This is a genomic window from bacterium, assembly GCA_021372615.1.
GTDB lineage: Bacteria > Armatimonadota > Zipacnadia > Zipacnadales > UBA11051 > JAJFUB01.
The window spans coordinates 1-57,671 of the sequence record JAJFUB010000034.1 but is presented as its reverse complement, the minus strand read 5'-3'; the positions used below and the strand labels follow the sequence as shown (position 1 = coordinate 57,671).

The following is a 57,671-nucleotide window of genomic DNA, read 5'->3' as shown; positions in this document are numbered from 1 at the left end:
CACTCGTCCCGCTGAGACAACCTTGCCGTCAATGACGAGGGCAGGCGTCAGGAGCGGCCCATAGGCCGTGATGTGGTCCAGGTCGGTCACATGCGCAACCTGGAAGGTCTCGGCGAATGACTCCCCCACCACTTCCAGGACCGTCGCGTGCAGCTTGCGGCACTTGGTGCAGCCGGGCCCGAGCACCTCGACGACGCGTTGTGTCGCGGCCGGCGCCTCCGTCTCGGGCAGCTCCTCCTGGCGGCGCGCGCACCAGGCCGCCAGCACCTGCAGCTCCGCCGAGATGTGCTCCAGGGCCGCCTCCAGCTCGTCCACCCGGGCTTCGAGGCCGGTCACGACCTCCTCGGGGGCCGGCGGGGCCGCCCCACCCTCCAGCAGACGCGTCAGTTCCGACCGGGGGATGCGGTGTCGGCCGCCGGGCAGCTTGTGGGACTTGAGCTTCCCGGCGTAGATGTAGCGCTTGACCGTGATCTCGCTAACGTTGAGAGTCTCAGCGGCCTCGGCGAGGGACAGAAGCTCATCCACTGGAGTCACCCTCCTGCGTGTCATACCGTATCATAGCGATACAGAAGATATCACATCCTGTACCTACCTGATCCGCAAGAGAACGGCAAGAACGGATGCCCAGGCGCCGGGCAGGCCCCCGCCTCCGGTGTGGTGAAACCTCCGTCATGCCGCGACGGCCCCGAATGCCCTGCCTATCGCTACCGACCAGGGTCGGCACCGACTATCCGGGGACGCCCCGCACCTGGCGCCTGGGCGACCGCACACTGGTTGAGCTACAGGAGCTGGTGGCCTGCGGCCTGTCGCCCCTGGAGGCCCTCACCGCCGCGACGCAGGTAAATGCCGCCGCCTATCGAAAGCTCCCTTCCCTCGGCACACTGGAGCCGGGCAAGCTAGCCGACCTGCTCGTCGTGTCCGGCGACCCCGCCACCGATGTGAGCCTGCTGTACGACGCACGGAACCTGTGCCTGGTCCTCAAGGAGGGCCGGGTGGAGTATGCCGACGACGCTCACCGGCAGTTCTACCGGATTGCCGACGAATAGACGGAGGAACCCATGGCTACCCCGATTCTCGACACCTCACACAGCCCCCATGTGCGCCTGCACACCGTGCCCCTGCCCGCCGTGCGCCTGGCCGACGACGCCTTCTGGACGCCCCTGCGCCGGGGCAATGTCGAGAACGGCCTCCCGCGCTTGCATGGCCTGCTCGAAGAGAACGGCCACATGGACAACTTCCGCCGCCTCGCCGGCAAGGACGTGGCGCGCCGGGGCCCGCTCTTCACCGACTCGGACCTCTACAAGTGGATCGAGGCCGCCGGCTATGTGCTGCAGACCGAGGACCACCCGGACCTGCGCAGCCTCCTGGAGGCCGACATCGCCGACATCGCCGCGGCCCAGGGCGACGACGGCTACCTGAGCACCTACTTCATCGAGGAGCGGGCCGGCGAGCGCTACCAGCACCTGGAGTACTCGCACGAGATGTACTGCGCCGGCCACCTGATGCAGGGCGCCGTGGCGGTCGCCCGCGCCACCGGCGATGACACGCTGCTGCAGGTCGCCTGTCGCTTCGCCGACCACCTCGACAGCGTCTTCGGCCCCGGCAGAAACGGCACGACCGACGGCCACCCCGAAGTCGAGCTGGCGCTCATCGAGCTATACCGCCACACCCGCGAGCGGCGCTACCTCGACCTGGCTGCCTTCCTGCTGAGCCGCCCGCAGTCACACGCCAACCTCCCGCCCATCGCCCAGCGCGAGAGCCTCATCGGCCACGCCGTGCGGTCGTCGTACATCTGTTGCGGGGGGGCTGACCTCGTAATGGAGACGGGCGACCCGGAGATGATGGCCAACCTGCAGCGCCTGTGGCAGGACCTCGTCGGCGGCAAGATCTACGTGACCGGCGGCGTCGGAGCCCGCTACGAGGGCGAGGCCTTCGGCGAGCCGTACGAGCTGCCCAACGCGCGCGCCTACGCCGAGACGTGCGCCCAGATCGGCCACTTCATGTGGGCCTTCCGCATGCTCCTGCTCACCGGCGAAGGCCAGTACGCGGAGGCGATGGAGTGGATCCTCTACAACGGTCTGCGCAGCGGCGTGGACCTGGACGGCTACCAGTACTTCTACATGAATCCACTCGCCCACGACGGGAAGGAATCCGTATCGGCCACCGGGCACCGCGTGCCGCCCACGCAGCGCAGCACATGGCACGGCTGCACCTGCTGCCCGCCGAACGTCCAGCGCCTGCTCGCCTCGCTGCCCGGCTACTTCGTCACCGTCGCCGAGCGCGAGGTGCACGTGCACCTGTACGATGCGCTGGAGGCCGCAGTGGACGTGCCGGGCGTGGGCCCGGTGCGCCTGAAGATCGAGACGCGCTACCCGTGGGACGGGGGCATCACGATCACGGTCGGGCTCGACGAGGCCGCGGACTTCGCGCTGCACCTGCGCATCCCCACGTGGGCCGATGGCGCGGCGGCTTTCGTCGGCGGGGCTCAGCCCCTGGCGGGCGAGCCGGGCACCTACCTCGTCATCCAGCGGCAGTGGCAGCCGGGTGACGTGGTGCAGCTTGACCTGCCGATGGCACTGGAGGCGCTCGAGGCCCATCCCAACGTCACCGAGGACCGGGGTGCCGTGGCGCTCAAGCGCGGACCGATCGTGTACTGTGTGGAGAGCGTGGATCACCGGACGCCGGTGGCAGAGCTGTCGGTGTCGGTGACCCCGGGTGAGGGCCTGCCGGCGAGTTGGGAGGCTGTCTGGCGCGAGGATCTGCTCGGCGGGGTCGTCGTCATCGAGGGGCCTGGCTTTGGCTGCGTGCCGACCGAACGGCCGCTGTATGCGGCGGTCGCCCAGGGCTACAAGACCGGCCAGGTGCCGGCGCACATCACCGCCATCCCCTACTACGCCTGGGCCAATCGCGGCCCGGCGGCGATGCGGGTGTGGGTGGCGAGTAAGGCCGACCGCGAGGTTACGTAGGAGACCGAGGCGTGAACATCGAGCAGGCGTCGAGCAAGGTCCTCCAGCTACTCAACGCTCGCGGCCACCTCAGCAACAGCGAGCTAGTGGGCGCAGTGGACGACGACCTCGAGCTAGCACAGGACGTGCGCCATGGTCTCGTGCGAGACAAGCTGGCCGTTGACGGGCCCACGGGCCTGGCCCCCGCCCCCTCGGCGCGTGCAGAGGGCGGGCCGGGCGAACCCGCCCCCGAAGGCGCGTGGATCTTTGTTTCCCATTCGCACCGGGATCTTGAAGAGGTCCGCCGTGTCCGCAATGCACTGGAGGCCAAGGGACACAATCCCTTGCTGTTCTTCCTGCGCTGCCTGGACGACAACGCCGAGCTGGATGACCTGATCAGGCGCGAGATCGAGGCGCGCACGTGGTTCCTGCTCTGTGACAGCCCCAACGCGCGCAACTCCAAGTGGGTGCAGATGGAGCTGGAGTACATCAGGGGGCTTCCGGGCAAATACACGGCGAACGTGGATCTGACGCACGACTGGGACGAGCAACTCGCGGCGGTCACAGGGCTCTCGCGGCGTGTGACGATCTACATGGCCTATTCGCGGGAAGATCAGGAACTCGTCAGACCCATTGCCGAGGCTCTCAGGCAGCACGAATACCGGGTCTACTTCGACGATGATGACGCTGCGGGCGTGGACCTGGCCGGGATCATGCGGCGTAGCATCGAGACCGCTGCGGCCGAGGGTTTCATCCTGCTCTTCGTGAGCGAGGCCGGCCTTAGATCAGAGTGGGTCGAATACGAGTACAAGTATGCCCTCGAACAGGGCGGCATGGTTGTACCGGTCACCATCGGGCCAGCCGCAGACGGTGGCGCGGCCCCCGGCGGCACGCCGCTGCGAGAGGGCGATCAGGCGATGGACTTCACGACCGGCAGCTTCCAGGAGAACATGCAGACGTTGCTGCGCGTGCTCAAGACGAAGAACATGGATTCAGCGAGTTGAGCTACCCTTCCGCTCCTCGATCAGGGCCTGCTGGATCCTCTTCACATCCGCTCCCCGGATGACTCGCCTCCCCACCAGCGTCGTCGGTGTCGGCATCCGTGTCGTCATGCCGAAGCTGTTCTTCCCCAGGTCCCGCAGCGTTTGGATGGCGCGTTCTGAGGCGGTGACATTGACCGGCACATAGCTGATGCCCACGGCATCGAGCTGCTCAAAGAGCATGGTGCAGGCCCCTCACCCAGGGTTCTGGAAGACGACTACCGCACCGGGGCGGACGCCGAACCGGGCGCGGATGGCGTCCGCTTCCTGCTGGGGGATGGTCGAGCGCGCCGGGCTGAAGAAGACGACCATCAGCCCGATGAGCAGGATGATCCCCAGCGGTGAGGCCTTGGATGAACTCATGGGCTACCTCCGCCACTCCATCGGGTACTGCCCGTACTCATAGAACGCTGCATACAGCGCCTCGATGTTCTCGAAGGGGACTTCCTGGCCGATCTCACCGTGGAGCATGCAGCCGCCGGCGTCGGTGCTGAAGGCCTCGAGGGCTTCCCTGACCGCCGCGCGAATGTCGTTGGGCGTGCCGAAGGGGATGACCGTCTGGCGGCTGATGTCGGTGCGGATGCAGCAGCGGCCCCGGACGATCTCCCCCACGCGCCGCGTGCCCATGATGTCATGCTGGGGGTTCAGCAGCGTCACGCCGATCTCGATGAGGTCCTCGATGATCTCCAGGATCCACCCGTCCGAATGGAACCAGACCTGGATCCCGTGCTCGCGGGCAGGGGCGAACATCCTGGCATAGCGGGGCTTGAAGAACCGGCGCCACATGTCCGGGTGGATGAGCAGGGCGTGCTGGGCGCCCCAGTCGTCGCCGAAGGCGATGCAGTCCACGCCCATCTGCACATAGCGCTCGATGGAGTACAGGTTGTAGGCGACCATGCGGTCGGCCAGTTCGTTGACCCCCTCGTTATCCTCGGCCAGGTCTACGTAGTAGTTGGCGTTGCCGCGCAGATGCTGCATGTGTTGGAAGAACGGGCCGCCGCCGGCGCGCACGAACTCCCCGGCCTCCTGCCGCGGCTGGACGGAGGCCGCGAAGTCCGCGAAGTGCTTGTCATCGGGCAGTGGGGGGAACTCGTAGCCACGCCAGGCGTCCCAGTCGGGCAGGGCGGGCTGGTGGACCTCGCCCGAGGTATAGCCGCGCATCCGCCGCCACGTCGTGCCCCAGCCATCCACCCACTCGATGATGTCCTCGGCGCTCTCGTTGGCCGCGAGTTGGTGGGCCTGCGCGTTGGCCTTGATGTTCTCGTTGTCGAAATCGTCGGGGTACTTCTCGACGAGGTCGAGTAGCCTCTGCCCGTGGCGCCAGATCGCGCCGGGGAAGCAGTAGTGGTGGATGGGGCAGCGGTCCGGCCCGGTGAAGTTCATGGCGGCGAGAACGCGCTGGCGGCTGTCCATACCTGTGGAATCTCCTTCGAGGTTCTCTCTTGGGCCGACCAGATGTGGCTGCGTCAGCAGCTCATCTGCTCGTAGAGCCACTTGCAGCCGCCTTCTCTCCGATCAGCCTCCGGCCAGAGGCCGGCCAGTTGGCCAGGGCCGGAGTCGGGACCGACTACGAGAGGGACGCCGCCGCCGCTTGGGTACAGAACAAGTTGCCCGCATTCCTGGGCGAGACGGTGCACCAGGAAGACCTCTAGAGGCCAGTTCTGCCCATGGATGAAGAGGCCGACATCATCGTTCCCAAGGCGATCCCAGTCCCGGCACTGGAATATCACGAGATACGATGACTGCCCTGCCTCCCCCAACGCACCTGTCGCGTCCCACCGCACCTCGACCACGTGGCGCAGCAGTCCCTCGACTGCCTCCGGGGCGCCCGCAGGGGGCCGCACGATGACCTCTTCGCTGCCGTGAGGCACTGCCAGCAGGCCCTCTGCCTCGATGGCCGCGATCACTTCCTGCCGCGTGGGCCACCTGTTGCCCTCGTTGACGACCGGCGGCCGGCAGCCCTCGCCAACCAGGTAGTTCGCCCACTGCTGCACATAAGGCATCACCACCTCGTTGTTGGCCATGCCAATCCACTCCTCAGCAGGAGCTGCGCCGGAAGCAGCACCTAGCCGTTCACCTGGTAGGTCTCGCCGGCCTGCAACGTAACCGTCTGGTCCTGATCCCCATGGATGATCCGGCAGGGACCAGTCTCCTGGGCGGTGACAATTGCCTCCATCAGCCGCCCCGCCGCCCACTTCATATCCACCACAAATCCTCCTCGCGCCCGCAGCCCCTTCACCTCTCCACTCGGCCAGACCTCCGGTAAGGCCGGCAGCAGATGCAGCCGCCCGCCGCGGCTCTGCAGCAGCATCTCCAGGATCGCCGCCGCTCCGCCGAAGTTGCCCTCGATCTGGAAGATGCGCGGCGGGTGCAGGTCCAGCAGTGCGTCGGTCACGAAGTCCGTCGCCAGGTGCATCAGGTGCGCCCACGCCGCCTCCGCGTCACCCAGGCGCGCGAAGCAGCACGCCGTCCAGGCGCGGCTCCAGCCGGTGTGGCCGCCGAAGTTCTCCAGTCGGATCTCCAGTGACCGCCGCGCCGCCGTGAACAGCTCCGGGCTGTCCAGTGGATCAATCTGGTCGCCCGGATAGAGCGCGTACAGGTGCGATAGGTGCCGATGGCCGGGCTCGACTTCCTCGAACTCCCGGTCCCACTCAAGCAGTTGTCCGCGCGAGCCGACCTGCAGCGGCGGCAACTGGCCCAGCATGTCCTGCCACGTGCGGCGCAGGTCCTCGTCTACGCCCAGGGCCTCGGACGCCGCGACCGCGTGGCGGAGGCACTCGTGCGCCAGCTCCACATCCATCGCCGCTGAGATGCCGATGGAGACAGGGAAACGACTGCCGCTGCCAACGAAGCGGTTCTCGGGCGACTGCGAGGGCATGACTTGCAGGACGCCCTCCGCGTCCGCGACGAGATAGTCCTCGTAGAACGCCGCGACGTCCTTGATGAACGGGTAGGCGCGGTCGGCGAGGAACTGCCGGTCGCGGCCGAAGTCCCAGCGCCACCAGAAGTGCTGCGCCAGCCAGGCCGCCGCACCGATCCACACCGCCCAGCCGTAGGACTCCGGGGTGGCGCGGCCCCACGGGTCGGTCTGGATCGGGAACCACACGCCGCGGCAGCCGTACAGGTCGCGCGCGGCTTTGCGGGCGTGCGGCACGAAGCGCTCGATGTGGCGGAACAGCGCCTCGATGCACTCCGTCATGCCCGCCGGCTCGGCGAACCAGTAGTTCATCTGCAGGTTCACGTCCTGGTGCAGGTCGCACTCCCACGGCGGGCGCAGGTCCTCGTTCCACTTGCCCTGCAGGTTCGCCGGCAGGTCGGCCAGCGCGGAGCTGGCCTGCATCAGGTGGCGGGCCAGATTGAAGTACAGCAGTGGCAGGCCGGGATCGGGCTCGCCATTGCGGGCGCGGTGAATGCGCTCGGGCGTCGGCATGGCCTCGCGGTCCGGCAAGTCGCCCAGTTCCAGGCTGAAGCCCCCGCGCCCGCGCTGGTAGGTCTCCGTGTGCGCCCGCACCAGGTCCGGCCACTCGTCCAGGCTCGGCAGCGGCGCGTCACATTCGGCCGCCGCGTCGGGCTGCTTCACATTGGTGCCCAGGTCCAGCGCCAGCAGCAGCTCCCGCGCGCCGCTGACGATCAGGCGGTTGTCGCCGTTCGCCCGTACCGTGCCCTCACGCACCGCCGCCTGGCAGCGTACGTGGAACTCGATGCCGTCGCGGATGGCGCCGTGCAGGTCGAGTTGACTGCCGGCGGCGCGGCGCGTCAGCGTGCAGTCGGGGTCGAAGCCGCGGTCGAGTTGCACGACGCACTCGAGGGGGTACTCGTCGAACGCGACGTGCACGTAGATCGCGTCGTGGCTCAGGTCGGCGACGTAGGTGCGGGTGATGCGGTTGCCGTGCTGGGCGTCGTACTCCACGCGCACGATGCCGCTCTCCAGGTCGAGGCTGCGGCGGTAGTGGTGGTATGGCCCGTGGCTGAAGGTGAGCAGCAGGTCAGCAGCGGGCTGGTAGGGGTCCACGCGGTTCCGGACGCCGCTGATGCCGCCCGCGCCGCCGAAGGCGTCGTTGGCAGCCTGCGCGGCCTCCTCCCAACGCTCCTGCCGCAGCAACTCCCGCACGGGCTCGAGCAAGTGGGCCCGGGGCTCTGTGTCGCGCTGGCGGTTGCGACCGGTCCAGAGCCACTCGTGGTTCAGCGTCACCTGCTCGCGCTTCACGCCGCCGAGGACCATCGCGGCCAGGCGCCCCGTGCCGATGGGCAGGCCCTCGAGCCAGTCGGCGGCGGGCTTGTTCATCCAGATGGTGGTGTTCATGTAAGCCTCCCGGAACGGCAACCCACCCCCGGCCCTGCGGGCCGACCCCTCCCCAGTGGGGAGGGGTTGCTCTGTTCGATGGCGTTGTGACTACAATGCCGGTAGTGTCGGCCCCTGCCGCAACCGGCGGAAGCACATCCCCGGCATGCTTCAGGGAATCCGACCAACGGTCGAGCCCCGGGACCCCTCCCCTGTGGGGAGGGGTCGGCGCGCTAGCGCCGGGGGTGGGTGAGCCGTACCCCCGCCTCCGCCAGCGCCGCCGGCAGGTCCAGCAGGTTCGTCAGCGTCACATCGGCCTCGGCCTCGTCGGCGCCCAGGTAGACGGTCAGCATCCCCAACTCCTGCGCCGGGACGAGGTTCCACGGGAAGTCCTCGACCATCCCCACCTCGGCCGCCGGGCGGCCGAGGGCGTCCAGCACGCACTGGTAGGCCGCGTGCTCGGGCTTGGGGCGCCAGCCGAGGGCCTCGATGTCGAACACGCGCTGGAAGCAGTGGTCAATCCCCAGCGCCGCCAGCACGCGGCGGGCATAGTTGCCCGCCGCATTGGTGACGACGAACCGGTCGGCGTCGAGGCCCTGCAGCATCCCCGCCAGCGCCTCGTCACGGCCCAGGTACTCGCGCGGGTCGAGGTCCTCCAGGCTGTGGAGGTACAGCTCGCGCTGGGGCAGGCCGTACTCGATCTCCGCCCCGCGGGCGGTCGTGCCGTACTCGCGCCAGAGCCGCCGGCGCTCGGCGTCGGCCTGCTCGCGCGGCAGGTTCAGGCGATGGGCAAGGTAGTCGGTGATGCGCCGGTCCCCGGCCGGCAGCAAGCCGGTCTCCGGCGCGTAGAGCGTCTGATCCAGATCGAAGAGAAGGGCGGTGATGGTGCGTGTGGGCATATGTGATTCGCGAAGGACGGCTCGAAGGCTCCTCACCCCTCCCCCTCTCCCTCGCACGATACGGCTGTGCTCCGGAGAGGGGCGGTCGCATGTTGCTCTATGACTTCGCAGCCACGAAGTGGCCGGACGACACCCCTCTCCGGAGCGCGGGGCTGTATCCCGCGCGAGGGAGAGGGGGAGGGGTGAGGAGCCGTTCGCCGTTCCGGCATCGCACGTCTACTGCGTCTTCACCAGCACCAGCCGCTCCACGTAGATGGCGTCCTTGTCGCCCTCCTTGGCATGCGGGAAGCGCGGGCCCGTGAACTTGATGTTGGCCCAGACCTCGAACTTCTGGTCGGGCTTGGCGGCGTCGTAGGCGTTGTCAATGTCTACCTGGATGATCCAGCTCCAGAAGAAGTACGCGTAGTACGACGGCTCAAGGGGGAAGACGCCCATCTTGTACCAGTGGTAGCCCGGCCCCGTGATGTCCTCGGCCTTGATGGCGGCGCCACCGACGAACTTCTTCTGCTGCACCCCGTACAGGCCCCATGGCATCGGCAGCACGTACTTCTCCTGGCTGGTTGTCTCCGGGGCGGTGAGGTCCAGCTTGTTGGTGAAGCCGCTCTCGGCCTCGGGGTCCTTGATGACCTTGACGACGTCCGCCCAGTTGCGGGTCATGTCGGCGGTGTAGTCAAAGACCGTGCCGCGCGGCAGGTCACGGAACCTGGCGGGCAGCGGCACCGAGCCGGGCAGCGACGTGTAGCGCCGCATCTCCTTCTCAGCCGCAGCCTTCTCCTTGGCCTGCCCGGCCTCACTCATGCGCAGCTTGGCCTCGGCCAGCCAAGTCGCCATGGCGCGCTGGGCGACGGCATCGCGGCTGGGCGGGGCCTGGTCGGCCGGCTGGCCCAGCGCCTGCCACTCGCTGTTGAGCTTGGTGTAGGCCACCACGCTCGCCCGGTCCAGCGGCAGCCGCGCGTGGCGCACGCGCCGTAGCAGCGTGGCGTCGTTGCCGACAGCCTGCTCAGCCTGGTCGAACAGCTTCTGGGCGCGGTTGATGAAGCCGAGGTTCAGGTACGTGAGCGACATCGGCGTCGAGCCCCAGTTGGTGTGCGTCTGGCGCGCGATCATCTCGGCCTCCAGGGCCGCCAGGTAGTCGCGCACGAGCTTCCCCGCCGCCGGGCCGTAGAAGCCGTCGGTGAAGGTCCGCGCCAGCTTCTCGGTGTTGGCGTACGGGTCCTCGAGCAGCTTCATCATCATCCAGATCTTGAAGTCGCGCGCATCGCCGATGATGCCGTACTCATGCTCGGTGAACACGCCCTCGACATTGTGCTCGTGGTAGAACTTGAAGTCATCGTCATAGGTCTGCGTGGTGGGCAGCGGCATCCCCGCGGGGTTGGCGTAGGTCACCGCGTAGTCCCACACGCGCAGGTTCTTGGCGATGGCCGCCCAGCTCAGCAGGTGCTCGCGGAAGGCCTTGTTGTCTTCCGAGGTGATGGGCTTGGTGGGGTCGGAGCCGGTGTCGCACAGCCGGATGATGACATTGTCCCGTGGCCTGATATGCTTGGGCGCCTTCTGCGTGTACTGGTAGGCGAGGGTGTCAATGTGCACCCAGGGGTACTTGTCCTTGATGTTGTCGGCCAGGAAGTTCACGAAGTCCAGTAGCGGCCCGGCCTCGCTCTCCTCGGCTGTCGCGATCGCCTGGCAGCTATCGCAGGTGCAGTGGTTGTCCCAGTCGTTCTGCGAGACGCTGAAGACGTCCGGCGGCGGCGCCCCGGCGGCCTTGGCGGCCGCGGCGGTGGTCTCGATGAAGTTGGTCAGCTTCGCCAGAAACGCCTGGCGCAGTTCCGGGTTCGTCAGGCAGAGCTGCGAGGTGTCCACGACCCGCTGGCCCTTGATGAGCGAGTACCACTCGGGGTGCTCGGCCCCGTACTGCTTGGGCGGGAAGTACAGGTTGAAGGTGTGGACGTGGTAGGGCGGGCCGTAGTCGCGGCAGCCGCCGAACTCCGCCTGCATCCGTGCGTCGCCGTCGCGGTTGAGCCGGTTGCGCGCCGCGAACCGCCCGCCGTCATTGCCGTACAGCATGTAGATGTCGCGGTACGGGGTGACGGGCTTGCCGCGCAGCTCCGTGATCTTCGGGGCCAGCGTCTTCGCCGGCGGCACCGTCTCCTCCCACGGGTTCCACCAGTGCACGCCCAGCACGTCCTCGAGCAGGCGGTAGACGGCGTAGAGCGTGCCGCGCGGGCGGCCGCCGGTCACGATCAGGTCCTGGCCGGAGGCGCGGATGACCCACTCCTCGGGCCCCAGCTTGTCAGCCAGCAGTCCTGCGCGAATGGCCGCTCCGGTCTGGCCCACGAAGATGTGGGCGGCCATCTGGGTCGCCTCACCAGGCTTGACGATGGTGAAGGGGCTGCCGACGATCTTGCCCAGGTAGTCCCCCAGCTCGGTCGCGGCGGTCTGCTCGGGCAACGTGGCCTCGGCAGCCACGATGATGTCCACCTGCGGCTTGCCGTCTCGGGCGATGGTGAAGCCGAAGGCGCTGCTGGCGACTGCCGCCAACAGGACAATGAGCCACAGTCTATGCATGGTCGTTCCTCCACGGGAAAGCTGGCCGGGTCGGCTACTGCCGCGGGGCGGCAGGTCCGGCCCAGCCACACGGCGAATGGCTAGAAGCTTCGCGTCATTCCTGCCGTTGACCTGCCGGCACCGACCAGGGGCATGACCTATGGCGCAGGAACCTGATGGCCCCATCGCGTTGCGCGCACGCTTTCTGGCGGACCTCAGCCACGAGGTCCGCAGCCCCCTCCACGCCATCATCGGCTTCTCCGAACTGCTGACCGATGAGGCCTTCGGCCCCCTCAACCCGGACCAGAAGTCGGTTGCGCAGGACATCCACAGCGCCGCCGAGCACCTCCTGCAGCTCATCAATGACGTCCTGGACCTCTCCCGCCTGCAGATGGCCAAGCTCGACCTGCAGATCGAGGTACTGTCCCTGGCGGCGGTGGTGGAGCGTTCGGTGCACATTGCCCGCGGACTGGCCCATGAGAAGCGCCTGGCGCTGGCGGCCGAGGTGGATCCCGCCCTGGCGGCGCGCGCGGATGAGCGCCGCGTCCTGCAGGTCCTGCACAACCTGCTGGCCAACGCCATCCGCTACAGCCCCCCAGGGGGCACGGTGACGATCACGGCCCGCCCGGAAGAGACCGTGGTCTGGACGCTGGTGCATGACCAGGGCCCGGGTATCGCCCCGGACGACCAGGAGCGCATCTTCGAGCCCTTTGTTGCGCTGGAGGTCAGCGGCATCGAGCCAGGCGCCGGACTGGGGCTATCGGTGTGTCAAAACCTGCTGCACGCCATGGGCGGCGACATCCGCGTAGACAGCGCGCCGGGCCAGGGTGCCACGTTCATGTTCAGCCTGCCACGGGCCGAGCGGCCCGACTGAGCTGACTCCAGTAGAAAACGCCACCCCCAGGCCAGGGGTGGCGTCGTTGCTTTTCGGTTCGGTTCTCCGGTGCCTTCGCCGTCACCCAACCAGCTCGCTGACCGCTACGGGGCCTCCGCCCCGTTTCATGGACTCATACCCCGCCACCGAGATCGCCAGGCTCTTGACGCCCTCGAGGTACGGGACGCTGGTCTGCGTGCCGCCCGCCTTGACGACATCGAGCAGCTCGCCCAGAACGGCTCCGGTCCAGTCCGGGGAGGCTGTCATGCTGCCCTCCTCGTCGCCACTCCATGAGCAGTTTGCGCCGTCAATCGTGATGAGCAGCCCCTCGGCCACGACCTTGAAGCCCACGTCCCACTTGGCCTGCGGCACAATGGAGCAGCTCAGCGTGCCGAGCGCGCCGCACTCATACTCGATGACCAGCGCGGTCGTGTCCGGGATGCCCATGTCGGCGGCGTACAGCCGCATGCCCTCGCTCGCGTAGCCGGGCGGCGGGGTCCAGTCGCGCGTGCGCGTGGCCCGGCCGACGACCGTCTTGGCGTCGCCGGCCAGGAAACGCCCCAGGTCGAGCATGTGCGTGGCCTGCTCGATGAGCTGCCCGCCGCCGAGTTCCATGCTCGTCCACCACGCCGGCGGCGGCAGGCCCGGCATGTAGTAGTGCGCCTGCACCATGGCGAGCGGGTGCTTCTGTAGCATCTCCCGCACCTTGCGGATCGGCTCGGAGAAGCGGAACATATAGCCGACCTGGGTGGCGATGCCGCTCTGCTCCACCGCCTTCTGCACGCGGTGGGCCAGCTCCATGTTCACGGCCACGGGTTTCTCGACAAAGAAGGGGATCTTCGCCGCGCACGCGGCCTCCTCGATGTCGCCGTGCGCGAAGGGCGGGGTGCAGATGACGATCGCGTCCGGCTTCTCGGCGCTGTAGAGCTTGTCGTAGCTGTCGTAGGCGTTGCCGCCGAACTCAGCGGCGACCTTCTGCGCGCCCTCGAAGTTCACGTCGGCATAGCCGACCAGTTCGACATCCTCGCGGTTCTTGCAGTACGCCAGGTGCCGCTTGGCGATGCCGCCGACACCCACAAAGCCAACTCGTAGGGCCATAGTGTTCCTCCGTGCGTCTTTGCTGTGAGACGGCAGTTCGGCAGCGGCCTGTCGCGAACCTGCGGCCGTCGCCTTGGGAGGGGCCGGATATCATCCGGCCCGCCGTTGGGGACGGATGTCACAAAGCAACGGGAGCACCGTACGGCGGCCCGGCTGATAGCCGGCCCCTCCAACGACGCCCCGGCCATCGTCCTACTTCAGCTTCACATCCACCACCGCCCAGATGTGCAGTGTCCCGAGCTTCAGCGTCGCCTCGCCCGCCTGCTGCGTCACGGCCAAGTTCTGGGGCGTGGCGTAGTCCGTGCTGTCCGCCTTCGCCGAAACGACCTTCATCTTCCCCGGCAGACGCAGCGCGAAGCTCATGTCTTGCATGGCGTTGACAGCCCCGGCCTTCGTCACGCCATAGTTCACGAGATAGATCCGCCAGCGGTCCGGCGCGACGCTGAACAGGCGGATCTCACAGGGCTGCGGCGGAGCCTGCGCCAGGAGCAGTTGCTCGCGTCCGGCCCAGCGCACCGCGGCGGCGACCTTGCTCCCGATCTCTGGTGACACCGCCGTGCGGGCGTAGCCGGGCAGACCGCTGATCTCGCGACTGCTCAGCCACGCCAGCCGCCCCTTCCCGACCTCCGTCTGCGTCTGCCCCGTCTCGGGCCCGGCCCCGAAGGGCTGTGCGGCCTCGGCCGCGCGTGGCAGGGCGTGCTCGTCGAGCGTCCCAGTGGGGCCGACGGCCACCAGCCCGCCGCCGCTCTTCGCGAACTCTCGCAGCGCCACCAGTTGCGCCTCGGTCGCCGCCGCCACACCCGGTACGACCAGGCACCGCAGCCCCTTCAATCCGGCCGCCGTGACGTCGCCATCGGTCAGGATGCGGCAGGCGATCCCGGCGTCGGACAGCAGGCGCGGCATGGCCAGACCGTAGGTGGGGCTGCCCACGACAGACTGCTGCAGCGACACCCACACGCCCACATCGGCCAGCGGCTTGGCCGGGGTGAACAGCTCCGGGTTCCTGACCTGGAATTCCCCCGCTTGCGTGAAGGCGTCCACGATAGGCTGGTCGCGGAACGTCTGCTGCATCTTGCCACACTGGCTGGCCCATGACTCGGCGATCTCCAGCGACGCCAGGTTGCCCTTGGCCTCGGCGGGTGCGTCCTTGACGCCCAGGTATGTGCAGACGGCAGGCTTGCTCGCGGCCGCGGCGACGAGGTAGTCATAGTGGAACCCGTTCGACAGGCGGGTGCCGTCGTCTTGCATGACCGAGCCGCCGCCGTAGGCCGCCTCGTCAAAGAGAATGTCCACCTCGCGGGCGTACAGCTCCGGGTGCTCGCCGATGCCCACCATGCCCCCGGCGTCGCCGGCCCACATGCAGTAGTTGTTGGTCAGGACAAAGTCCGGGCACAGGCTGCGCCCCCAGGCGCGCATGTCGTGCAGGAACCGGGCCAGCGACTCGCAGCGGAACCGCCGCAGCGCCGCCCACAGCGGCAGGTTCGACTTGTCGGTGGGGAGCTTGACCTCGTCGAGCTTCGCGCCGCTGAGGAGGCGCTCACGGACGGCGTCGGGGTACTGCGTGCGCAGGAACTCGCGGAACTGTTTCTGGCACTCCTGGCAGTAGCAGCCATGGTTGCACGGGCCATCGAAGAAGACGCCGTGCGAGCCGTACTGCACGTGCATCTTGATGACGCCCTGCACGTACTGGCGGCAGGCGGGCTGGTTCGTGCACCAGTAGAAGCCCTTCTGGTCGTGGTACACATAGGGGATGGGCGTGCCGTCGGGCTTGAGCTGCGCCCAGGCCAGGGGGTCGGCGGGCCGGGGCCCCAGGAAGTCCTCGTACTGCCCCCAGCGCTGGTCGTAGAAGTCGAAGATCAGCGTGCGCTTCTCGGGGTCGCCGTACCACATGTCCGGGGCGATGTACGTGATGGGGTGTACTCCCGCCTCGCGCAGGGCGTCGGCGCCCTTCTTCCAGTCGGCCATCTGCCGGTCGAACTCGGTGCGCGCGGGCAAGCCGTTGTACGCCCCGCCGCTGGCCGGGCAGTGCAGATGGGCCAGGTTGATGTGGTTGCGGAGAATGGTCTCCCTGTCGCCCACGCCGCAGATGGCGTAGCGCAGCTTGCCGAAGACCATCTCGGGCTGAGCATGGGCGGCGCTGGCGAGCACCACCGGCAACAACAGCAGCATGACGCGCATGGGACTGCCTCCTGGCATGACCGATTGGCATACGGGGCCGCCAGCATCTGCCGGCGGCCCCGAGGTGACGGCTACGGCAACGGCGTCCCGCCCGCCACTTGCCACTTGCCACTTGCCGCTCCCGCCTACACCTTGACTTCCTTGCCCTTCTCGGCGGACTTGTAGATGCCGTCGAGGATGCGCTGGGTCATGAGCGCCTGCTCGCCGGGCACGGGCGACGGGAGGCCCTTGCGGACGGCCTCGACGAAGCGGCGGATCTCCTCGCTGTGGGGCTTGACGCCCGCATCGGGGTTGACCTGCACCGTGGTGTTGGTCAGCAACCCGGCCTCCTCGCGCACCAGCGTCAGCGGGCTGTTCTGCATGCCGCCCTTGTCGCCGGCGAGGAACACGTTGTACGTGCCCTCCGGGGCGTTGACGGCCCAGCTCGTCTCCAGCGCCAGGCTGGCGCCGTTGGCGAAGCGGATGAAGCCGGCGGCCAACTCGTCGGGCACGGTGTAGCGCTTCGGATCGTGCTTCATGACCGAGGGCTTGTTGGACAGCTTGAGCCAGTAGTTGGCCGAGACCGACACGGGCTCGGGGTGGCCCATCAGGTACAGCGCGAGATCGAGGATATGCACCGCGAGGTCATAGCACGGGCCGCCGGCGGACATCTCCTTGACGATGAAGTCACCCCAGGAGGGCACGCCGCGCGGGCGCAGGAGGCTCAGGCGGCCGTAGTACACTTCGCCGATGAGCCCGGCCTCCACCCAGCGCTTCATAGCCAGGTGCGCGTCGGAGAAGCGCAGCGACTGGGCGACCATGAACAAGGTCCCGGCCTTCTTGCCGGCGGCGATCATCTTCTCGACTTCCGCGACAGACGTCGCGCACGGCTTCTCGGTGATGACATGGGCGCCGGCCTCGAAGGCAGCGATGGTCGGGGCGCAGTGGAAGCAGTTCGGGGTGCAGACGTCCACGATGTCGAACTGCATCTCTTTGAGCATCTTCTTGTAGTCATCGTAGATCTTCAGGTCAGGGTTGCCGATGGCGGCCGCGGCCGTCTCCTGCGATGGCTTCTTGATGTCGGCGATGGCGACGATCTCAACGTCGTTCAGCGCCTTCCAGCCGGGCAGATGGGCGCCGGTGAAGATCGCACCGGAACCAATGACACCAACACGTAGCTTCTTGGCCATACGAAGGCCCTCCTCATCATGGCCGCCAGGGCGGCAGTGGAATCCAATGGTTCGCGGTTCCCCACGGGGCGGGGTGGCACCTGCCGGGGGAGAGGGGAAGGAGGAAAGGAGGAGGGCCGGGAGTCCACGGGCTCACGCCCGTGGCTACGTACGCGGGCCGCTTCGGGGCCGACGGCAACGGCTCCGGCAACCCGTAACCTGCCCCCTAGCTGTCCCGCACCTTCGCTCCGGCCTCGGTCGCCACGCGCTCGCGGATGGCGGCCATGGCGGCGTCCACTTCGTCGTCCGTCAGCGTGCGGTCCGGCGCGCGGAACTCCAGACTGAACGCCAGGCTCTTGACGCCCGCGCCCAGGCGCTGGGCGTCCATGAACAGGTCGAAGGGCGCGACCGTCTGCAGCATCTCCCCGCCCGCCGCCCGGATGATCTCCTCCAGCCGCGCCGCCGTGTGGGCGTCGTCATCGGGCAGCACCAGCGCCAGGTCGCGACCCACCGCCGGGAAGCGCGGCAGCGGAGCATAGGGCTTGAAGTCGCAGGCCCCGGCCAGCAGGGCCTCCAGGTCCAGCTCGAAGGCATAGGCGCGGTCGGGCAGGTCGTACGCCGCCTGCACACTCGCGGCAACTTCGCCGAGCACGCCTGCCGCCTGGCCGCCGATGACCAGCGCCGCGCAACGGCCGGGATGGAACGTGGGGTGCTGGGTGCGCGCGAAGCTCACGTCCGTGAGGCCCAGGCTGTCGCAGACCTGCTCGACGATCCCCTTGACCAGGAAGAAGTCCGGGTGCTTCAGCTCCTCGGAGGCGTTCCAGTCGGCGGTCAGCACCGAGCCCATGATGATCCCGGCGACGCGCTGCGGCTCCTGCGGGAGGGGCTCGCCGGTCACGGGCACGAAGACCTTGTTGGTCTCATACAGGGCCACATCCGTCACGCGCTGGCGGACGTTGTTCTCGGCTGCCTCCAGCATCGCGGGCAGCAGTGTCGTGCGCATGTGCGACTGTGTGTCAATCATCGGGTTCGACAGCGGCAGCATCGTGCGCTCGGAGGCGTCGGGGCCGAAGCCCAGGCGGTCCAGATCGGCCGGGCACGACACCGAGAAGCTGAAGCTCTCGTTCAGGCCGCACTCGCGCAGCACCGCACCCACCTGACGTGTCAGCTTCTGCCGTCGCGTGAACAGCCCGCTCTGGGCCAGCTTGCCCGGCACGGTCATCGGCAGGTTGTCATACCCGTAGATGATCGCGACTTCCTCGATGAGGTCAATCTCGCGCTCGATGTCCCAGCGCAGGCGCGGGACCCGCACTGTCAAGGCGGCGGGTGGCGCGTCGTGTGCGCCGGGCCCCGCCGCTGCTTGCGCCGCCCCGGCCACGGGCCCCGCCGCACACGACGCGGCACCCGTGGCCTCGACGCCGAAGTCAATCGCCTTCAGGCAGCGGGACATGTCCTCGGCGGTCAGGCTCGTGCCCAGGATGGCGTTGCAGCGCTCGGGCCTGAGTGTGATCGGCCGGGGTGCGAAGTCCTCGGCCCGGGCGTCGAGGGCCTTGCCGATGATCTCCCCGCCGGCGGTCTGCCGGATAAGCTGGGTCACCCGGGCGACGGCGCGCAGCGTCCCGTTGGGGTCCACGTGCCGCTCGAAGCGGTAGCTGGCCTCGCTGGACAGGCCGAGGCGCAGGGACGTCTTGCGGATGGTGGTGGGGTCGAAGTGCGCGCTCTCGATCAGGACGGTCGTGGACTTGTCGTTGATCTCGGTGTCCGCTCCGCCCATGACGCCCGCCAGCGCCGCCGGGCCCGAGGGGTCGGTGATGAGCAGGTCCTCGGCCGTCAGCGTCCGCCACTGGCGATCGAGGGTCAGGATCTGCTCGCCCTCGGTGGCGCGGCGGACGATGATGTGGCCCCGGCGCAGCAGCTTGAAGTCGAAGGCGTGCAGCGGCTGGCCCAGCTCCAGCATCACATAGTTGGTGCAGTCCACGACATTGATCAGCGGCCTCATGCCAGCGGCTTCGAGGCGGTGGGACAGCCACGCGGGCGAGGGCGCCAGTTTGATGCCCTCCAGCAGCAGCCCCGAGTAGCGCGGGCAGCCGACCGGATCGGCCAGCTCGATCGTCACGCGGCCGTCGCTCGCCTGCAGCCCCCCGCCGACCGGATCGGTGATGGAGTCCGACGGGATGTCGGGCAGCTTGTAGGTGGTCTGCAGCAGCGCTGCGGCCTGCCGCGCCACGCCCAGGATCGACAGCATGTCGCCGCGGTTGGCGGTGACCTTCGTGACCAGGATCTGGTCGCTCGCCTGGCCGTCGTCGGAGGTCCAGTCGCGGATCTCCTCCACTTCGAGCCCGCCCATCGTCAGCACGTGCGCCAAGTCGGGCGCCGCGATGTCAGCCTGCAGGAACTCCATCAGCCAGCTATACGGTACGCGCATGCGAACGCTGCCTCCAAGTCATACTGCGCGGTCGGTGGGAGCGGCCACCGACTGCGACTGTCGTCTCGGCCTGGTCGCGGTCGGTGACCGCTCCCACTGCCCCGCTCTCGTCTTACGGCTCCCCCCGTCGGCATGAGCTTGCCCGGCACACCATCGCTCAGGTGCCCGGCGCGAACTCCGCGCGCATCCGCCCGTCCGTCACCTGCAGCGTCAGGCGCGATTCGCCTTGCAGCAGGTCCAGCAGCGCCTGTCCCAGGCACTCGCGCCGCCAGCCGTGCATCAGCCCGTGACCGGACACGTCCTGGCCGCCGGCGAGCAGCCGCACCAACTCCTCGAGTTGGGCGGCATCCACCACGGCGTTGGGCCACACCCGCTGCGCGTGGCAGATCAACTGGACCGAGGCCTTGATGACATCCATGAGTCGCCGCGTCTCGGCGGTGTCTGGCGCCGGCGGTGGAAGAGCTGGCAGGCGCGCCGGCGGCAGTTGCTTCCCGCGGCCGACCGCGCGCAGCAGGTCGTCACCGTACCGCGCGACGACGTCATCGGTCATGCTCTTGAGGCGCCGAAGCTCAGGCTTCGTCTCCGGCGACCGCTCGGCCAGCCTCGCCAGCATGTCGTCCTTGAGCAGGCTGCCGGGTGCGCTGTTGAGCTGCTCCGCCAGGGCCTCGCGCCATTGCAGCAACTCCCACAGCACCGACAGTTGCTCGGGCTCCAGCCGCCACTTCAGGCCCGTGCGGGTGTAGGTCGCCGCCAACTCCCCGTCGGGGGCGGCCCGTTCGCACGCCTCGCGGCAGGCGTCGCGCACCCAGGCCATGCGCCCCTTCGCCTGCACCTGCTCCAGCAGCAGGCGGTGCGCGGCCGGCAGATAGCGCACATCGTTGGCGGCGTAGGCAAGCTGCGAGGCCGAAAGCGGCCGCCGCGCCCAGTTCGAGTACTGGTCCGCCTTGGAAAGCCGGACGCCCGCCACCATCTCAACCAGTTGCGGGACGCCGATCTCATAGCCGATCCCGACCAGCGCCGCCGCAATCTGGCAGTCGAACACGTGCTGCGGCGCCAGGCCCCCGGCTCGCCAGATCACGGCCAGGTCCTGCGCGCCCGCGTGGCAGATCTTCTCGACCGCCGGGTCGGCCAGCAGCTCCCACAGCGGCCCAAGATCGCGCAGGGAAAGCGGGTCAATCAGCTCTACCCGCTCGTCGGTCGCGACCTGCACCAGGCACAGGCGCGTCCGGTAGGTGCGCCCCGACAGGAACTCCGTGTCAAAGGCGAACACCCGCGCGGCAGCCAGGTGATTGCACACCTCGGCCAGCGCCGCCGGCGTATTCGTGAGCCCGGCCGGCGGCCGTGGCCACTGCAAAGCAGCTTCAGTCATGTTGATGCGATGAGTCCCGCGCCGGACAGCCCGGGCAACGGCTGCCCGCTCCGGCTCTCATTCTTCCCTTTCCCCTGTGCTGTGGCCAGACGGCGTCGTTCTCACAGCTCGTCACGATCGTGGCGGAAGCGGCTCAGATACCACGCCAGCCACGTCCAGCGCTCGGCCGGGCGTCCGGCGAGCTGCGCGGCGTGTCGCTGCGCTGCCTCGATGGCGCGCGCCAAATCGTCCGGCGCGTCAACCAGCCGCGCCAGTCGCAGGTACTCCCGGGCCTGCTCCGCCCCGCCCAGCAATGGCCCCGCCACCCGATCCAGGAACGAGTCCAGATCGGCCTCGGGATTGGCCGCCGAGCCATAGTCGGCCAGCGCCAGATAGTTCAGTTCGCTGCCGGCGCGGAAGGCCGACTTCTCGCCGAACATGGAGGTCCCGCTGAAGCCGGTCGCGATGCACCGCTGCGCCATGACGGCGAGCCAGTCCGCCGCCACTTCCTCGCCGCGGCCCCGCCACCACGTCGCCAGGTGGCAGCGCATGATGTGGCCGGCAAAGCCTGCCGGGGCCGTACCGGCGTCAGTCCACTCATGCTGCTTGCGCGGCGGGATGTACTCGTCGCAGACCCACTGGATGTGGCCCCCGCGTGGGAACTCCGCGATGCACTCCGGGGCCCAGTGGGGCAGGCCGCCGCCAAAGCCGGGGGCGTCCTCGCCCTCATGCGGCGTGGGGTTGGAGTACGTCTCCAGCACCACCAGCGCGTCCGGACGGACGGACAAGACCGCCTCGGCCGCCGGGGCGTACATGAGCGCCATGTCTTCCCACGACAGGTAGGACACGGGGTGCTGCCGCCGCGCGCGGCACAGCGGGCAGTGGCACACGCCCGTGTCGCCGGCCTCGACCTGCACGCCGGCCAGCGGCACCGTCTCCATCAGCCAGCGCAGCCCGTCGCAGCAGTAGGCCATGTTCTCGGGCCGCGACGGGCAGGCATGGTCCATCGGGCGCGGCATGAAGCGTCCCGGCCGCAGGATATGCGGCTCGCCCGCCGCGTTGACGGCGCGCAGCTCCGGGTGGGCTTCCAGGTGGCGGTCCAGCGACCACGGCGAGTCGCCGTCATAGTACACGCCGCCATAGGCATTGAGCCCCACCCCGGCCAGCAGCTTCACGCCGGCCTCGGCGGCCACGTCGCACAGCCGCCGCGCGGCGTCCACCCCGCCGTGCTGGTCGCGCAAGAGCCCCCACACGACCACCCCCTCGATCCCGTGGGCCCCGCACCAGCGCAGCATCAGGCTGCACTCGCGCACGAAGTCCTCGGCGTCGCCGCTGAACTCGTTGGAGGCGCCCCAGTCGTGCACGCCGGCGCGGCTCGCCGTCCACTGGATGCAGTGATCCCAGGTCCACAGTAGCCGCAGGTTGATGGGTGCGCTCATCGGCACGCCTCCGCCATGAAGTCTTTGAGCAGCCGCACGTACAGCCGGTAGTCCTGAAGCGACACGCCGGGCGGGGTCTGGTGATCCACCGAGGGGACGAAGTAGCCCGCCCGCGCCGCCGGCATGAGGCGCTCGAACTCCGCCCGGATGGCTGCTTCGCCCAGGTGCATGACCGTCTTGTCAAAGCCCCCGATCATCCGCCACTGCGGGTGCCTTTGGCGGATGCGGTTCACGTCCACGCCGGCCATGCGCTCCAGCGGCAGGATGCCCTGCAGGCCGACTTCCTCGAACCAGGGGATCAGCGGCTCGACCTGCCCGTCGCTGTCAATGAGGCACACGATGTCGCGGGCGCGCAGGACCGGGATGATCTCGCGGTAGTAGGGCGCCATGAACTCATCGAACTGGGCCTTGCCGATCATCGGCCCGTGGTTGTAGCTCATGTCCTCGCCGAAGGTCATGAAGTCCGGCACGCAGACCTCGCAGAAGGCCGCGACGCAGCGCTTCATGTACGCGACCTGGTCGGCGTTGATGCGGTGCATCAGCGCCGGGTAGTCGTAGAACGCCAGCAGGTGCGGCGCAATGCCAAAGAGCACGCGGGGCCACCAGAAGAACCCGCTGAGGCTGATCCAGCAGATGACCTCGCCGCGCTCCTGCTCGGCGGCGTACTGCGTCCACAGCTCCCGGTCGAAGGGCACCGGGTCGGGATACAGCAGCGGCCGGAGGCGCTCGTAGTCGGCCTCGTCGCGGATGTACCCGCCGCCGGGCAGACCGGCAGGCGCCTGCGTCCACTGGCCGAACCAGAGCTGGTAGTTCACGTCGAGCCCGAAGTGGCGCTTGATGTCGTAGATCTCCAGGCTGGCAGGCAGGCCCTCATCGCGCCAGCGGGCGATGGTCTTGTCCCACCAGCCGGCCCACTCCAGGCACGGCAGCGTGTCCTCGGGCGTCTGCCCGCACATGACTTTGCGGAAGCGGGAGCGGACGGTCTCCACTGCTGGCCTCGCTTGTCTAGAACTGTCGCAGGAACCGCATGTCGCCGCTATAGAACAGGCGGATGTCGTCAATGCCATGCCGCAGCATCGTGAACCGCTCGACGCCGACGCCGAAGGCGTAGCCGGTGTACTTCTCGGTGTCGTAGCCGACATTGGCCAGCACGTTCGGGTCCACTTGCCCCGCGCCGCCGACCTCCAGGTAGCCCGTGCCGCTGCACACGCGGCAGCCGCTGCCGTCGCACAGCGTGCACGACAGCGCCACCTCGGCGCTGGGCTCGGTGAAGGGGAAGAAGTCCGGGCGGAAGCGCACCTGGCAGCGCTCGCCGAAGATCTCACGCGCGAAGATCTGCATCGTGCCCTTCAGGTCCGCGAAGGTGATGCCCTCATCCACCAGCAGCCCCTCGAGCTGGTAGAAGGTGTGGCAGTGCGTCGCGTCCACCGTGTCGCGGCGGTAGCACCGGCCGGGCACGATGATCCGCACCGGGGGCTGCATGGCCTCCATGGCGCGGATCTGCACGGTCGAGGTCTGGCTGCGCAGGAGCACCTCGGGGCCGGCATAGAACGTCATCTGCTCATCCATCGCCGGGTGGTACTCAGGATAGTTGAGCGCGCCGAAGCTGTGGTAGTAGTCCTCGACCTCGGGGCCCTCGGCCACGCGGAAGCCCAAGCCCAGGAAGATGGCGATCATGTCGTCGAGGGTCTGCAGCAGCGGGTGGCGCTTGCCCACGCGCGGGGCGCGGCCGGGCAGCGTCACATCCACCGTCTCGGCCAGCAGCTCGGAGTCGGCGGTCAGCGCCTCCAGGGCCTCCTTGCGTTCGGCCAGAAGCGCCTCCAGCCGCTGCGAGAGCTGGTTGAGCGCCGCGCCGACGGCGGGCTTCTCTTCCTTCGGCACCTGCCCCAGCTTCTGGAACTGCGCCCGCACGAGGCCATTGCGGCCCACGTACTTCACGCGGGCAGCCTCCAGAGCGGCTTCGTCCCGGGCCTCGGCAATGGCAGCCTCGGCGTCGGCCTGCAAAGCGGCGATCTGTTCTAGCATAAGCGGTGGTCCAATCCCACACCTCTCTTCGGCAGAGGAAGGCTACTGGTCGCTCAGCAGCTTCCCGCCCACGGCGATGCTCTCGCGCGGGTGCTCGTCCACGATGACGACGAACCTCTCGGCCGGGATCTGGGTGATCTCCGCGGCGACCTTCGTCAGCTCCTCGGCCAGGCGCCGCTTGCTTTCGACGTCACGGTTGCTGATGGTCAGGGTGATGATGGGCATGGTCTTCTCCTGTCGCGGCGCGATCCATCGCGCCTGCACTGAGGGCAAAAACGCCCCAGCATCCATCGCGGTTCAGTGAACCGCCGGGACGCCGGGGCGCGATGCAAAGGCGCTCACAGACGTAACCACCCTACCAGGCGGCGCTCCGGGTAACGGTGGAGCACACCGGCACGGCCTACGCATGGCCCCTTCCGCCGCTCCGCTACGCCGTTCCCCCCTCTCCGGAGCGCGGCCGTACCGCGCGAGGGAGAGGGGCCGGGGGTGAGGAGCCGTTCGGAACTGCCACTTCAGCCGGCGGTTCGGGAGGGAACTTCAGCGACACGGTGGCCGGGAGGGCTTCCAGCCCATGACCCTCCCTCTCTGTGAGACTGCGGGGCAGTCTCCGACCCCGTCCGTCGCCTACTTTTCTCCGTCACAACCGTTGTCTGTTGTACTCGTACAACAAGACGCCCGCCGCGATGGCCGCGTTGAGGCTCTCGGCCCGGCCGGGCATGGGTATGGTAACCCGCACCTGGCAGGCTGTCAATAGCGCCTCAGGCAGCCCGTGGGCCTCGCTGCCGATCAGGATGGCGCAGCGCTCGGGCAGCTCCGCCGCCGGCAGCGGCACGCCGTCGTGCACGACCGTGGCCACCAGCGCCACCGCCGCCTCGCGGCTCCAGGCCAGCAACTCCGCCTCCGACACCGCCACCAGCGGCAGGTGGAACATCGCCCCGGCGGCGGCCCGCACGACCTTGGGGGCGTACAGGTCCACACAGTCGCCGACGGCCACCACGCCCAGCGCCCCGGCGGCATCGGCGGTGCGGACCATGGTCCCCATGTTGCCCGGGTCGCGCACCTCATGCACGGCCAGCACAACGCCCGGGCCCGCCGGCAGCGCCTCGAGGGAATGCCGCGGTAGCGCCACCGCCGCCGCGATGCCCTGTGGCGTGACGGTGTCGCTCATCTCGCGGAACACGGGCGCGGCCACTTCCACCATCGTGTCGGCATGCTTCTTCAGCCGCCGCGCCGGGGTCTGCTCCTTGAGCAGCTCTGGGCACACATAACCCACCTTCGCCCGTACCCCGGCCGCGATCATCTCCTCGACCAGGTGCGCTCCCTCGATGGCGAACAACCCATGCTCGCGCCGCCCCTTTGCCGTGGCGAGGGAGCGGAAGAGCTTGACGTGCTGGTTGTGGGGGCTGGTGATGGGCAGCATCTCTCCACCGTTGGAGGTTGGGTGAACGCCGGGCAGGAAACGACAGCCATGTCTTGGCTTCAGCCCGATCGGCGCACTACTATGGTGTTTCGCAAGCTGCTGTGGGTTCTCCTTGCGCCGACGGTGTGCCTCGCCTGCCTCGGCGTGGCCGATGCCGCCCCCCTCCGCGTCGCCATCGCCGGTGACGTGTGGCTGCGGCACAAGCAGCAGCCCTCGGCCCTCCACTACGCCGCGCTGCTGTTCCGCCGCGCCGATGTCGCCATCGTCAACCTGGAAGGCCCCCTGACCACGCGCACGGGGCGCACCCCTAACAAGAGTGCCCGCGACCTGCGGCGGCACTACCACTTCGTCCTGCGGGCTGACCCGCGCGCGGCCACTGACCTGCGCGACGCCGGCGTGGACGTGGTCGGCCTGGCCAACAACCACCTCATGGACTACCGGACCGGCGGCTGCCTGGACACGATCCGCGCCGTGCGGCGGCTGGGCCTCACCACCACCGGGGCCGGGGCCAGCATCGGGGCCGCGCGCGCCCCGGCCTTCGTCCGCACGCGGCAGGGCACGGTGGCCGTCCTGGCCTACCTGGCCTTCATGTCCCCGGGGGGACGGGGGGCCTGCACCCCCGCCGGGGCCAAGTCGGCCGGGGTAGCCATCGTGCGCCCCAATGGCGCCGGTACGGCCCTGAGCGACAGCTCCCGCCAGGCCGTGGCCCGTGACATCGCCGCCGCCCGGCGCCGGGCTGGTGCCGTCATCGTGCTCTTCCACTGGGGCACCGAGGGCGCGTCCCGCCCCAGCACCTACCAGCGCTCCCTGGCCCATGCCGCGATCAAGCTCGGGGCCTCGGCGGTGGTCGGCCACCACCCGCACGTCCTAGAGGGCGTCGAGTGGTTCATGGGGCGGCCGATCTGCTACAGCCTGGGCAACTTCGTCTTCCCCGCCGCCGGCGCCGGGAAGGCGGACACCGGGATCGCCGAGATCGTCTTCGAGCGCTCGCGCGCGACCAAGCTGCGGTTCCACCCGATGCGCATCAGCGGCTGTACCCCCGTGCCGCTCACCGCGTCGGCCGGCAAGGCCGCATCGCGGCGGCTACTGCAGCTCAGCCGTGGCTTCGCCCTCGGCCGCACTGTCCTCGGCGCCGACGGCACGCTGACCCTGTTGCGCCCCAAGTGACCCTCTCGCCCCATACAAACAGAGACGCCGACTCGGCTGAGTCGGCGTCTCGGGTACAGCGGCGCTGGCGTTGCGCTAGGCGACCGCAGCCTTGACCTGCTCCACGATCAGCGCGAACGCGGCGGGATCCTCGGCGGCGAGGTAGGCCAGCATCTTGCGGTTCAGCGCGATGCCTGCCTTCTTCAGCCCGTTGGCGAACACGCTGTAGGTCATCCCGTTCATGCGCACGGCGGCGTTGATGCGGGCGATCCACAGGTTGCGGAACATGCGCTTGCGCACGCGGCGGTCGCGGTACGCGTACTTGCGCGCCCGCATGACCGTCTCTTTCGCGGTCTTGAAGAACTTACGCCGACCGCCGACGTAACCCTTCGCCGCCTTCAGGATCTTCTTGCGCCGGCGATGTGTTGCCGGTCCTCGACTTGCTCGGGGCATACTCACAACTCCTTGTCATGCCCGGGGCCGCTGGGGGCGGAGAGGGCGACGCCTCAAGGCGCTCCGTCTCACTTGGGTGCCCGCGTCACTGGCCCGTGTACGGCGGGGATCCCGGGTCAGGGGTCAGGGAACGGCAGTGCCGTCCCCAATGCCCACAACCCAGTCCCCAATCCCTAACTATACGGCAGCAGAGCGTCTACTTGCTGCTTGTAGCCGGGGGGCGTTACTTCGCCGCCCCGCTTAAGCCGGCGCTTCATCTGCCGGGTTTTCTTGGACAGCAGGTGGTTCAGCTTGCTGCAGCGGTGCACTATCCGGCCGCTCCCCGTCACCTGCAGGCGCTTGCTCGCGGATCGTCTCGTCTTCATCTTTGGCACTGGGCTTGGCTCCTTGCTCAGGTGGGGCGGGCGGCATGGTCTTCTTGGGTTCCAGCACCATCGTCATCCGCCGGCCCTCCATGCGGGGCGGCTGGTCCACGATGGCGTACTCGGCCAGGTTGGCGATGAAGCGCTCCAGCTGCTTCTGGCCGATGTCCTTGTGGCGCAGCTCCGGGCCGCGGAAGATGACGGTGAACTTTACCTTATCGCCGTGGCGCAGGAACTTCAGGGCGTTCTTGCTCTTGAAATCCAGGTCGTGATCGTCAGTGTTGGGCCGGACGCGGATGCCCTTGATCTCCATCTGCTTGGATTTCTTCTGGGCTTCCTTCTGCTTCTTGCGCTGCTCGTAGCGGAACTTGCCGTAGTCAATGATGCGGCAGACCGGCGGCTTGCCGTCCGGCGCCACCTCAATCAGGTCCAGACTGCGCTTTTCGGCCTCGGCGAGGGCGTCCTGGATGGACATGACCCCCAGGTTCTCGCCCTCCTGAGTGACCACGCGGACTTGCGACGCGCGGATGCGCTCGTTGATCCTGTAGCCCCGGTTGGGATCTATATCGCCTCACCTCGAATGTTGGCGGGAATCACGCACCACGATGCCCGAGGGCACCGTGGAGGGTTACCTTAGCAGGAATCGGCGGCGGCTGTCAAGACAGGCAGCCGCCGCCGCGGTCGCTTCGGCCTGCTACCGGCTGAAAGCCGGCGCTCCTATGGCGCTACTTCTCCAGCGCTACCCACTCGCCGCCCTGCTTGCTGCTCTTGAGGGCCGCGTCCATGAAGCACACCAGCTCGATCGTCTCGTTGATGTCAATCGGCGGCTGCCCGGTCATGAAGAGCTGCGACTGCTGCTTGCACAGCTCGCGGTAGATGTACGCGGTGTTGATGCCGCTGGTGCGCACTTCCTTCTCGCCCCAGGCCACGAAGCCATACGCATGGGCGCCCTGCCGCGTGCCGCGCATCACGCCGACGCGGCCATCCGACCACTTGGCCGTGTTGACCTCGCCGATCTCCTTGTTGAAGGCGCACGAGACGGCCTCGCAGCCCGCGCCCATGAGCGTGAAGAGTATCTCCACCCCGTGAATGCCGTAGTGGGCCAGGCCGGGGCTGGCCGGGTGCAGCGACGCCGGGCTCCAGGCGTCCACGCCGAAGATCTGCCCCAGCTCGGCCTTCGCCGCCACGCACTCGGGGGCGTAGCGCAGCGAGGACGAGGAGAAGAAGGGGACGTTGTACTTGGCGGCCAGGTCGCGGATCTTCAGGGCGTCCTTGGCCGAGTTGGTGAAGGGCTTGTCAATGTAGCAGGGCAAACCGGCCTTCATGAACACCTTGGCGTGCTTGAGGTGCTGGCTGCCCTGGTTGGACTCGATCAGCACGCCATCCACCTTGCCGATCATGTCCTCGGGCTTCTCGACGATCTTGACGCCCCACTTCTTGAGCTGCTTGGCGCGCTCGTCAATGGTCTTCTGGTCCAGGACCTTGGAGGTGCCCGGGTAGGCCATGACGACCTTGCAGCCATCCACCCACTGGTCTTCGGCGATGCCGTTCTTCTCGACCGGGATGTGGTTGTGCCGCATGGTGAATTGGATCACATGAGAAGTGTCGCAATCAACAATGCCCAGCTTGATCATCAGAGCGCCTCCGAAGGTTGTACGGCAACGGTGACCGTTTCAGGATGTGTGGCTGACGACGTCAGCGGGGGTAGGTTCGCCGGGCAGGCGGGGATACCTGCGTGGCAGAGACAAACGGCTCCTCACCCCTGCCCCTCTCCCTCGCTCCACTGCGTTGCGCTCCGGAGAGGGGAATGATACGCACACACTGTGGCTTCGAAGCCACGGAGGTGGCGGATTGGTCCCCTCTCCGGAGCGCTCGGCCCCATCGAGCGCGAGGGAGAGGGGCAGGGGTGAGGAGCCGTCAGTCCGTTTCCGTCTCCGTTCGCTTCTCCCGCGTCGTCCACGCCCCCACCTTCTGCCTCAACTCCTCCACCGTCCCCGCCTCAATCGCCGTCCTTAGCTCCGCCATAAACGTCGCGTAGAAGGTCAGGTTGTGCTCGCTCAGGAGTTGCCAGGCCAGGGGCTCCTTGCAGATGAACAGGTGGCGCAGGTAGCCGCGGCTGTAGCGTTGGCAGGCCTCGCAGGGGCACGTCGGGTCCAGCGGCTCGCTGCTGGTGGCGTGCTCGAGGCGGTTGATCTTTAGCGGGCCCTGCCGGGTCATCAGGCTGCCGTGGCGGGCCATGCGCGTGGGCAGGACGCAGTCGAACATGTCCACCCCGCGCGCGGCGCATTCCAGGATGTCCAGCGGCGTGCCCACGCCCATCACATAGCGCGGCTGGTCCGGCGGCAGGTGCGGCAGCGCCGCCTCCAGCGCCGCCAGCATCTGCTCCTTGCTCTCCCCCACCGACAGCCCCCCGATGGCGTAGCCGTCGAAGCCCAGGGCGACGGTGCCCTCGGCGCTGCGGGCGCGCAGGTCGTCATACACCCCGCCCTGCACGATCCCGAACAGCGCCTGGCGCGGGTTGCGGTGGGCCTGCTGGCTGCGCTCGGACCAACGCAGGGTCCGCTCCAGCGAGGCCTCCGCATACTCCTTCTCCGCCGGGTAGGGCGTGCACTCATCGAAGACCATCGCGATGTCGCTGCCCAGGGCGTTCTGTATCTCCAGGGACTGCTCAGCCGTCAGCAGCAGCGCCTCGCCGGAGATGTGCGAGCGGAAGTGCACGCCCTCTTCGGTGATGTCCCTGGGCTTGGCGAGAGAGAACACCTGGAAGCCGCCGCTGTCGGTGAGGATCGGGTGGTCCCAGCCCATGAAGCGGTGCAGCCCGCCGAGATCGCGCACGACCTCGTGGCCGGGCCGCTGCCACAGGTGGTAGGCGTTGGAGACCAGCATCTCGATGCCGGTGGTCTCGACCCGGTGGGCCGGGCAGGCCTTGACGGTGGCGAGGCTGGCACAGGGCATGAAGACCGGTGTGCGTACGGCGCCGTGGGTGAGCGTGAGGCGGCCCGTGCGGGCGGGATGGGCGGTGGTGGTGATCTCGAAGTGCAGCATGGCGCAGATTATAGCATGTTGGGGCCGGAGGCAGGGGAGGCCGGTGAGTCGCGCCTCCGGCGCTCGGGAGGAAGCGCCTGAGGAAGGAGGAGGGCGGCGGCGGTGACGGGGGCTTCCGCCCCCGCCTAGATTGAGCCGCGCCTCCGGCGCTAACGGCAACGGCGCTGACGGCAACGGCGCTGACGGCAACGGCGCTGACGACAACGGCGCTGACGGCAACGGCGCTGACGACAACGGCAACGCCGGCAACGGCACCCACGACGACGATGCTCACGGCGGCGGCCGTTGAGGCCCGGAGGGCCGGCTCAGTCTAGGCGGGGGCGGAAGCCCCCGTCACCCGACCGCCCCCCTTACCCCTCTGGTCCTGTTGTCGAGCGCCGGAGGCGTGACCCAAGCCTCGGCGGGATCCTCGTCGGTTCCGCCGACGCCCCGCCCTGGAGGTTCGGCCACCCCCTGCAACGAACTGCTCCCCACCACACCCACGGAGCACCCTCCCATGACTCGACTCGATCTGACCGGCGCCTGGACCGTCACGCAGGCCGGCGCTGCTGACGCCATCCCGGCCGCTGTGCCCGGCTGCATCCACACCGATCTCCTGGCCGCGGGCCGCATTCCCGACCCGTTCGTCCGCGACAACGAGGACCGCCTGCACTGGATCGGCGAGGCGGAGTGGACGTACGCGCGCACCTTCGACGTGCCGGCGGAATTCGTGGCGCACGAGCGGATGCTGCTGCGCTGCGAGGGGCTCGACACGCTGGCCACCATCCGCCTCAACGGGCGCGAGATCGGCCGGGCGGACAACATGTTCCGCCTCTGGGAGTTCGACGTCAAAGACGCGCTCGTGGCCGGCGAGAACACCATCGAGGTGCAGTTCGCCTCGCCGCTGCCACTGATCGCCGCGCGACAGGCGGAGCGCCCGCTACCCGGCTGGGGCGGGCCGAAGGAAGTGCGCGGCCGCGCCTGGGTGCGCAAGGAGCCCTGCAACTTCGGCTGGGACTGGGGCCCCGTGGTCGTAACGTGCGGCATCTGGCGGCAGATCGAGATTGTTGCCTTCAGCGACGCGCGCCTGAGCGAGATCGTCGTGCGGCAGCAGCATGACGAGGGCGCGGTCGCGCTGCATGTGGCCGTGGCGGCGGAGGTCGTCGGGACGACAGCGCCCACAGCGAGGCTGACCGCCCGCCTCGGCAATGCCATCGTCGCCCTGGCTGACGTGGTGTTGGCCGACGGCACGGCAGCGGCGCGGCTGCCCATCCCCGACCCGCAGCTCTGGTGGCCCAACAACCTCGGCGCCCAGCCGCTGTACACCGTGCAGGTCGAGCTGCGCGACGGCGACGGCGTGCTCGACGTCTCGACTAGGCGCGTGGGCCTGCGCACGCTGCGCCTGGATCGCCACGCCGACCAGTGGGGCGAGTCGTTCCAGTTCGTCGTCAACGGCGTCCCCTTCTTCGCCAAGGGCGCCAACTGGATCCCGGCCGATGCCTTCGTCACGCGCCTGACGCCGGGGCGCTATCGCGACCTGCTGGGCAGCGCGGCGGATGCCAACATGAACATGCTGCGCGTCTGGGGCGGCGGCATCTACGAGCAGGACAGCTTCTACGACCTGTGCGACGAACTGGGGATCTGCATCTGGCAGGACTTCATGTTCGCCTGCTCGACCTACCCCGCGTTCGATGACGCCTTCATGGCCAATGTGCGGGCCGAGGCGGAGGACAACGTGCGGCGGCTGCGCCACCACGCCTGCCTGGCGCTGTGGGTGGGCAACAACGAGCTGGAGCAGGGCCTCGTTGGCGACGAATGGACCGACCGGACGATGAGCTGGGCGGACTACGACAAGCTCTTCGAGGGGCTGCTGCCTGACGTGGTAAAGCGGCTGGACCCGGGCCGTGACTATTGGCCCGGCAGCCCGCACACGCCCTCGAAACGCCAGGACTTCAACAACCCCAACGAGGGCGACGCGCACCTGTGGAGTGTCTGGCATGGACGTCAGCCGTTCGAGTGGTATCGCACCTGCGACCACCGCTTCAACAGCGAGTTCGGCTTCCAGTCCTTCCCCGCGCCGCGGACGGTGAACGGCTTCACCGACCCCGGCGACCGCAATGTGACCAGCTACATCATGGAGCATCACCAGCGCAGCGGCATCGGCAATGACGCCATCCTGCAGTACATGCTCTCGTGGTTCCGCCTGCCCACGAGCTTCGACATGATCCTGTGGCTGAGCCAGATTCTGCAGGGCATGGCGATGAAGTACGCCGTGGAGCACTGGCGGCGGGCCATGCCGCGCGGGATGGGGACGCTGTACTGGCAGCTCGATGACTGCTGGCCGGTGGCCAGTTGGTCATCGCTGGACTACTTCGGCAACTGGAAGGCCCTGCAGTTCATGGCGCGGCAGTTCAACAACCCACTCCTGGTGTCGGGGGTGGAAGACCCGCAACGCGGGACGGTCGAGCTGCACGTCACGAGCGACCTCCTCGCTCCTGCCGCGGCCGAGCTAGGCTGGTGGCTGGTGCGAGCGGATGGCACGCCAGTGGACGCGGGCAGCATGGCGGTGCAGGCCGCGCCCGGCGCGAACACGCTGGTGGACAGCCTCGACCTGTCCGCGCACCTCGCCCAGCACGGCCCGCGCGACCTGATCCTGGGGATGGCGTTGTCTGTCGAGGGGCAGACCGTCTCCTCCAACCTCGTGACCTTCGCCCGCCCCAAGCACCTGGAGTTGCAGGAGCCCTCGTTGGACGTGCGGGTCGAGGACGCGGGCGAGGGGGCCTTCGCCGTCACACTGACGGCGCAGCGGCCGGCGCTGTGGGCGTGGCTGGAACTGTCGGAGCGCGCGGCCCGCTACAGCGACAACTTCGTGCACCTCTTCCCGGGTCGGCCCGTGACGATCACCGTGCGGTCGGCAGAGCCGCTGACGGCCGACGAGTTCAGGGCGGCTCTGGCAGTGCGCAGCCTCGTGGACACGTACGCGTAAGAGCCATGCAATACCGTCTGCTCGGTCGCACTAACCTGACGGTCTCGGCGCTCGGCTTCGGCGCCGGGCCGGTGGCGGCGCTGATGACCGACCCCGCCGCCGCAGACCGGCAGCGCCAGACCGTACAGGCGGCGCTGGACGCGGGCGTCAACTGGTTCGATACGGCGCCCGGCTATGGCGACGGCGCGTCGGAGCGGCAACTGGGGCGAGCACTGGCGGAGCTGGGCGCGCTGCAGCGAGTGCATGTCGCGACGAAGGTGCGCCTGCAGCCCGGTGAGGAGCGTGACGTCCCGGGGGCGGTCCGCCGCTCGGTGGAGGGGAGCCTCCAGCGCCTCGGCCGCGACCACGCCACACTGCTGCAACTGCACAACGCCGTGACGGCCGAGGCGGGGGCGCTGCACCTGTCCATCCCGCCGGCAGTGGCCCTGGCGGCAGGTGAGGCACTCGCGGGCTTGCAGGCTGAGCGGTTGATCGGGCACGTGGGACTCACGGGGCAGGGCGAACTCGAGGCTCTGCGAGAGGTGCTGGGCTCGGGCCTGTTTGCCACGGCGCAGGTCCCGTGGAACCTGCTGGAGGCGATCCGCGCGGCGGGGTCCCCGTCGGCTTCGCCGACACCCCGTCCTGATTCCACGTCCGGCCCTGATGCGCTTGTGCCGTCGGACTGCGTCAGCGCCGGTGTGGCCGTCATCGCCATCCGGGCGCTGGCCGGCGGGGCGCTGGCCCTGCAGCCCCCCAGCGAGCACACGAAGCGCACGCGGTTCTTCCCCCTGGCAAGGTACGAGGCGGATCTGCGCCTGGCCGAGAAGCTGCAGCGTCGCCTGCCCGCGGGCGTAGTCCTCTCGGAGGTGGCGTTGCGCGCTGTGTTGCACGACCCGCAGGTGAGTCTGACTCTCATTGGCTTTGGGGAGGCGACAGAGGTGATGGCGGCGTGCGCGGCGCTGGATGCCGGTCTGCCGGACGAGGCCCTGAGGGTGATGCGGGGCTAGACGCCGTGGGGCTCGCCGGCCTCGACCGGTGGAGTGGCACTGGCGGCGGCCCGACGCGAGGCCTTCGTCGCCAGCAGGTTCGACAGCACCCCCACCGCCCGCTCCACGGCGTGGTCGTCCAGCACCGGCTCGGTGTCGTGCTGCAGGACTGCCTGGACGAGGTTGCCCACCGGCTCCACGGGGGTGATCGTCATCGTGTCAATCTCCGCCTCAGTGAAGACGACCATGGACCGCACGGGGACATCGACTCGCGCGCTCCCCAACTGATCGGCGACGTGGGCGCAGTGGGTGGAGTTCTGGCGCACGGGGTTGAAGAACTTGTTGCCGTGGGCGCGCACGGTGTCGCCCCGCCTGTACTGGCGCCACTCGTAGTCGTGCTCGCCCCCGACCACGCACCCGGCGTGGGCCTGGGTCTCCAGGCACCAGACGCCGTAGGTAGAGACGACGACGTGGTCTACCTGTGACCGGGTCTTCTGGCCGGGCACGAGCAGGTCATTGAGCACCCAGTACTCGTCGGGCAGTCGCCGCAGTTCGTCGAGTACGCGCCGCTGGCCGCCATAGCCGCGCAGGACGGTGAGCGGCAGCCAGATGAGCTGCGAGATCGCCACCAGCCCGCCCACGTGCACCCCCAGCATCGCGAGCTGGCGGACGGCATGCGGCGGCAGATGTCCACTGGAGAGGGTGAAGACGCGCGCCCCAGCCGTAGCCGCAGCCTTCACGACGCCGGCCGCCCGAATGTGGTCCACGCCCCCCATCTCCCGGACCACGCCGCGCCCTAGATTGACCACCAGCACCGCCGCGGTCAGGTAGAGAGCAATCAGGCCCAGTCTCTGGACGTTGGCCCGACGACCGAGCGTCGTGTCGGTGTTGACCACACGAGCCATAGCGATCTCTCCGCAACGCCCCCGGTACTGGAACACCGCCGATCCTGCGACGGCGATGTTAGTGCATGACTTGCGGACTCCGTGCGTAGTTTCGCTCAAGCTTCACGCAAGCCGACCGTGTCAGCGCGAGTGCCGCACAAGGTATTCGGCGTGCCATCGCGAACCACAGGGCGTGCGAGCGTTCCCCAAGGAGGCCACGACCGTGCGGACCCGATTCGCCATCCTGCCGGCTGTACTGCTGTCATGCCTGACGCTGGCCCAGGCCGCCGCACGCCTGCCCGGCAGCTACTACAACGACTTTCAGTTCGGCTACGAGACCCCGCACACCAAGTGGGCCAGGCCGCTGGCCGGCGGCAAAGTGCGCGCGTTCTTCATCGCGCCCACGCACACGGCCCGCGAGGTGGCCGAACTGGCCCAGCGCCTGGACCTCGAGCCCGGCGGTGAGACCGCACTCGACGGGCGGAACCTGGGCAACCCCGGCAGCTACGGGCCCTACCCCGCCATGGTCGAGGGCACCTCGTCAGAGGAAAAGGAACTGGCCGTCCTGAGCAAGCTGGCCAAGCCGTACGACGTGTATGTGATCGCCAACTTCCCCCTGGCCAAGCTCCCCATCCGCGTCCAGTACGAGATCCTCCGGCGCGTCAAGGAGGGCGCGGGCCTGGTGCTCGTCTACAAGCGCGAGGCCGACGAGCGCCTGTGGCGACACCAACTCCCCGACGCTGCCCTCCAGGCCGCGGATGTCCCCCTGGCGGGCCTGACCTTCTACAGGGGTAAGATGGAGAAGCTGAGCCAGGGCCTGAACGACCTCGTGGACGGCTACCGCGTGGGCGAGGGGCGCGTGGTGCGGATTGACTACGGCATGCAGTCTCCGGCCGGCTTCGCCGGGGGCTGGTGCCTGACGCCCCAGGAGCCCTATACCTACCGGACGCTGACCGAGTACGACTACCACCAGTCGCTGGTGGCGAAGGCGGTGCTGTGGGCCGCCAAGCGCGAGCCGAAGGTGCGCTTCGTGGGGCTGCCGTTTGCGGGCTTCCAGCTTGATGACCCCGCCGCCCCGCTGCAGCTCAAGTGCAGCCTCGCCAACCTGGCGGGCAAGGCCGTGCCGGGGCAGCTCTGGGTGCGCGTGCGCAACGAGTGGGGCGAGGTCGAGCAGGAGGCGACGACTCCCCGGGCCCTGGCAGTCGGGGACAATCCTCTGGCGCTCAGCCTGCCCCGCCTGCCGGGCGGGACGCACTTCCTGGACCTGAAGTTCAGCAGCAAGGACGGCGTCCTCGGCTGGGCCAGCGCGGCGGTGTTCGTCAAGCCCGTGCAGCGGGTCGCCGAGGTGAAGCCGGCGCAGGTCAGCTTCGCTCCGGGCGAGCCGTGCACCGGGCAGGTCTCCCTCCTCCCCGCCGCGCCGGACGCGAGCTGGGCGCTCCGGGTCACGCTGCTGGACAACTACGGCCGCGTCTTCGCCCGCAAGCAGTTCCCGCTGCAGGCCGGGCAGGACGAGGTCGCGTTCTCCGTGCCGCTGGGGGCGTCGGTTAGTCTTGCCGGTCGCGCGCGCGTCATGCTTCTGCGCCAGGGCGTGCCCTGGGACCAGAAGGAGCAGGAGTTCTTCGTCCGGCAGGGCGGTCAGGACGACTTCCCGGCGCTGGTGTGGGGCAACCTGCCCGGCATCTTCGGCCACTTCACCGGGGTGCGCCTGCACGAGGCGGGGTTCAGCAGCATCCTGCACTACTACGGCAGGGGCGAGGGCCTGGAGGGCGAGGGACGGCTCCCGGAGGCCATCGCGCGGGACGACTTCCACGCCGTGCCCTACGTGACGCGCATCTCGTGGGACAAGGGGCGCCTGGGGGCCATTGAGCAGGACGAGAAGGCGCGTCAGGACCTCGTGGACCGCGCCACGGCCTCGAAGCCCTACGCACCGTTGGTCTACAGCCTCGGCGACGAGAACTTCATCCCGCCCGAGGGCGGCTTCGACGAAAGCGAGCGCCCGCGCTTCGCCGCCTTCCTCAAGCAGCGCTACGGCGGGGACCTCAAAGCGCTCAACGCTGCGTGGGGGACGACCTTCACGGACTTCGCCGAGGTCGCGCCCATGAAGGCTGGCGATGCCGCACGGCAGGCCAACTGGGTGCCGTTCCACGACACCGAGTGCTTCCGCGAGTTCCTCTACGCCAACTGGCACCACTGGGCACGCGAGGTCATCAGGCAGGTGGACCCGCAGGGCGCGGTCGGCGCCGAGGGCTCAGTACCCGGCGACATGGAGCTGAGCATCCAGGGCCTCGAGTTCTGGGGGCCCTATCGCCGCGTGGATCAGAACACGCTGCTGCGGTCGCTGGCCCCGCGCGAGCTGGTGCGGGGCAACTGGTTCGGCGGTTACAACTCCGGCCGGCGCGACCTGCCCGGCCTCCCGCGCTTCCTGTGGGAGTCGCTGCTGGATGGCAGCAACCTGCTGGAAGTCTACTGCTCGTACACCTGTGAGAACTTCTACAACACGGACCTGACCTGGGCGTACTGGATGGACAGCTTCCTGCCCGACCTCAAGGAGATCACCGAGGGCCTCGGGCAGCTCCTGGCGCGCAGCGAGCATGACTGCGACGCCGTGGCCGTGCTCCACTCCCAGCCCTCGGTACACTTCGAGCAGTTGTCGCAGCCCTTCGGCGACTACACCCGGGCCATGACCGGGGCCCTACGGCTGCTGGAGGACCTGAGCTTCGTGCCCTACAACCTCACCAGCCGGCAACTGGAGGCCGGGCTGCTGAACCAGCGCAGGCCGGCCGTCCTGCTCCTGCCCCATGCAGTCTGCCTGTCGGACAAGGAGGTCGCGGAGTTGGAGCGCTACGTACGCGAGGGCGGCGTCCTGATCGCCGACGTGCGACCGGGGATTGCGATGGGCAACTGCGCGCTGCGGGGCAAGGGGGCGTTGGACGGTCTGTTCGGCGTGACGCGCGAGGCCGGGCCGGGGAGGGCCGTCACGAGTGCGGCGACGCTCAGCGGCAGTGCCGGGCGCTACCACATTCCCGACGGCTCGACCATGCCCGCTGCGAGCCTAGACGCATCGGTCAAGCTGGCCGACGGCACGGCGCTGGGCAAGGCCGGGGACACGCCGCTGTTCGTGGTGAAGACCTTGGGCCGGGGCACGGCGGTGCTGCTCAACTGCTCGTTTGGCGACTACGACCTGCAGGCCGCCCAACCCGGAGAGATGGCCGCGCGCGAGGTCATGCGCATGTTTGCCGGCCTGTCAGCCGGGCAGCCCCACTGGCAAGTGGAGGTCACCGCGACGGACGGCAGGCCGCTGTCCGGGAAGCGTGTCTCGGCCTTCGTGCGGGGCAAGGCCCGCCTCGTGGGTCTGCTGCCCCCGCGCCCCGAGGACGTGAAGGCGACCGTGCCGATGCGGGTGCGCCTCGCCGCCCCGGCGCACCTTTACGACCTCCGAGCGGGCAAGTACGTAGGCAAGACCGACGCGACGACGGTCAATGGCCTCTACACCTCTGCCACGTTCCTGACCGCGCTGCCCTACAAGGTGCAGAAGCTGACGGTGACGGCCCCGACGAAGGCCGTCGCCGGCACGCCCTGCGCCGTGCAGGTGAAGCTGGCGGCCGAGGGCGACCTGCAAGGCGCCCGGCCCGTGTTCCGCGTCAATGTGCTCGGCCCCGATGGCCGAGACCGGCTCTACTATGCCCGGACGCTCTGCCCGAGCGGCCTGCAGGCTGCTGCGAGCATCCCGTTTGCGAGCAACGACGCGCCCGGCGTCTGGAAGATCGTGGCACGGGATGTGCTGACCGGGACGACCGCCACCGCCACCGTCAAACTGGAGGCGAGCCAGTGATGAGGACCCCGTTGCTTCTCGCAGGACTGCTGCTCCTGTCGGCCTCGGCGCTGTGCGCCCAGCAGGCGGCGGGCCACGCCACCGCCACTGTGATGACTGCCCCGCCTGAGCGCGTCGGGGGGCACGAGGGGCATGTGGGCAAGAAGTGGCAGATCCTGCTCAGCTCTGAGCCGGGCAGCTACGGCCTGCAGCACTGGGGCTGCTACGACCCGAGCCACGCGCCACGCGTCGTCCAGCCCGAGGGCTCCATCGGCATGACCAGCCCCGGTGGGGGCAACTGGTACCACAACGGCTTCTTCAACTTCGCCGTGGATGGCGACAGCAGCCGCTCATTCCCCGTCACGGCGATCCGCGCGCTGGACAGCGGCGAGCGCGCGTCCGTCGAGCTGCTGTGGGACATGCCGAAGGCCTGGGTGCGGGTGCGCTTCATGGTCGTCCCCGGCCAGCGCCCCCTGTTCTGCGCCCTCACACAGTACCCCAAGGCCGGGGCCACCCCGAAGCTCAGCGCGCACCTGGTGGCCTATCCGGCGGGCTACTTCAGGGATGGCGGCCGGGTCATTGTGACCCCGACGCGGACGCCGAAGACCGGCGACAAGGTGGACCTGGACCCGGCCACCGAGTGGTCGTGGATCATGTACGACGAGCGGCGCGACTGGCGCGTGTCCGGCAGCGTCGGGGGCGCGGGAGGACTGACCGTGCCCGACCTCGTCGGCGGGCTGAAGCTCGACGTCGGCGCCTATGGCGTGACATGGGATGTGGAGGCGAAGGGCAACGAACTGCGGTTCGCGTTCTGGGGCAGCCAGGAGGTGGCCAACGCCGACCTACCGGCGAAGCTGCAGCCCCAGTTCGCGCCCGCGCTGGCGGCCCTGCGGGCCCTGGACTTCACGGCGCTCCGGCTGCGCGCGCAGGGCCTGGCCCCGCTGCAGGCCGAGTTCGACAAGATCTTCCGCGAGACCCGGGACAACGACAAGGACCGGGCGACGTACGCGGCGCTCGTGGCCCGACTGCAGCAACTGCTGGCCCAGGCCAGCGGCGGGCAGGTGAACCTCCAGGCCGAGAACGAGGCCCTGGCCACCCTGGACAAGCTCGAGCAGTTGCTGTGGAAGGTGCGGATGGACTGGATCTTCGCCGACTGACCGCGAACACATGCACAGGAGAGGCAACATGCGCGCCAATACCGACTGGTTCCGGGACGCCAAGTGGGGCGTGTTCGTTCACTATCTGGCCGGGCTGCCCAGCGCCGATGACCCCGAGGGCACGACCCCGGAGGGCTGGAACCGGCGTATTGACGCCTTCGATGTCGAGGGCCTGGCCCAGCAACTGGCCGAGGTGCAGGCTGGGTACTTCTTCATCACCCTGGGGCAGAACTCCGGCTACATCCTCTCTCCCAACGCCACCTATGACAGCCTCGTGCCACGCGACCCGAGCCGGCTGTCACGGCGCGATCTGGTGGCCGACCTGATCGCGGCGCTCAAGCCGCATGGCATCCCCGTGATGGTCTACTCCCCCGCCCATGCCCCGGCCAACGACCGGGTGGCGGTCGAGGGCCTCAAGTGTACGCCAGCGTGGGATGCCAGTTGCTGGGGCCTGCGCCCAGGCTCGTACCTGATCGAGGGCGAGGTGGACACGCGGCTGTCGGAGTTCCAGCGCAACTGGGAGGCGGTCATTCGCGAGTGGTCGCTGCGCTGGGGCGAGGGCTGCCGGGGGTGGTGGTTCGACGGGTGCTATCGGGCGGACATCATGTACCGCGGCCCGGACGAGCCGAACTTCAAGAGCTTCGCCGCCGCCGTGAAGGCCGGCAACCCCGACAGCCTGGTGGCCTTCAACCCCGGCGTGAAGACGCCGGTGATCTGCTACAGCGAGTACGAGGACTACACCGCCGGGGAGATCGCGGGGGAGCTGCCGGTGATGATGGACTCGATGTGGGGGCGGGAGAGCAAGCCCGAGCAGTACTGGGGGATGCCGATCCGGCGCTTCGTGGAGGGCGCGCAGTACCACCTCCTGACCTTCATGGGTCCGTACTGGTGCCGGGGCGTGCCACGCTTCCCCGATGAGCTCGTCATCGGCTACACCAAGCACATCAACAGCCTGGAGGGTGTCATCTCGTGGGACCTGCCGACCCACAAGTCCGGCCTGATCCCCGACCCCTTCATGGCGCAGCTACGCGCTCTGGCCAAGGCGACGCGGTAGGCCGCTGCCTGAGCGGCTACTGGGGGGGCAGTAGGGCAGGCGGCCTCGCCTGCCCGCCCTACTGGTGCGCGGGCGAGGCCGCCCGCGCTACTGAGACAGAAGGGCTGCCTCCCCCCGAGCGGCTTCCCTGCTGCAACTGCTACTCGATCACTGTCCCCGCGAGCCCCAGCTTCCGGAATAGCGGTGTGGCCGGCAGCTTCCCAGGCGACCAGTACTTGCCGTCCAGCGCCCGCAGCATCGCGAACGTCGCGGCCAGCAGGGCCTGGTCGTCCGGCGCCGTGATGCTGAGGCTGCCATTCTGAGCGGCCACCCGCGCGGGCTTACCCGGCGTCACCGCGAAGCGCACCGTTGGCCCCGTCACGCGCTCTCCCTCCGCCACGATGGGCAGCAGCACCTCCGCCGCCGGCTCCTGCACGTAGCCGGTCCAGTACCGGAAGTACTCCTGCAGGCGGAAGGCCGCGTGGCGCGTGGTCTCGGAAGCCCGAGCCGGGATCACAACGGTAACGTTGGGTTTTCCATCCTTGAGGAAGGGGAAGTCGAGCAGATCGGTGTCCTTGAGGGCCAGCAGCTTCGACGCGAACTTGACGTACACCACCGCGTGGCCCTTGAGGGTCAGTCTGAGCTGCCCGCCCGCTGAGATCGGCAGCGGCTTGCCCTCGGCGGTCGCGGCCGCGGGGGCCATGCCCGCCGGAGCCCGCACCGTGAGGCTTGCCGGCCCATTGCCGGTCAGGGCCAGCATCAGCGAGCCGCCGGTGGCCCCGGTCAGCAGCGCCACACGGGCCTCCCGCACGGCCGGCGCCGGCGCCACCGCCGCCACGGCACGCAGCAGGACGGGCGTTCGCACCGGCACTCCCAGAGGGATGACCGTCTCGCCCTTCACGACGCGATTGGCCGTCTCATCGGCGGCGGCGTTGGCGAACAGGTAGGCACCCGCGCCGAGACGCTGGTTCTCGACGGCCACTTCGCCCTTCACCGGCGCGCCGGTCTCATGGGCCACCGCGAGAATCGTGCTGAGGCCCCTACCGTAGCGTGAGGACCACAGGGGCGCGGGCACGCGCGCGGCGGGCACAGGCTGCCAGCCGGCCTGTACGCACTCGGTGATGGCCGGGAGCCAGCGCGCCAGCCGGCCCACGCCGAGCGTGAAGTTCGTCGGCGGGATGTAGCCGACGCGCAGGCTCTGCAGCAGCGTGAAGTCCGCCAGGCCCTGGATCACGCGGGTGAGCTGATCCTTCGTGATGGACTCGGCGTCCACCAGGTTCTCGAACTCGTACCCCTCCCACCACACCAGCGTCTTGTGGCCCATCTTCCAGCGCAGCCGGTCACCGTTCTCGCGCGTCCCGGTCCACGGGTTCGCCTCCAGCATCGCGCTGTCGGAGTGGCAGCAGGAGGCGAAGGTGCCGTAGTGCATCGGGTTGGCGACCACGGCCAGGGCGCGGCCGTCCTTGCGCAGACTGTGGACATAGTCCATCAGGTGCGTGATGGCGATGGACTCGTCGCAGTAGACGCCCACCTGGTCGTCCCACGCCCGGTGCGGGAGCTTCGGTAGGGCAGGGCCGAGATAGCGCACGCCGTCGCCGGCGGTGTCGAACGCGAACCCCGCGAGGTCGAGGTCCTGCGCGACCTGCGCGATGTCCCTGGCGCTCTGCGCGCCGAAGCTGGTCTGGTAGGGGAAGACGCGCAGCTCGTTGTCATGCCCCGTGACCCAGGGCGTGTCGAAGTACACCTTGGCCTTCGGGTCGGTGGTCAGGGCATCGGCATAGCGCTCGCGGGCGAGGGACTCCTCGCACCAGACCTGGGAGGGGATGTAGAACATCATGCCGACATCACAGCGCCTGGCGCCGTCTTCGAAGCGCTCAGCGCGCCACTTGAGGTACTCCTCGCGCGGCAGGGAGCGGGTCTTGTCGGGGGTCCGGGCGGGCTTGTAGTCCCACAGCTCGGCCCGGCCGACGATGTCGCCCGTCCGCCGGAAGGGTGCATAGCACCAGTCCCAGCCCCCGTACAGGCGGCGGGCTGTCTCGGGCGACCAGTTGCTCGCCGGCCAGGTGGCGTACATGCTGCTGCTCAGGCTGGCCCGCGGGTCCACGTCGGGACGGGCCACGAAGCAACTCGGGAAGCTGTCGTAGTAGGCCTCGAAGGCCTCGTACTTGCCCCATTCGCCCGGGGCCGTCAGGGCGATGAAGCGGACGGTCTCGCTCTGGCCCGGGTCCAGGACGATCCGCGTGAGCGTCGCCAGCCGCGCGCTGTTGTCCGCGAGCGGCTCATACTCATGCCGCATGTATGACACCAGTTGCGTCGGGTCGAGGCCGACCGCCACGGTCGCCTGATCGTTCCAGGCACAGGTCAGGGGCATGTTGCCGGCCAGACGCGCGGAGCTGACCAGTTGCTGCGGGTCGGCGAAGTCATCCCAGCCATCGAAGCAGGACAGGGGGCCGGTGCGCTTGAGCAGCAGCTCGGGGCCCAGCTCCAGCCACAGCGGCTGGGCGCCGGTGTTGGCGCAGGAGATCTGCCAGACGAGGCAGCGGCCCTCCGAGCTGGCGAGAACATGGATGGTGAGCGGCTGGTCAGTGAAGAGGTCCACCCGGAGGGCGCTGCCCCCAGACCGCGTCGGCAGCAGCTTGACGGGCTGGCGCTCCTTGCCGACCGTCACAGACAGCCGGGCGCCCTGGAGCAGGCCACCGGCCTGCAGCGGCGCGGTGGGCAACAGCGCGGCGGACGGCGTCGCCGGTTGGGCGAGGGCGACGGAGACGGCGAGCGACAGCAGGGCGAAGGGCAGGAAGCGGCGTGTCATGTCAGTGCACCTCCCCTTCAGGGTAGCGGCGTACAATGACCCGTCCGTCCCCCTGCGTCACCGTCACCTCGTAGACCGCGTCGGTCGGTTGCTGCTTGAGGACGGTGCTGAAGTTCGTCGTGCCGGCCTTCAGGGCGCCGCTGTCGGCCAGGGGCTTGTCCGTGCCGACGGCCCTCACGACCACGCGGCTGAGCGTCTCGCCCGCGGCGGCCTGCGCCCCAACAGTCAGGTCAGTACGCGCCAGGCCGGCCCACAGGTCATCGAAGGAGACCTCGCCCGTCTGGAAGTACAGGCCGAGGCTGAGCGCCACGGCTGTCATCGCCTCGGGGATCGTGGCCTCCAGGCGGAAGGGCAGCCAGGCCGTGGGGTCAGGCCCGCCCAGGGCATCGGGGGGTAGGAACACCGGCACGAGCCAGTGCCCGCGCATTGTGCCCCGGTAGAAGCGCTCATCCACCGCCACCCGCCGCCCGTCGGCGAGGGCGATGCTGCTGTGGGCGTACACCAGCATCCGGCCGGCCGCCAGGCGGTAGAAGCCCTTGAACAGGACCGGCCGACCGGCCGGCACCGTGACCGACTGGTTCCAGTAGCCGGACATGACGCCGGTCTTGGCCTTCATCCACAGGCACTTGCCGGAGCGCCCGCCATCCTGCCAGGCGGTCTGGAAGTTCTCGGGGTTGGCGGTCGTGAAGCTCCAGCCGGTCGGCTGGCCGTCCGTCCCGGCCTCCACGCCGGGATTGGCGACGAGATTGGGCACGGGCAGCGGCGGGTCGGCGGAGATGCTCACAGTGGCGGCGGCGGCGAGGCTGGCCGCAGCGACGAGCAACACGAGGGGGGCGGCGACGCGCATGGGTTCACCTGCAGGTATTGAGTGGTGGTGTGGACGATTATAGTGGACATCGCTGCCGATTGCACACCGGATGTCATCTGCCCATGGACATGCACGCTTCCCCCGATCTCCTCGCCCGGCTCGACGCCTTGCGCGAGCGGATCTTCGCTGGCGACAACACCCACTGCTTCGTGGAGCGCCAGCATGTGTTCACCGAACTCGCCGCGGAGCTGGATGGGCTGGCGGTCGAGACGCGCTATGCAGCGATCCTGGAGCGCCTGCTCGCCGCGGCCTCGACGCCCATCGCGGACGAGGACGTGATCCTGGGGCGCATGGTCGAGGGGCCCGCGCCGGACGGGCAGACGTATCTGCCCTCGCTGCCGGGCTTCGCCTCGTCGGGGCATCTGACGCCCGACTGGGAGGCCCTCCTGACGCGGGGGCTGCGGGCCCTTGCCGCCGAGGCGGAGGAGACGGCGCAACGTCTCGGCGACGCGGAGGCTCGCGCCTTCGCCGCGAATGTGGGCCGCTGCTGCACTGCTGTCTGCGCCTTCGCCGAGCGCTATGCCGCCGCCGCGTCGGCCCTCGCCGAGACGGCGCTCCCGGAGCGGGCGGCGGAGCTGCGGCGGGCAGCCGCCTCCCTGCGCGCGTGTCCCGCCGGTCCCGCGTCGAACTTCGCCGCGGCCCTGCAGGGCCTCTGGATCGTGCACCTGGTCCTGAGCTGCTTCATCGGCGCACGCGACTTCGCCCTCGGGCGGCTGGATCAGCTCCTGCTGCCGCTGTACCGGCAGGGCCTCGCCGAGGGCACGCTGACGCCGGATGGGGCGCTCGAACTGCTCGCGCACTTCCTGATGAAGGCCAAGGAGACCACCGGCACCCACACCGACAGCTACCGGCCCAAGCCGGTGCCGTGCTTCGCCTCGAACCAGTACGTCGTGCTCGGCGGCTGCGCGCCCGACGGAACCGACGAGACAAACGAGCTGAGCGTCCTGTTCGTCGAGGCGGCCCGGCTGGTGCGGATGCCGCAGCCGGAGCTGAATGTCCGCCTGCATCCCGGCACCTCGGATGCCCTCCGGCGCGCCGTCGAGCGGGCTCTGCCCGTCTGCCACGCGCAACTGCAGTTCTGGAATGATGACCTCATCATCCCGCAACTGCAGCGCCGGGGCTTCACGGACGACGAAGCGTACGGCTACGCGCTGACCGCCTGCAACCGGATCAACATCCCCGGCGCGATGGACTTCCGCGGCGGGGACCACTTCCACAACATGCCCCAGTGGCTGCTGACCGCGCTCGACCGCGTACCGGAGGCGGAGCGACTGGAGGACATCCTGTCTGCCTTCGGCCAGGTCGCGGCCGAGGCGGTGGCGGCGGCGGTGCGCGAGCGCGCCGAGCGGATGCGCGTGGGCGAGCACAGCTTCTACTTCGAGTCGGCACTGCTGCACGACTGCGTGGCGCGCGGGCGGGACTGCAGCCGTGGCGGGCTGCGCTACCCCGCGCAGTTCCACTTCTTCGGCGGCGTGGCTACGGTGACAGACTCCCTGCTGGCGCTCGAACACCTCGTCTTCCGCCAGCGGCGCTACAGCTTGCGGGAGTACCTGGACATCGTCGCCGCCAACTTCGTCGGCCAGGAGGCGCTGCGGCAGGAGGTCCTCACCGCGCTGCCCAAGTACGGCAATGACGAGGCGGAGGCCGATGCCCTGGCGCAGCGGGTGTGTGAGATCGGGCTCGACGCGCTGGAGGCCGTGCCCAATCCGGACGGGCAGTTGCTGCTGCCGGCGATCTACTCGCTGTACCGCCATGTCGAGTGGGGGCAGCAGCTTCCGGCCACGCCCGATGGTCGCCTGCCCGGCGAGCCGATCAGCGACAACCAGTCACCGGTGCACGGCGCCGACCGGGCGGGCGTGACGGCGCTGCTGCGCAGTGTCGCGCGCCTGCCGCTCGAACGCACACCCACAGGCGGGCTGAACCTCAAGCTGGCCTTCAAGCCCGACCCGGCGGCGGCGCTGCACCTGGTCGAGACGTACTTCGCCCTGGGCGGCCTGCACCTGGGGTTCACCTTCGTGGACCGGGCGACGCTGCTGGCGGCGCAGGCGCGGCCCGCCGCGTTCCGCAGCCTCTGCGTCCGCGTCACGGGCTTCAGCGAGTTCTTCATCGCCCTGTCGCCGGCGGCGCAGGCCGAGGTCATCGCCCGCACCGAACACTGAATGAGAGTGATCTGAGCCATGAGCAAGCGCGTACTGATCGGGGCCAGCACCGGACCGGGGCTGGCGGGGCTGGAGGCCTTCGTGGCCCTGCGGCTGGGCAACTGTGTCCTGGCCGACCTGCCGCTGGACATGGACGAAGCCGCAGCGATGTGTCGCTTCTGCCGCGAGCATGAGATCACGCTCTTTCTGTCCGAGCTGGTCTGGCGCGGCAGCACGGACCTGTGGCGCCCAGCCAAGGTGCGCCTGCCGCGCGCGGATTGTCCCTCGCGCGAGCAGATCAACGCCGTGCTGGCCGAGGCGGGCGAGTACTACGGTGGGCGCATGACCATCGGCGAGGCCGGGGGCGTGCTGTACTGGCCGAAGGACTACCTCCACCGGGAGACGGCCGGAGCCTTCCGGGCACTGCCGCCCTGTGAGGGGATGCTGCAGGCCCGCCAAGCCTACCTGGACTATATGCGCGAGTTCATCGCCTTCGAGCGGCGTGAAGTCAGCGACGGCCCGCTGATGAACGTGGACTCCAGCCTCGTCTTCCGGTACCACGCCGAGGCCGGGATTGACATCCTGTGTCACGAGGCCCTGCCGGGCGATCCACACCGGATGCAGGCCGCCCTGCGAGGCGCCGCGCGGGCCTATGGCAAGCCCTGGGGCACGCACATCGCGATGGGATGGTACGGCGGCGTGACCGTGGACGAGCTGTGGCTGAAGCGCTGGAAGACCAGCGTGTACTATTGCTATCTGACCGGCTCGGAGTTCATCTACCCCGAGAGCGGACACCTGGCGCTGACCGACCATCAGACCGGGGCGCGGCACGAGGCGCGTAGCCCCGAGATGCTCCGGGCCCGGCGCATCCTGCGCGAGGCGTATCAGTTTTCACTCATTCACGGCCGCCCCGAGGGCGGGCCGAAGGTGACGCTGGGGCTCGTGTCCGGCTACGGCGACGGCGCGCCCGGGCTGTGGAACCCGTGGGCGTGGGGGCAGTTCCATGATGACAAGTGGCTGGCCGGGCCGCCGGAATGGGGCTGGGAGTTGGTGGACCAACTCCACCGGCGCGAGGACTGGCCCACGTACACCGTCCAGGGCGAGCACGACTGGTCCGGCCAGCCGCCCTACGGGCAGTATGACATCGTCCCGATCGAGTGCGACCTGGCGAACCTGCAACGCTACGCCTGCCTGGTGTTCCCCGGCTGGCACACGATGACCGAGGATATCTACGCGAAGCTGCGGGCGTATGTCGAGGGCGGCGGGCACCTGCTGATGTGGCTGCCGCAACTGCGCGGCGACGACGTGCGCGGGGGCGAACCGCAGCTCTTCCGTGACGGGGACTTCCGAGACCTGTTCGGGCTGCGCGTCACGGGGCGGCAACCCACGAGCGTGCGCGGGGTGAAGTTCATCGCCCCGTCATCACTGGAGAGCTACCGCCTGCCGGCCATGACCCCCGGCTGCGACCCGCGCTTCCTGGGCAACTTCACCCCCGCCGAGGTGGAGCTGACGACCGCACGGGTGCTGGCGGGACATGACATCCTGTTCGGCGGGAAGGTGGAGGAAGTGGCCGCCCGGCCGCTGTTGGTCGAGAACCGTCTGGGGCAGGGCGTGGCGATGCTGGTGACGGCGTGGGAGTACCCCGCCGACCCGGCGCTGCTGCCCCTGACGCGGGAGCTGCTGCGCGTCGTCTCCGCCGGCGAGCAGGGCGACATCCGCCTCCTGGGCAGCGACCGCGTGCGGTGGGCTGTGCACGACCTCGGGGACGATGCGCAGGTGATCTACCTGCTCAACACCGACCCGGACTGCGCGGCCCCGGTGCGGCTGTGGGTGCAGGAGCGGCTCACGCCGGAGTTCACCGTGCCGGCCAACGAGATGGTCGTGGCGTATCGCTTCGGGCCGGTGCTGGTGCAGTTCCCAGACAGGCTGGTCAATGTCGAGAGCTACGGGTGGGAGGAAAACACCCTCGACCTGGTGCTGGCGGTCTTCAGAGCCCAGAGACCGATGCTGACCAACCTGGGCGACACACCAGTGACGATCATGCTCAACGGGATGCAGGTCGCGCTCGCGACGGGCGAGAGCGCGACCGTGCTCCTGCCCCGTTGTGACGTGCCCGGCGGCCCGGCCTTCGCCCCGGACTTCGCCGACGAGCCCGACTACGCGGGTGAAATTGACTCCCGCACGGCGTATTGATAGCATACCGGGTGCCCATCGCTCAGTAGCGCGGGAAGGTCGTGTCCTCTCCCGAACCCATATACTAGGCCCTCGCGTGGCGAGACCTCAACGAAAGTGGTGTATCAGATGCAACTTCACAACCCCGGCGCACAACTGTTTGTCCCCGACGGTACCGACCCAGCGCAGGCTATCGCACGGACGACTCAGATCGCCTTCATGGCCCACCAGGATGACATCGGCATCGGCGCCATGTGGGGCGTCCTGCAGTGCTTCGGCAGGACCGATGAGTGGTTCACCGGCGTGACCGTCACCAACGGCGCCGGCTCGCCCCGCGACGACCTGTATGCCGACTACACGGACGACCAGATGCAAGCCGTGCGCGCGGTCGAGGAGAAGAAGGCGGCGTTCGTCGGCGAGTACGGCGCCTGCTTCCTGCTCGACTACCCCAGTTCGGCCGTCAAGGATGCCGGGAACCCCGACCTCGTGGCGGAACTGACCGCGATCCTCCAGGCCGCCAGGCCCAAGATCGTCTACACCCATAACCTCGGCGATAAGCATGACACACACGTCGCTGTGGCGCTCCGGGTCATTGCCGCCATCCGCGCCCTGCCCGCGGACGCCCGGCCGCAGGCCGTGTACGGCTGCGAGGTCTGGCGCGACTTGGACTGGATGACCGACGAGGACAAGGTCTTGATGGACTGCACCGCCCACGAGAACCTGGCGGCCTCGCTCATGGGCACGTACGACTCGCAGATCTGCGGCGGCAAGCGCTATGACCTGGCGACCGCCGGCCGGCGCAAGGCCCACGCGACCTACCACGCCAGCCATGGTGTGGATGTCAGCCAGTCGCTGAACTTCGGCATGGACCTGACGCCGCTCATTGCCGACGCGAACCTGGCCCCCGCGGACCTGTTGGCGACATACATCCAGCGGTTCCAGGATGAGGTCATGGCGCGCGTGGGCAAGATGAGCTAACGGCGCGTAGGTGGGTTCGTCCTCGAACCCACCGGGTCGCGGGTGCGAGGACGCACCCGCCCACGCGGCAGGAGGCCCCCATGAAGCGAGTGGAAGCCGGCGGTTCGGCGCGGGAGATCGGCCGCGCCACCGGCGAGCATCTGCGCGACGAGATCCGCCAGATGCTCGACATCCTCGATGAACACGGGCGCCCGGCGGAGTTCGCCGGGCGCCTGTCCGCTTTCGTGGAGACCTCGCGCCGCTACACGCCCCGAGTGCTCGAGGAGATGGAGGGCACCGCCGAGGGGGCGAACGTGCCACCCGAGGACATCTACCGGCTGAACTTCCCGCTCTACCCCGACGGGGTGTCCCTCAGTGAGGGCTGCACCAACATCGTCTTCGCCGGCGGGCCGGACGGACCGGTGTGGGGCAAGAACAACGACGGGGGCGCGACCCAGCGCCACCTGCCCCCCTGCGCCCGGGTCATCCACCGTGAGGGCGCCATCCCCCTGCTGACCTTCACCTTCTGCGGCATGATCGCCACGCTCGACGGGATGAACGCCGAGGGGCTCGCCGTCGGGCACTCGTCGGTGGGCACCATCTTCCAGCAGAGCGACGCCCACCCGCAGATCCGCCACTGGGGCTATGAGGGGATGCTGACGTGCGCCACCACCGGCGAGTTCGTGCGGCACATGTCGTCACTCCCCACGCGCGACAAGGGCTACGCGATGGTCTGCGTGGACCGGCAGGGCACGACGTGCTCGCTGGAGGCGCCCGTGCCGGTGGTGCAGGTGCGGCGCTCGGCCCGCCCCGACGGCCACCTGCACTGCGTGAACTGCTATCAGTTGCCGCACCTGCTGGAGGCCGACTGGCGCACGCCCGAGGGCAAGGTCAATGCCCAGGCGCGCTGGCAATTCCTGGACCGCTATCTGGAAGAGAACGAGGACTTCGGCCGGGCGGGGATGCAGCGGCTGCTGAGCAGCCACGAGCCCCCGGGGATCTGCCGGCACGGGGCGCCTGATGCCTGCGTGACGGAGTACGCCATGATCGGCCTGCCCGCGCAGGGCGAGGTCCACTACCGGCACGGGTTCGCGTGCGACGGGCCATACGAGGCGGTGCGGTTCTGACGGATTGCCGAGCACCGTCATGCCGCCGACGCAGGGGCGGGGGGCCTCGTCAGCACAATCAGCAGCACCACTCCGACCGTGGATAGCGCCGCAGCCGTCGTGAAGGCCGCGCCGAGGCCTACGGTGCTCCACAACGTCCCCACCAGCGCGCTGGCGACCAGCTTCCCCAGCCCCGTGACCAGGGCCAGCGTTCCGAAGCCCAGGGAGCGCTCGTGGGGGGCCAGGAAGTCCGCGGCGTAGGCCTTCTCCACCGCGTCCTTGTTGCCCATGGCGATGCCGTTGAGGGCGAAGACAGCGACCATGACACCCATGGCGTCGCCGCCGCCGGCGACGAGCAGCGCCCCGGCCACGGCGGCGACATACCCCCCGACAAGCAGCCCCCGCCGCCCGTAGCGGTCACTGAGCGCCCCGGCCGCGTACGTCACGACCGTGCTGACGGCGTTGTAGCCGGCGTACAGGAGCAGGGGCGTCAGGTTGCGGGTGCTGACCCCGCCGGAGACAGAGCTGTTGGCGGCCCACAGGATCAGGAGCGTATTGGAGAAGTCCCCCAGCGAGAAGCAGCCGACGGCCAGCAGGACGCGCCGGAAGGAAGCGGGCATCTCGCGCAGGCGGGTGAAGAAGCGGCGGTGGGCCTCGGCGGCGTGGTGCGGCTGCTCCTGCACCAGCAACCACACGGAGAGGGCCGCCAGCAGACCCGGCACGACCACCAGGGCCAGGATGTGGCGGAGGGCCAGGCCCAGCCACAGCAGGGCGGCGCTGATGAGCGGGCCGACCATGGCCCCGGCGTAGTCGCCGGCGCGCTCCAGCCCGAAGGCCTTGCCGTAGTCGCGCGGGTCGGCGGCATCGGCCATGATGGCGTCGCGCAGGGGGCCGCGATAGCCCCGGCCGAACCAGGCGACGCTACGGCCGACTAGCACCTGCCACCAGGCCCCGGCCAGGGCGTAGGAGCCCACACCCAGCATCGTCAGCAGGTAGCCGCCCCCCGTCGCCACCTTCTTGCGCGCCAGCCGGTCGCCGATCGCGCCCCCGTACAGCTTCCCCACCGCCATCACGAAGTCGGCGATGCCCTCGATGAGCCCCAGGGCCGCCGCGCCGCCAGCGAGGCTCTTGATGAACAGCGGCAAGACCGCAGTTCCCATCTCGTGTGAGATATCGGAGAAGAAGCTGGTGAGGCCGAGAGCCAAAACGGTGCGGTTCAGCCAACGGCGGGGTGCGGGAGAGGCTTCAGAGGCGGACATGGGCCAGACATTCGTGTCCGGCCCATGCGGTTCCTCCAGGGGAGGGAGTGAGTCGTCGTGGTCGGCGCGTCAGCGCGCGGCCGTGGTGGCTGACTGGCGCTGGGGCTGGCGGCGCGCCACGGTGCGGGCTATGGCCTGGTTCAGATCGCGCATCGTGACGGGCTTGGCCAGGACGGCGTCCACCCGGCCGTCGTTCTGTTCGCCGATGCTCTCGCCCCACCCGGTCAGCAGCAGGACGGCGGCCTGCGGTTGCAGCTTGCGGGAGAAATAGGCGACTTCCCAGCCATCCACTTCGGGCATGACCAGGTCCAGGACCAGGGCGTCGAAGCCCTCGTGGTAGCGGAGCAGGCTGAGGGTCTGGCGGCCGTCCACGGCCTGCACCACGCGGTGGCCCAGGGTCTCGAGCGAGAGCGCCAGCGTCTCGCGCATGCCCGGCTCGTCGTCCACGACGAGGATGTTGAGGTTGCGCATGACCTGGGGCTCGTCCTCGTCCCTGCCGCGCAGCTCACGGCGCACCGCGCGCAGGTCGGCCAGAGGCAGGGCGAAGGTAGCGGCCAGCCCGCCCAGATCGGACTTGCCAAGGGTCAGCTTGCCGCCGGAGCGGGTGACGATGCCGTGGGCGACGCTGAGGCCCAGGCCGAGGTGCTCCCGGCCCTTCGTGGTAAAGAAGGGCTCCAGCGCCTGTTCCACGGCGTCCGGCGCCAGCCCCGGGCCGGAGTCCGATACGCGGACCATGGCTTGCTTGCGCTCGCGCTTGACTTCCACCTTGACCTTGCCGTTGCCCGCCACGGCTTCGCGCGCGTTGCTCAGCAGGCAGACCAATATCTCGCGTACATCGCGCGGGCTGGCCAGGACGTGCAGATCGGCAGCGCAGGCAAGCTGCAGGTCAGGCCCGGCGGCGATGCGGGGGCCGGCCTGGCCGAGGGTGTCCCATACCTCCAGGGCCAGACTATGGACCAACTCGCCGACGTCGAGGAGGTCCTGATCGGGATCGGGACGGCTGCCGCTGAAGTCCGCCAGGTGCTGCACCAGGCGGGCGCCATCGGTCGCGGCGCGGCCGATGCCGGTCAGGGCGGCCTGGGCTTCCTCGGAGGAGGCGCCCAGACCCATCTCGGCTCGAAGCAGAATGGTGCCGAGCAGGTTATTGAAGTCGTGGCTGAAGCTCCTGATGAGGTCCGCCTGGGCCCGCAGGCGTTCCTGGCGCACCAGGCGCTCCTGTTCGTGGCGCTGGCGCGTCAACTCCTCCCGCTGGGCGCGGGCTTGCAGCGCCGTGAGGGCCAGGGAACTGACCATGGCCAGTTCGGGCGCCAGATCGGCAGGGAGATGGCCATTGGACTGGGTACACGTCGCCAGGCACAGGCCGTGGCCGCGCTCGTGGTGCAGGAGGCTCCACCCCGCCCCCACGGGGGTCTGGAGCCGGCACGGCGCGGTACGGTTGGGGACCTGGCCCGCCAGCGCCCGCCACGCCGCCAGTTCCTCGTGGCTGGGGTTCAGGAGTTCCAGGCTCTGGCCCTGCCAGTGGAAGAGGGCCGACTCGTTGGCGTTGAGTTCAGCGTAGGCGTAGTACGGCAGGCCCGGCTGGTGTTTGGCGGACTGGAGTTTGATGTCTTCTGCCATTGCATCCTGCCTGACCGGGCTGGGGCTGTCGCCCTCCCAGGCCCACGTAATGCGCCCTACGGGTGCCCTGCCGGCCAGGCTCCGGCAGCTCAATCCCTTCATTTGGCTGGAGGATAGCGGCTGGCTATCAATCCGCTGACAATGGGGAATCAAGATGACATCAAGTTGGGGCGTCTGAGTCGCCAGAGGGAAGCTCGGTCGGGCAGGAATCGCCTGGTGCTTCCGCCAATTGGTGCACAAACGTCTCCGGAGTGCACCCTATGCGAACCATGGTCTGGCTGTGTCTGGTCTGCCTGGCGACGGGCGCGGCCGCGGCGCCCGTGACACAGGTGGTGGCCGATTTCGAGGACGGGCAGGCATGGCCCGGCGCTGCCATCACCAGCGCGACGGTCCACGGGGGCCAGAAGGCCCTGCTGTGGGAGAAACTGCCCCAGAACGGCTACCTGCGCGCCCCGCACGTGCCCACGGACTGGACGCCATGGGACCGGCTGACCTTCTGGCTGTACAGCGAGAAGGCCAACGGGCAAATCATCACACTGGTGGCCAACTCCGAGAACCCGGCCAACGGCAAAGACTGGGACTACTACTTCCACCATCTGACCGTGAACTGGACGGGGTGGCGGCAGATCAGCCTGCAGCGGGGGGTGGAGCTGCAGGCCTCGCGGCGACCCCTGGGCTGGGACCGGATAGAGTCACTCACGTTCAACTCCGGCGGCTGGGACCATGGGCCGCTGCCGGATACCCGCCTGGTGCTGGATGACGTGAAGCTCACCCGCGACCTCATGCGGGTGGAGCCCGGCGGCAAGACGCTGTCGGCGGACGGCACGCAGACCACACACCGGGTCACGATCGCCTCGCGAGGCGAGACCCCGCTGAGCTTTGCGCTGCAGCTTGCCTCGCCGGGCCCGCGTCTGTTCGACGTGCGCCTGGACAAGGCGAGCGTGGGGCCAGTGGCGCCCGGACAGTCAGCCGAGGTACTGGTGACACTCCGCCTGAAGCCCGGCGTGAAGGCGGAGCCGCTCAGCATCGAGACGGTGCGCCTGGAGGTGTCTGCCGTGCAGACGGAGTCCGAGCCGCAGAGCCTGGAACTAGCCGCTGCCGTGCCGCTGTCGCCCCGCCCGCACCCGCACCTGTTCCTGACGGCCGCCGAGATAGCGCAGGCCAAGGAGCGGGCGGCTAAGCACGACTGGGCGAAGACCACGCTCCAGGGACTTATTGCCGCCGGGGATCGGGCGCTGAACCTCAACGTGGCCGACATCCCCGACCATGGCGGCCAGTGGGGCCACTACTATGTGTGCAAGACCTGCGGCTTCAGCCTCAAGCGAGTGGACGCCACGCACCATGAGTGCCCCCAGTGCAAGCAAGTCTACAGCGGCTGGCCCTGGGACGATGTCGTGGTCAGCAGCGTCCATAGCGGCTTCACCCGGGGCATCCGCGACCTCGGGCTGGCCTATGCCTTCACCGGGGACCTCAAGTACGCCCAGAAGGCGCGCGAGATCCTGCTGGCCTATGGCGAGAAGTACCCGACCTTCAAGCTCCACGACGTCGGCGGCGGCGAGAGCCGCAGCGGGGGCAGGATGTATGCCCAGACGCTCGACGAGTCGGTGGACATCATCGGCCCGGCCTGGGGCTATGACCTGGTCTATGACGCGCCATGCTTCACCGCCGCGGACCGGGAGCGGATCGAGAACGGCTACCTACGCGAGGTCTGCCGCACGATCCAGCGCCATGATGCCGGCATCTCCAACTGGCAGAGCTGGCACAACGCCGGGGTGGCGGCCGTGGCCTTCTGTCTCGATGATCCCGAGCTGATGGCCTGGGCCATCAACGGCAAGAGCGGTCTGCGCTTCCAACTCGACAAGAGCGTGCTGCCCGACGGCTGGTGGTTCGAAGGGGCGGTGGGCTACCACTGGTACGCGCTGGACGCCCTGCGCTACACCGTTCAGGCGGCAGCCGCGGCGGGACTGGACTTCACTGGCAACGCCGCCTACCGGTCGCTGTACGAGGCCCCGGTGCTGTACACGTTCCCCAACGGCGCCTTCCCCTCGATCAATGACAGCAGTGGCGGGAGCATCGGCGGCTCGCACCGGCTGTACGAGCTGGCGTACCAGTACTGGCACGAGCCGGCCTTCGGCTGGGTGGCGGCCTTCGGCAACCGCAAGAGCCTCGAAGCGTTCCTGTGGGGTGCGGAGGAACTGCCCCCGGCCACGGCCCCGAAGCTGGCGAGCCGCGACTTCGCCGGTCTGGGAGCGGCGGTGCTGCGCGCGGGGAGCGGCGACGGCGCGGCCTATGCCCACCTGGACTATGGCCCCCACGGCGGCGGGCATGGCCATCCCGACAAGCTTGTGCTGACGCTCTATGCCCTGGGACAGGAGATCGCGCCCGACCCCGGCTGCCTGGCCTATGCCGCGGCGCTGCACGGCAGTTGGTATCGCCAGACGCTGGCGCACAACGCCCTGCTCGTGGATCAGAAGTCCCAGCAGCCCACGACGGGCAAGCTGGAGCTGTTCGCAGACTGGGGCGAGGCGGCCCTCGCTGCGGCTACCTGCGACACGGCCTATCCGGGCGTGAAGCTCGCGCGGACGGTGGTGCTGACGCCCACCTATCTGCTCGACCTGCACAGTGCCGCCGCTGACCAGCCGCACACCTATGACTTCGTGTGGCACAACGTGGGGCAGATGACGCCCGGACTGCCGACGACGCCGCGCGCGGAGCCCCTGGGCAAGGACAGCGGCACCCAGCACTTCACCGACCTGCAGACGGCCTCGGGGGCGCAGGACTGGTCGGTGGAGTTCAGGACGGACAAGGGGAAGGTGCGGCTGGTGCAGGCCGGGGCGACGGGGACGGAGCTGTTCTTCGGCCAGGGTCTCGCCGGGCGTCCGCCGCGCCCGTGCCCGATGGTGCTCGCGCGGCGTCAGGGCAAGGAGGCGCTGTTCGCCTCCGCGGTGTCGTGGTCGCCGACGGAGCCCGAGGTGACGGCGGTCAAGCTGCTGCCAGTCACGATGGCCGGGGCCGGCCAGGCGGCCGGCCTCAGCGTAACGCGCGGCGATACCGAGGATGTGCTCATCATCGGCCCGGCCGGGGTCGAGAAGAGCTGTGGTGGCCTGAAGACGACGGCCCGGGCGATGTTCGTGTCACGGCAGGGGGGGAAGGTGCTGACGGTGCGGCAGGTGGATTGACGCCGCAGGGCCGGTGGCGACGCTGTGCGCACCTGGAGAGAAGCTGTGCGCACCTTGGGAGAGAAGCTGTGGGAGCGGTCACC

Annotated in this window: 42 protein-coding genes and 2 pseudogenes (1 of these 44 running past the window's edge); 16 read left to right on the top strand and 28 right to left on the bottom strand. The window is 69.1% G+C overall.

All coding sequences use genetic code 11. From position 1 onward, the window contains the following. Positions 1-525: the 5' portion of an MTH895/ArsE family thioredoxin-like protein gene (locus LLH23_05615; protein ID MCE5237951.1), read on the bottom strand. 48 nt of this gene lie to the left of the window's left edge; 525 of the gene's 573 nt are visible here — the first part of the coding sequence; its start codon is at positions 523-525; its stop codon lies off the left edge, out of view. A gap of 164 nt (positions 526-689) precedes the next feature. Here LLH23_05615 and LLH23_05610 point away from each other — a divergent pair, with 164 nt between their 5' ends. Genes LLH23_05610 through LLH23_05600 form a run of 3 tightly spaced genes read left to right on the top strand, consistent with a single transcriptional unit; the run spans position 690 to position 3,949 of the window. Beyond that, entirely contained in the window at positions 690-1,046 is a 357-nt protein-coding gene (locus LLH23_05610) for an amidohydrolase family protein (protein ID MCE5237950.1), read from the top strand. A 12-nt stretch (positions 1,047-1,058) separates the two neighbouring features. Continuing rightward, on the top strand, positions 1,059-2,966 hold the full coding sequence (locus LLH23_05605) for a glycoside hydrolase family 127 protein (GenBank protein ID MCE5237949.1): 1,908 nt from the start codon (positions 1,059-1,061) through the stop codon (positions 2,964-2,966). 11 nt (positions 2,967-2,977) lie between these two features. Beyond that, on the top strand, positions 2,978-3,949 hold the full coding sequence (locus LLH23_05600; protein MCE5237948.1) for a toll/interleukin-1 receptor domain-containing protein: 972 nt from the start codon (positions 2,978-2,980) through the stop codon (positions 3,947-3,949). On the opposite strand, the gene LLH23_05595 is transcribed toward LLH23_05600, so the two are convergent. The 7 genes from LLH23_05595 to LLH23_05565 all read right to left on the bottom strand — a co-directional run bounded on the left by LLH23_05595 (position 3,938) and on the right by LLH23_05565 (position 11,728). Next, a complete protein-coding gene (locus LLH23_05595) occupies positions 3,938-4,168 on the bottom strand; it encodes a hypothetical protein (protein ID MCE5237947.1) in 231 nt (76 codons plus the stop codon). The genes LLH23_05600 and LLH23_05595 overlap by 12 nt on opposite strands. A gap of 12 nt (positions 4,169-4,180) precedes the next feature. Continuing rightward, entirely contained in the window at positions 4,181-4,348 is a 168-nt protein-coding gene (locus tag LLH23_05590) for a hypothetical protein (GenBank protein ID MCE5237946.1), read from the bottom strand. A 3-nt stretch (positions 4,349-4,351) separates the two neighbouring features. Further along, a complete protein-coding gene (locus LLH23_05585) occupies positions 4,352-5,398 on the bottom strand; it encodes a hypothetical protein (GenBank protein MCE5237945.1) in 1,047 nt (348 codons plus the stop codon). Positions 5,399-5,451: 53 nt separating this feature from the next. Continuing rightward, positions 5,452-6,009, bottom strand: coding sequence for a hypothetical protein (locus LLH23_05580; protein MCE5237944.1), 558 nt, complete (start codon positions 6,007-6,009; stop codon positions 5,452-5,454). A gap of 41 nt (positions 6,010-6,050) precedes the next feature. Further along, the gene (locus LLH23_05575; GenBank protein MCE5237943.1) at positions 6,051-8,288 is read right to left on the bottom strand and encodes a glycoside hydrolase family 95 protein; all 2,238 of its coding nucleotides are present in this window, start codon (positions 8,286-8,288) and stop codon (positions 6,051-6,053) included. A gap of 212 nt (positions 8,289-8,500) precedes the next feature. Continuing rightward, entirely contained in the window at positions 8,501-9,166 is a 666-nt protein-coding gene (locus LLH23_05570; protein MCE5237942.1) for an HAD-IA family hydrolase, read from the bottom strand. 216 nt (positions 9,167-9,382) lie between these two features. Continuing rightward, positions 9,383-11,728, bottom strand: coding sequence for a DUF4838 domain-containing protein (locus tag LLH23_05565; GenBank protein MCE5237941.1), 2,346 nt, complete (start codon positions 11,726-11,728; stop codon positions 9,383-9,385). A 139-nt stretch (positions 11,729-11,867) separates the two neighbouring features. Here LLH23_05565 and LLH23_05560 point away from each other — a divergent pair, with 139 nt between their 5' ends. Beyond that, entirely contained in the window at positions 11,868-12,581 is a 714-nt protein-coding gene (locus tag LLH23_05560) for a HAMP domain-containing histidine kinase (protein MCE5237940.1), read from the top strand. Between the two features lie 81 nt (positions 12,582-12,662). On the opposite strand, the gene LLH23_05555 is transcribed toward LLH23_05560, so the two are convergent. The 10 genes from LLH23_05555 to LLH23_05510 form a co-directional block, all read right to left on the bottom strand. Next, positions 12,663-13,679, bottom strand: a complete 1,017-nt coding sequence (locus LLH23_05555; protein MCE5237939.1) for a Gfo/Idh/MocA family oxidoreductase — start codon at positions 13,677-13,679, stop codon at positions 12,663-12,665. Between the two features lie 192 nt (positions 13,680-13,871). Beyond that, complete coding sequence (locus LLH23_05550) at positions 13,872-15,857, bottom strand: beta-galactosidase (GenBank protein MCE5237938.1); 1,986 nt, start codon at positions 15,855-15,857, stop codon at positions 13,872-13,874. Between the two features lie 125 nt (positions 15,858-15,982). Then, positions 15,983-17,026: a Gfo/Idh/MocA family oxidoreductase gene (locus tag LLH23_05545; GenBank protein ID MCE5237937.1), complete on the bottom strand. Its 1,044-nt coding sequence runs from the start codon at positions 17,024-17,026 to the stop codon at positions 15,983-15,985. A gap of 205 nt (positions 17,027-17,231) precedes the next feature. Next, positions 17,232-19,430, bottom strand: a complete 2,199-nt coding sequence (locus LLH23_05540) for a phenylalanine--tRNA ligase subunit beta (protein MCE5237936.1) — start codon at positions 19,428-19,430, stop codon at positions 17,232-17,234. Positions 19,431-19,587: 157 nt separating this feature from the next. After that, positions 19,588-20,799: a ribonuclease D gene (locus LLH23_05535; GenBank protein MCE5237935.1), complete on the bottom strand. Its 1,212-nt coding sequence runs from the start codon at positions 20,797-20,799 to the stop codon at positions 19,588-19,590. 101 nt (positions 20,800-20,900) lie between these two features. Beyond that, entirely contained in the window at positions 20,901-22,217 is a 1,317-nt protein-coding gene (locus LLH23_05530; GenBank protein ID MCE5237934.1) for a hypothetical protein, read from the bottom strand. After that, a complete protein-coding gene (locus LLH23_05525; protein ID MCE5237933.1) occupies positions 22,214-23,206 on the bottom strand; it encodes a hypothetical protein in 993 nt (330 codons plus the stop codon). The genes LLH23_05530 and LLH23_05525 overlap by 4 nt, the downstream gene beginning before the upstream one ends. A 16-nt stretch (positions 23,207-23,222) precedes the next feature. Next, positions 23,223-24,242, bottom strand: a complete 1,020-nt coding sequence (pheS, locus tag LLH23_05520; GenBank protein MCE5237932.1) for a phenylalanine--tRNA ligase subunit alpha — start codon at positions 24,240-24,242, stop codon at positions 23,223-23,225. 42 nt (positions 24,243-24,284) lie between these two features. Continuing rightward, the gene (locus LLH23_05515; GenBank protein MCE5237931.1) at positions 24,285-24,467 is read right to left on the bottom strand and encodes a 4-oxalocrotonate tautomerase family protein; all 183 of its coding nucleotides are present in this window, start codon (positions 24,465-24,467) and stop codon (positions 24,285-24,287) included. A gap of 412 nt (positions 24,468-24,879) precedes the next feature. Then, positions 24,880-25,662, bottom strand: a complete 783-nt coding sequence (locus tag LLH23_05510) for an RNA methyltransferase (protein ID MCE5237930.1) — start codon at positions 25,660-25,662, stop codon at positions 24,880-24,882. Positions 25,663-25,710: 48 nt separating this feature from the next. On the opposite strand from LLH23_05510, the gene LLH23_05505 reads away from it, so the two are divergent. Further along, positions 25,711-26,829, top strand: coding sequence for a CapA family protein (locus LLH23_05505; protein ID MCE5237929.1), 1,119 nt, complete (start codon positions 25,711-25,713; stop codon positions 26,827-26,829). A gap of 75 nt (positions 26,830-26,904) precedes the next feature. On the opposite strand, the gene rplT is transcribed toward LLH23_05505, so the two are convergent. The 5 genes and pseudogenes from rplT to tgt all read right to left on the bottom strand — a co-directional run bounded on the left by rplT (position 26,905) and on the right by tgt (position 30,668). Then, positions 26,905-27,261, bottom strand: a complete 357-nt coding sequence (gene rplT / locus LLH23_05500) for a 50S ribosomal protein L20 (protein ID MCE5237928.1) — start codon at positions 27,259-27,261, stop codon at positions 26,905-26,907. A gap of 173 nt (positions 27,262-27,434) precedes the next feature. After that, positions 27,435-27,626: a 50S ribosomal protein L35 gene (gene rpmI / locus LLH23_05495; GenBank protein MCE5237927.1), complete on the bottom strand. Its 192-nt coding sequence runs from the start codon at positions 27,624-27,626 to the stop codon at positions 27,435-27,437. A gap of 52 nt (positions 27,627-27,678) precedes the next feature. Next, a pseudogene (gene infC, locus LLH23_05490) lies at positions 27,679-28,164 on the bottom strand (translation initiation factor IF-3). Between the two features lie 184 nt (positions 28,165-28,348). Continuing rightward, on the bottom strand, positions 28,349-29,257 hold the full coding sequence (locus tag LLH23_05485; GenBank protein MCE5237926.1) for a Gfo/Idh/MocA family oxidoreductase: 909 nt from the start codon (positions 29,255-29,257) through the stop codon (positions 28,349-28,351). A gap of 283 nt (positions 29,258-29,540) precedes the next feature. Continuing rightward, positions 29,541-30,668 (bottom strand): tRNA guanosine(34) transglycosylase Tgt, encoded by a 1,128-nt coding sequence (tgt, locus tag LLH23_05480; protein ID MCE5237925.1) that lies wholly within the window; start codon positions 30,666-30,668, stop codon positions 29,541-29,543. 130 nt (positions 30,669-30,798) lie between these two features. On the opposite strand from tgt, the gene LLH23_05475 reads away from it, so the two are divergent. The 3 genes from LLH23_05475 to LLH23_05465 all read left to right on the top strand — a co-directional run bounded on the left by LLH23_05475 (position 30,799) and on the right by LLH23_05465 (position 34,619). Continuing rightward, positions 30,799-30,957, top strand: a complete 159-nt coding sequence (locus LLH23_05475) for a hypothetical protein (protein MCE5237924.1) — start codon at positions 30,799-30,801, stop codon at positions 30,955-30,957. Between the two features lie 207 nt (positions 30,958-31,164). Beyond that, positions 31,165-33,633 carry a glycoside hydrolase family 2 protein gene (locus LLH23_05470; GenBank protein MCE5237923.1) on the top strand — a complete coding sequence of 823 codons (2,469 nt, stop codon included), beginning with the start codon at positions 31,165-31,167 and terminating at the stop codon, positions 33,631-33,633. Between the two features lie 5 nt (positions 33,634-33,638). After that, complete coding sequence (locus tag LLH23_05465) at positions 33,639-34,619, top strand: aldo/keto reductase (protein MCE5237922.1); 981 nt, start codon at positions 33,639-33,641, stop codon at positions 34,617-34,619. Here LLH23_05465 and LLH23_05460 read toward each other — a convergent pair. Next, positions 34,616-35,503: an NERD domain-containing protein gene (locus tag LLH23_05460; GenBank protein ID MCE5237921.1), complete on the bottom strand. Its 888-nt coding sequence runs from the start codon at positions 35,501-35,503 to the stop codon at positions 34,616-34,618. The two genes, LLH23_05465 and LLH23_05460, sit on opposite strands and share 4 nt — an antisense overlap. Before the next feature lie 202 nt (positions 35,504-35,705). Between LLH23_05460 and LLH23_05455 the strand changes: the two genes are divergently transcribed. From LLH23_05455 to LLH23_05445, 3 genes are read left to right on the top strand one after another with little or no spacing between them, the layout of a single operon-like run. Then, positions 35,706-39,314: a hypothetical protein gene (locus LLH23_05455; protein ID MCE5237920.1), complete on the top strand. Its 3,609-nt coding sequence runs from the start codon at positions 35,706-35,708 to the stop codon at positions 39,312-39,314. Between the two features lie 11 nt (positions 39,315-39,325). After that, positions 39,326-40,450, top strand: coding sequence for a hypothetical protein (locus LLH23_05450; protein ID MCE5237919.1), 1,125 nt, complete (start codon positions 39,326-39,328; stop codon positions 40,448-40,450). Between the two features lie 28 nt (positions 40,451-40,478). Beyond that, entirely contained in the window at positions 40,479-41,504 is a 1,026-nt protein-coding gene (locus LLH23_05445) for a hypothetical protein (GenBank protein MCE5237918.1), read from the top strand. Positions 41,505-41,643: 139 nt separating this feature from the next. On the opposite strand, the gene LLH23_05440 is transcribed toward LLH23_05445, so the two are convergent. Both LLH23_05440 and LLH23_05435 read right to left on the bottom strand, forming a co-directional pair. Further along, positions 41,644-44,292, bottom strand: coding sequence for a hypothetical protein (locus tag LLH23_05440; protein ID MCE5237917.1), 2,649 nt, complete (start codon positions 44,290-44,292; stop codon positions 41,644-41,646). A gap of 1 nt (position 44,293) precedes the next feature. Continuing rightward, on the bottom strand, positions 44,294-45,139 hold the full coding sequence (locus LLH23_05435) for a hypothetical protein (protein ID MCE5237916.1): 846 nt from the start codon (positions 45,137-45,139) through the stop codon (positions 44,294-44,296). Between the two features lie 83 nt (positions 45,140-45,222). Between LLH23_05435 and LLH23_05430 the strand changes: the two genes are divergently transcribed. From LLH23_05430 to LLH23_05415, 4 genes are all read left to right on the top strand, one after another. Continuing rightward, on the top strand, positions 45,223-47,319 hold the full coding sequence (locus LLH23_05430; protein ID MCE5237915.1) for a hypothetical protein: 2,097 nt from the start codon (positions 45,223-45,225) through the stop codon (positions 47,317-47,319). Between the two features lie 18 nt (positions 47,320-47,337). Next, positions 47,338-49,491, top strand: coding sequence for a hypothetical protein (locus LLH23_05425; protein ID MCE5237914.1), 2,154 nt, complete (start codon positions 47,338-47,340; stop codon positions 49,489-49,491). A gap of 108 nt (positions 49,492-49,599) precedes the next feature. Then, a complete protein-coding gene (locus tag LLH23_05420; protein MCE5237913.1) occupies positions 49,600-50,448 on the top strand; it encodes a PIG-L family deacetylase in 849 nt (282 codons plus the stop codon). 80 nt (positions 50,449-50,528) lie between these two features. After that, complete coding sequence (locus tag LLH23_05415) at positions 50,529-51,554, top strand: C45 family autoproteolytic acyltransferase/hydrolase (protein MCE5237912.1); 1,026 nt, start codon at positions 50,529-50,531, stop codon at positions 51,552-51,554. A 17-nt stretch (positions 51,555-51,571) separates the two neighbouring features. On the opposite strand, the gene LLH23_05410 is transcribed toward LLH23_05415, so the two are convergent. Then, the gene (locus tag LLH23_05410; GenBank protein ID MCE5237911.1) at positions 51,572-52,792 is read right to left on the bottom strand and encodes an MFS transporter; all 1,221 of its coding nucleotides are present in this window, start codon (positions 52,790-52,792) and stop codon (positions 51,572-51,574) included. A gap of 69 nt (positions 52,793-52,861) precedes the next feature. Beyond that, positions 52,862-54,409 carry a response regulator gene (locus LLH23_05405; protein ID MCE5237910.1) on the bottom strand — a complete coding sequence of 516 codons (1,548 nt, stop codon included), beginning with the start codon at positions 54,407-54,409 and terminating at the stop codon, positions 52,862-52,864. A gap of 269 nt (positions 54,410-54,678) precedes the next feature. Between LLH23_05405 and LLH23_05400 the strand changes: the two are divergent. Then, a pseudogene (locus tag LLH23_05400) lies at positions 54,679-57,219 on the top strand (heparinase II/III family protein). Positions 57,220-57,671 lie beyond the last annotated feature (452 nt).

Bases quoted from the DNA above. Each gene is read 5' to 3' on its own strand.
- tgt (MCE5237925.1), bottom strand. From the start codon at position 30,668: ATGCTGCACTTCGAGATCACCACCACCGCCCATCCCGCCCGCACGGGC.
- LLH23_05510 (MCE5237930.1), bottom strand. From the start codon at position 25,662: ATGCTGCCCATCACCAGCCCCCACAACCAGCACGTCAAGCTCTTCCGC.
- LLH23_05410 (MCE5237911.1), bottom strand. From the start codon at position 52,792: ATGTCCGCCTCTGAAGCCTCTCCCGCACCCCGCCGTTGGCTGAACCGC.
- LLH23_05585 (MCE5237945.1), bottom strand. From the start codon at position 5,398: ATGGACAGCCGCCAGCGCGTTCTCGCCGCCATGAACTTCACCGGGCCG.
- LLH23_05440 (MCE5237917.1), bottom strand. From the start codon at position 44,292: ATGACACGCCGCTTCCTGCCCTTCGCCCTGCTGTCGCTCGCCGTCTCC.
- rpmI (MCE5237927.1), bottom strand. From the start codon at position 27,626: ATGAAGACGAGACGATCCGCGAGCAAGCGCCTGCAGGTGACGGGGAGC.
- LLH23_05405 (MCE5237910.1), bottom strand. From the start codon at position 54,409: ATGGCAGAAGACATCAAACTCCAGTCCGCCAAACACCAGCCGGGCCTG.
- LLH23_05505 (MCE5237929.1), top strand. From the start codon at position 25,711: ATGTCTTGGCTTCAGCCCGATCGGCGCACTACTATGGTGTTTCGCAAG.
- LLH23_05570 (MCE5237942.1), bottom strand. From the start codon at position 9,166: ATGCCCACACGCACCATCACCGCCCTTCTCTTCGATCTGGATCAGACG.
- LLH23_05605 (MCE5237949.1), top strand. From the start codon at position 1,059: ATGGCTACCCCGATTCTCGACACCTCACACAGCCCCCATGTGCGCCTG.
- LLH23_05460 (MCE5237921.1), bottom strand. From the start codon at position 35,503: ATGGCTCGTGTGGTCAACACCGACACGACGCTCGGTCGTCGGGCCAAC.
- LLH23_05420 (MCE5237913.1), top strand. From the start codon at position 49,600: ATGCAACTTCACAACCCCGGCGCACAACTGTTTGTCCCCGACGGTACC.
- LLH23_05530 (MCE5237934.1), bottom strand. From the start codon at position 22,217: ATGAGCGCACCCATCAACCTGCGGCTACTGTGGACCTGGGATCACTGC.
- LLH23_05430 (MCE5237915.1), top strand. From the start codon at position 45,223: ATGGACATGCACGCTTCCCCCGATCTCCTCGCCCGGCTCGACGCCTTG.
- LLH23_05575 (MCE5237943.1), bottom strand. From the start codon at position 8,288: ATGAACACCACCATCTGGATGAACAAGCCCGCCGCCGACTGGCTCGAG.
- LLH23_05595 (MCE5237947.1), bottom strand. From the start codon at position 4,168: ATGCTCTTTGAGCAGCTCGATGCCGTGGGCATCAGCTATGTGCCGGTC.
- LLH23_05555 (MCE5237939.1), bottom strand. From the start codon at position 13,679: ATGGCCCTACGAGTTGGCTTTGTGGGTGTCGGCGGCATCGCCAAGCGG.
- LLH23_05540 (MCE5237936.1), bottom strand. From the start codon at position 19,430: ATGCGCGTACCGTATAGCTGGCTGATGGAGTTCCTGCAGGCTGACATC.
- LLH23_05485 (MCE5237926.1), bottom strand. From the start codon at position 29,257: ATGATCAAGCTGGGCATTGTTGATTGCGACACTTCTCATGTGATCCAA.
- LLH23_05425 (MCE5237914.1), top strand. From the start codon at position 47,338: ATGAGCAAGCGCGTACTGATCGGGGCCAGCACCGGACCGGGGCTGGCG.
- LLH23_05415 (MCE5237912.1), top strand. From the start codon at position 50,529: ATGAAGCGAGTGGAAGCCGGCGGTTCGGCGCGGGAGATCGGCCGCGCC.
- LLH23_05515 (MCE5237931.1), bottom strand. From the start codon at position 24,467: ATGCCCATCATCACCCTGACCATCAGCAACCGTGACGTCGAAAGCAAG.
- LLH23_05550 (MCE5237938.1), bottom strand. From the start codon at position 15,857: ATGCGCGTCATGCTGCTGTTGTTGCCGGTGGTGCTCGCCAGCGCCGCC.
- LLH23_05445 (MCE5237918.1), top strand. From the start codon at position 40,479: ATGCGCGCCAATACCGACTGGTTCCGGGACGCCAAGTGGGGCGTGTTC.
- LLH23_05560 (MCE5237940.1), top strand. From the start codon at position 11,868: ATGGCGCAGGAACCTGATGGCCCCATCGCGTTGCGCGCACGCTTTCTG.
- LLH23_05565 (MCE5237941.1), bottom strand. From the start codon at position 11,728: ATGCATAGACTGTGGCTCATTGTCCTGTTGGCGGCAGTCGCCAGCAGC.
- rplT (MCE5237928.1), bottom strand. From the start codon at position 27,261: ATGCCCCGAGCAAGTCGAGGACCGGCAACACATCGCCGGCGCAAGAAG.
- LLH23_05435 (MCE5237916.1), bottom strand. From the start codon at position 45,139: ATGCGCGTCGCCGCCCCCCTCGTGTTGCTCGTCGCTGCGGCCAGCCTC.
- pheS (MCE5237932.1), bottom strand. From the start codon at position 24,242: ATGCTAGAACAGATCGCCGCTTTGCAGGCCGACGCCGAGGCTGCCATT.
- LLH23_05465 (MCE5237922.1), top strand. From the start codon at position 33,639: ATGCAATACCGTCTGCTCGGTCGCACTAACCTGACGGTCTCGGCGCTC.
- LLH23_05610 (MCE5237950.1), top strand. From the start codon at position 690: ATGCCCTGCCTATCGCTACCGACCAGGGTCGGCACCGACTATCCGGGG.
- LLH23_05470 (MCE5237923.1), top strand. From the start codon at position 31,165: ATGACTCGACTCGATCTGACCGGCGCCTGGACCGTCACGCAGGCCGGC.
- LLH23_05535 (MCE5237935.1), bottom strand. From the start codon at position 20,799: ATGACTGAAGCTGCTTTGCAGTGGCCACGGCCGCCGGCCGGGCTCACG.
- LLH23_05590 (MCE5237946.1), bottom strand. From the start codon at position 4,348: ATGAGTTCATCCAAGGCCTCACCGCTGGGGATCATCCTGCTCATCGGG.
- LLH23_05580 (MCE5237944.1), bottom strand. From the start codon at position 6,009: ATGGCCAACAACGAGGTGGTGATGCCTTATGTGCAGCAGTGGGCGAAC.
- LLH23_05545 (MCE5237937.1), bottom strand. From the start codon at position 17,026: ATGGCCAAGAAGCTACGTGTTGGTGTCATTGGTTCCGGTGCGATCTTC.